Source organism: Streptomyces longispororuber (assembly GCF_014656095.1).
GTDB classification, from domain to species: Bacteria; Actinomycetota; Actinomycetes; order Streptomycetales; family Streptomycetaceae; genus Streptomyces; species Streptomyces longispororuber.
This window is the reverse complement of record NZ_BNBT01000035.1, coordinates 1-56,117: the sequence shown is the minus strand read 5'-3', so window position 1 is coordinate 56,117 and position 56,117 is coordinate 1. Positions and strand designations below refer to the sequence as shown.

53 protein-coding genes are annotated in these 56,117 nt (G+C 72.7%); 24 read left to right on the top strand and 29 right to left on the bottom strand.

The window, feature by feature from the left end; genetic code table 11:
- Positions 1–154 precede the first annotated feature (154 nt).
- Entirely contained in the window at positions 155–1,051 is an 897-nt protein-coding gene (locus tag IE330_RS14260) for a 2-hydroxy-3-oxopropionate reductase (RefSeq protein WP_190136348.1), read from the bottom strand.
- 74 nt (positions 1,052–1,125) lie between these two features.
- On the bottom strand, positions 1,126–1,965 hold the full coding sequence (locus IE330_RS14255; protein ID WP_190136347.1) for a TIM barrel protein: 840 nt from the start codon (positions 1,963–1,965) through the stop codon (positions 1,126–1,128).
- Positions 1,966–2,147: 182 nt separating this feature from the next.
- Between IE330_RS14255 and IE330_RS14250 the strand changes: the two genes are divergently transcribed.
- The 8 genes from IE330_RS14250 (at position 2,148) to IE330_RS14215 (ending at position 9,500) form a co-directional block, all read left to right on the top strand.
- Positions 2,148–2,408, top strand: coding sequence for a thiamine-binding protein (locus tag IE330_RS14250; protein WP_190136346.1), 261 nt, complete (start codon positions 2,148–2,150; stop codon positions 2,406–2,408).
- Positions 2,405–2,767 carry a helix-turn-helix domain-containing protein gene (locus tag IE330_RS14245; protein WP_190136345.1) on the top strand — a complete coding sequence of 121 codons (363 nt, stop codon included), beginning with the start codon at positions 2,405–2,407 and terminating at the stop codon, positions 2,765–2,767. Before IE330_RS14250 ends, IE330_RS14245 begins: the two co-directional genes overlap by 4 nt.
- Positions 2,768–3,048: 281 nt before the next feature.
- On the top strand, positions 3,049–3,585 hold the full coding sequence (gene uraD / locus IE330_RS14240; RefSeq protein ID WP_190136344.1) for a 2-oxo-4-hydroxy-4-carboxy-5-ureidoimidazoline decarboxylase: 537 nt from the start codon (positions 3,049–3,051) through the stop codon (positions 3,583–3,585).
- Complete coding sequence (gene uraH / locus IE330_RS14235) at positions 3,582–3,989, top strand: hydroxyisourate hydrolase (RefSeq protein ID WP_190136343.1); 408 nt, start codon at positions 3,582–3,584, stop codon at positions 3,987–3,989. Before uraD ends, uraH begins: the two co-directional genes overlap by 4 nt.
- 5 nt (positions 3,990–3,994) lie before the next feature.
- Complete coding sequence (gene pucL / locus IE330_RS14230) at positions 3,995–4,927, top strand: factor-independent urate hydroxylase (RefSeq protein WP_190136342.1); 933 nt, start codon at positions 3,995–3,997, stop codon at positions 4,925–4,927.
- 64 nt (positions 4,928–4,991) lie between these two features.
- Positions 4,992–6,398, top strand: coding sequence for a nucleobase:cation symporter-2 family protein (locus IE330_RS14225; protein ID WP_190136341.1), 1,407 nt, complete (start codon positions 4,992–4,994; stop codon positions 6,396–6,398).
- A 48-nt stretch (positions 6,399–6,446) separates the two neighbouring features.
- The gene (locus IE330_RS14220) at positions 6,447–7,835 is read left to right on the top strand and encodes an 8-oxoguanine deaminase (protein WP_190136340.1); all 1,389 of its coding nucleotides are present in this window, start codon (positions 6,447–6,449) and stop codon (positions 7,833–7,835) included.
- A 315-nt stretch (positions 7,836–8,150) separates the two neighbouring features.
- Positions 8,151–9,500, top strand: coding sequence for a nucleobase:cation symporter-2 family protein (locus IE330_RS14215; RefSeq protein ID WP_190136358.1), 1,350 nt, complete (start codon positions 8,151–8,153; stop codon positions 9,498–9,500).
- A 73-nt stretch (positions 9,501–9,573) separates the two neighbouring features.
- On the opposite strand, the gene IE330_RS14210 is transcribed toward IE330_RS14215, so the two are convergent.
- Positions 9,574–10,356 (bottom strand): chitosanase, encoded by a 783-nt coding sequence (locus IE330_RS14210; RefSeq protein WP_373314647.1) that lies wholly within the window; start codon positions 10,354–10,356, stop codon positions 9,574–9,576.
- Between the two features lie 470 nt (positions 10,357–10,826).
- Here IE330_RS14210 and IE330_RS14205 point away from each other — a divergent pair, with 470 nt between their 5' ends.
- Positions 10,827–11,468, top strand: coding sequence for a DUF4360 domain-containing protein (locus IE330_RS14205; RefSeq protein WP_190136338.1), 642 nt, complete (start codon positions 10,827–10,829; stop codon positions 11,466–11,468).
- Between the two features lie 130 nt (positions 11,469–11,598).
- Here IE330_RS14205 and IE330_RS14200 read toward each other — a convergent pair whose 3' ends face one another.
- The 5 genes from IE330_RS14200 to IE330_RS14180 all read right to left on the bottom strand — a co-directional run bounded on the left by IE330_RS14200 (position 11,599) and on the right by IE330_RS14180 (position 17,259).
- Entirely contained in the window at positions 11,599–13,818 is a 2,220-nt protein-coding gene (locus tag IE330_RS14200; protein ID WP_190136337.1) for an alpha-N-acetylglucosaminidase, read from the bottom strand.
- Positions 13,819–13,903: 85 nt separating this feature from the next.
- Positions 13,904–14,668 carry a GNAT family N-acetyltransferase gene (locus tag IE330_RS14195; protein ID WP_190136357.1) on the bottom strand — a complete coding sequence of 255 codons (765 nt, stop codon included), beginning with the start codon at positions 14,666–14,668 and terminating at the stop codon, positions 13,904–13,906.
- A gap of 268 nt (positions 14,669–14,936) precedes the next feature.
- Positions 14,937–15,515 carry a TetR/AcrR family transcriptional regulator gene (locus IE330_RS14190; protein WP_190136336.1) on the bottom strand — a complete coding sequence of 193 codons (579 nt, stop codon included), beginning with the start codon at positions 15,513–15,515 and terminating at the stop codon, positions 14,937–14,939.
- Between the two features lie 10 nt (positions 15,516–15,525).
- Positions 15,526–16,731 (bottom strand): Cmx/CmrA family chloramphenicol efflux MFS transporter, encoded by a 1,206-nt coding sequence (locus IE330_RS14185; RefSeq protein ID WP_190136335.1) that lies wholly within the window; start codon positions 16,729–16,731, stop codon positions 15,526–15,528.
- Positions 16,732–16,869: 138 nt separating this feature from the next.
- Positions 16,870–17,259, bottom strand: coding sequence for a winged helix-turn-helix transcriptional regulator (locus IE330_RS14180; protein WP_190136334.1), 390 nt, complete (start codon positions 17,257–17,259; stop codon positions 16,870–16,872).
- Between the two features lie 106 nt (positions 17,260–17,365).
- Here IE330_RS14180 and IE330_RS14175 point away from each other — a divergent pair, with 106 nt between their 5' ends.
- Positions 17,366–18,259, top strand: a complete 894-nt coding sequence (locus IE330_RS14175; RefSeq protein WP_190136333.1) for an alpha/beta fold hydrolase — start codon at positions 17,366–17,368, stop codon at positions 18,257–18,259.
- Positions 18,260–18,284: 25 nt separating this feature from the next.
- Here the strand turns inward: IE330_RS14175 and IE330_RS14170 are convergent, their stop codons facing one another.
- On the bottom strand, positions 18,285–19,139 hold the full coding sequence (locus tag IE330_RS14170) for an MOSC domain-containing protein (protein ID WP_190136332.1): 855 nt from the start codon (positions 19,137–19,139) through the stop codon (positions 18,285–18,287).
- Between the two features lie 241 nt (positions 19,140–19,380).
- Between IE330_RS14170 and IE330_RS14165 the strand changes: the two genes are divergently transcribed.
- Positions 19,381–20,055 (top strand): S1 family peptidase, encoded by a 675-nt coding sequence (locus IE330_RS14165; protein WP_190136331.1) that lies wholly within the window; start codon positions 19,381–19,383, stop codon positions 20,053–20,055.
- On the opposite strand, the gene IE330_RS14160 is transcribed toward IE330_RS14165, so the two are convergent.
- Both IE330_RS14160 and IE330_RS14155 read right to left on the bottom strand, forming a co-directional pair.
- Positions 20,049–20,297, bottom strand: coding sequence for a DUF397 domain-containing protein (locus IE330_RS14160; protein ID WP_190136356.1), 249 nt, complete (start codon positions 20,295–20,297; stop codon positions 20,049–20,051). The two genes, IE330_RS14165 and IE330_RS14160, sit on opposite strands and share 7 nt — an antisense overlap.
- Positions 20,297–21,127, bottom strand: coding sequence for a helix-turn-helix domain-containing protein (locus IE330_RS14155; protein ID WP_190136355.1), 831 nt, complete (start codon positions 21,125–21,127; stop codon positions 20,297–20,299). Before IE330_RS14155 ends, IE330_RS14160 begins: the two co-directional genes overlap by 1 nt.
- A gap of 156 nt (positions 21,128–21,283) precedes the next feature.
- Here IE330_RS14155 and IE330_RS14150 point away from each other — a divergent pair, with 156 nt between their 5' ends.
- Positions 21,284–21,799 carry an ATP-binding protein gene (locus IE330_RS14150; RefSeq protein ID WP_190136330.1) on the top strand — a complete coding sequence of 172 codons (516 nt, stop codon included), beginning with the start codon at positions 21,284–21,286 and terminating at the stop codon, positions 21,797–21,799.
- Positions 21,800–22,467: 668 nt separating this feature from the next.
- On the opposite strand, the gene IE330_RS14145 is transcribed toward IE330_RS14150, so the two are convergent.
- On the bottom strand, positions 22,468–22,920 hold the full coding sequence (locus IE330_RS14145) for a hypothetical protein (RefSeq protein ID WP_190136329.1): 453 nt from the start codon (positions 22,918–22,920) through the stop codon (positions 22,468–22,470).
- A 68-nt stretch (positions 22,921–22,988) separates the two neighbouring features.
- Positions 22,989–23,765, bottom strand: coding sequence for an SDR family oxidoreductase (locus IE330_RS14140; protein ID WP_190136328.1), 777 nt, complete (start codon positions 23,763–23,765; stop codon positions 22,989–22,991).
- A gap of 235 nt (positions 23,766–24,000) precedes the next feature.
- Here IE330_RS14140 and IE330_RS14135 point away from each other — a divergent pair, with 235 nt between their 5' ends.
- The 3 genes from IE330_RS14135 (at position 24,001) to IE330_RS14125 (ending at position 26,622) form a co-directional block, all read left to right on the top strand.
- The gene (locus IE330_RS14135) at positions 24,001–24,945 is read left to right on the top strand and encodes an RNA polymerase sigma-70 factor (RefSeq protein WP_190136327.1); all 945 of its coding nucleotides are present in this window, start codon (positions 24,001–24,003) and stop codon (positions 24,943–24,945) included.
- Positions 24,946–25,079: 134 nt separating this feature from the next.
- Positions 25,080–25,466: a VOC family protein gene (locus IE330_RS14130; RefSeq protein WP_190136326.1), complete on the top strand. Its 387-nt coding sequence runs from the start codon at positions 25,080–25,082 to the stop codon at positions 25,464–25,466.
- 190 nt (positions 25,467–25,656) lie between these two features.
- On the top strand, positions 25,657–26,622 hold the full coding sequence (locus IE330_RS14125; protein WP_190136325.1) for an oxidoreductase: 966 nt from the start codon (positions 25,657–25,659) through the stop codon (positions 26,620–26,622).
- Positions 26,623–26,662: 40 nt separating this feature from the next.
- On the opposite strand, the gene IE330_RS14120 is transcribed toward IE330_RS14125, so the two are convergent.
- The 4 genes from IE330_RS14120 to IE330_RS39665 all read right to left on the bottom strand — a co-directional run bounded on the left by IE330_RS14120 (position 26,663) and on the right by IE330_RS39665 (position 29,765).
- Positions 26,663–27,091 carry an acyl-CoA thioesterase gene (locus IE330_RS14120; protein WP_190136324.1) on the bottom strand — a complete coding sequence of 143 codons (429 nt, stop codon included), beginning with the start codon at positions 27,089–27,091 and terminating at the stop codon, positions 26,663–26,665.
- 100 nt (positions 27,092–27,191) lie between these two features.
- Entirely contained in the window at positions 27,192–27,830 is a 639-nt protein-coding gene (locus IE330_RS14115; RefSeq protein WP_190136323.1) for a hypothetical protein, read from the bottom strand.
- 130 nt (positions 27,831–27,960) lie between these two features.
- A complete protein-coding gene (locus IE330_RS14110) occupies positions 27,961–29,196 on the bottom strand; it encodes an FAD-dependent monooxygenase (protein ID WP_190136354.1) in 1,236 nt (411 codons plus the stop codon).
- 260 nt (positions 29,197–29,456) lie between these two features.
- Entirely contained in the window at positions 29,457–29,765 is a 309-nt protein-coding gene (locus IE330_RS39665; RefSeq protein ID WP_190136322.1) for a hypothetical protein, read from the bottom strand.
- Positions 29,766–30,267: 502 nt separating this feature from the next.
- Between IE330_RS39665 and IE330_RS14100 the strand changes: the two genes are divergently transcribed.
- Positions 30,268–33,564: an RHS repeat-associated core domain-containing protein gene (locus tag IE330_RS14100; protein ID WP_373314646.1), complete on the top strand. Its 3,297-nt coding sequence runs from the start codon at positions 30,268–30,270 to the stop codon at positions 33,562–33,564.
- Between the two features lie 947 nt (positions 33,565–34,511).
- Complete coding sequence (locus IE330_RS14095) at positions 34,512–34,649, top strand: hypothetical protein (protein ID WP_190136320.1); 138 nt, start codon at positions 34,512–34,514, stop codon at positions 34,647–34,649.
- Positions 34,650–35,149: 500 nt separating this feature from the next.
- Here the strand turns inward: IE330_RS14095 and IE330_RS14090 are convergent, their stop codons facing one another.
- Together IE330_RS14090 and IE330_RS14085 are read right to left on the bottom strand one after the other, a co-directional pair.
- A complete protein-coding gene (locus IE330_RS14090) occupies positions 35,150–36,076 on the bottom strand; it encodes an RNA polymerase sigma-70 factor (protein ID WP_190136319.1) in 927 nt (308 codons plus the stop codon).
- A 155-nt stretch (positions 36,077–36,231) separates the two neighbouring features.
- Positions 36,232–36,705, bottom strand: a complete 474-nt coding sequence (locus IE330_RS14085) for a carboxymuconolactone decarboxylase family protein (RefSeq protein WP_190136318.1) — start codon at positions 36,703–36,705, stop codon at positions 36,232–36,234.
- Positions 36,706–36,897: 192 nt separating this feature from the next.
- On the opposite strand from IE330_RS14085, the gene IE330_RS14080 reads away from it, so the two are divergent.
- On the top strand, positions 36,898–37,284 hold the full coding sequence (locus tag IE330_RS14080) for a DoxX family protein (protein ID WP_190136317.1): 387 nt from the start codon (positions 36,898–36,900) through the stop codon (positions 37,282–37,284).
- Here the strand turns inward: IE330_RS14080 and IE330_RS14075 are convergent.
- A complete protein-coding gene (locus tag IE330_RS14075) occupies positions 37,274–37,954 on the bottom strand; it encodes a C39 family peptidase (RefSeq protein WP_229925632.1) in 681 nt (226 codons plus the stop codon). The genes IE330_RS14080 and IE330_RS14075 overlap by 11 nt on opposite strands.
- A 520-nt stretch (positions 37,955–38,474) precedes the next feature.
- Between IE330_RS14075 and IE330_RS14070 the strand changes: the two genes are divergently transcribed.
- Positions 38,475–39,179, top strand: a complete 705-nt coding sequence (locus IE330_RS14070; RefSeq protein ID WP_190136316.1) for an MmyB family transcriptional regulator — start codon at positions 38,475–38,477, stop codon at positions 39,177–39,179.
- Between the two features lie 71 nt (positions 39,180–39,250).
- Here the strand turns inward: IE330_RS14070 and nudC are convergent, their stop codons facing one another.
- From nudC to IE330_RS14050, 4 genes are all read right to left on the bottom strand, one after another.
- Entirely contained in the window at positions 39,251–40,159 is a 909-nt protein-coding gene (nudC, locus tag IE330_RS14065) for an NAD(+) diphosphatase (protein ID WP_190136315.1), read from the bottom strand.
- A gap of 72 nt (positions 40,160–40,231) precedes the next feature.
- Positions 40,232–40,849, bottom strand: coding sequence for a methylglyoxal synthase (locus tag IE330_RS14060; RefSeq protein ID WP_190136314.1), 618 nt, complete (start codon positions 40,847–40,849; stop codon positions 40,232–40,234).
- A 123-nt stretch (positions 40,850–40,972) separates the two neighbouring features.
- On the bottom strand, positions 40,973–42,067 hold the full coding sequence (locus IE330_RS14055) for an NADH:flavin oxidoreductase/NADH oxidase (protein ID WP_190136313.1): 1,095 nt from the start codon (positions 42,065–42,067) through the stop codon (positions 40,973–40,975).
- 51 nt (positions 42,068–42,118) lie between these two features.
- Positions 42,119–42,823 (bottom strand): beta-ketoacyl-ACP reductase, encoded by a 705-nt coding sequence (locus IE330_RS14050; protein WP_229925631.1) that lies wholly within the window; start codon positions 42,821–42,823, stop codon positions 42,119–42,121.
- 180 nt (positions 42,824–43,003) lie between these two features.
- Here IE330_RS14050 and galE point away from each other — a divergent pair, with 180 nt between their 5' ends.
- Complete coding sequence (gene galE, locus IE330_RS14045) at positions 43,004–43,990, top strand: UDP-glucose 4-epimerase GalE (protein ID WP_190136311.1); 987 nt, start codon at positions 43,004–43,006, stop codon at positions 43,988–43,990.
- 37 nt (positions 43,991–44,027) lie between these two features.
- Here galE and IE330_RS14040 read toward each other — a convergent pair whose 3' ends face one another.
- On the bottom strand, positions 44,028–45,239 hold the full coding sequence (locus IE330_RS14040; RefSeq protein WP_190136310.1) for a pyridoxal phosphate-dependent aminotransferase: 1,212 nt from the start codon (positions 45,237–45,239) through the stop codon (positions 44,028–44,030).
- 65 nt (positions 45,240–45,304) lie between these two features.
- Here IE330_RS14040 and IE330_RS14035 point away from each other — a divergent pair, with 65 nt between their 5' ends.
- Positions 45,305–45,958: a winged helix-turn-helix transcriptional regulator gene (locus IE330_RS14035; protein WP_190136309.1), complete on the top strand. Its 654-nt coding sequence runs from the start codon at positions 45,305–45,307 to the stop codon at positions 45,956–45,958.
- A gap of 101 nt (positions 45,959–46,059) precedes the next feature.
- Here IE330_RS14035 and IE330_RS14030 read toward each other — a convergent pair whose 3' ends face one another.
- Both IE330_RS14030 and IE330_RS14025 read right to left on the bottom strand, forming a co-directional pair.
- Positions 46,060–46,824 carry a hypothetical protein gene (locus IE330_RS14030; RefSeq protein WP_190136308.1) on the bottom strand — a complete coding sequence of 255 codons (765 nt, stop codon included), beginning with the start codon at positions 46,822–46,824 and terminating at the stop codon, positions 46,060–46,062.
- On the bottom strand, positions 46,824–48,110 hold the full coding sequence (locus IE330_RS14025) for a VWA domain-containing protein (protein ID WP_190136307.1): 1,287 nt from the start codon (positions 48,108–48,110) through the stop codon (positions 46,824–46,826). The genes IE330_RS14030 and IE330_RS14025 overlap by 1 nt, the downstream gene beginning before the upstream one ends.
- 71 nt (positions 48,111–48,181) lie before the next feature.
- On the opposite strand from IE330_RS14025, the gene IE330_RS14020 reads away from it, so the two are divergent.
- Both IE330_RS14020 and IE330_RS14015 read left to right on the top strand, forming a co-directional pair.
- Positions 48,182–49,096, top strand: coding sequence for a HipA family kinase (locus IE330_RS14020; RefSeq protein ID WP_190136306.1), 915 nt, complete (start codon positions 48,182–48,184; stop codon positions 49,094–49,096).
- Between the two features lie 324 nt (positions 49,097–49,420).
- On the top strand, positions 49,421–53,008 hold the full coding sequence (locus tag IE330_RS14015; RefSeq protein WP_190136305.1) for a WD40 repeat domain-containing protein: 3,588 nt from the start codon (positions 49,421–49,423) through the stop codon (positions 53,006–53,008).
- A 57-nt stretch (positions 53,009–53,065) separates the two neighbouring features.
- Here IE330_RS14015 and aceB read toward each other — a convergent pair whose 3' ends face one another.
- Together aceB and IE330_RS14005 are read right to left on the bottom strand one after the other, a co-directional pair.
- The gene (gene aceB, locus IE330_RS14010; protein ID WP_190136304.1) at positions 53,066–54,688 is read right to left on the bottom strand and encodes a malate synthase A; all 1,623 of its coding nucleotides are present in this window, start codon (positions 54,686–54,688) and stop codon (positions 53,066–53,068) included.
- A 258-nt stretch (positions 54,689–54,946) separates the two neighbouring features.
- On the bottom strand, positions 54,947–55,600 hold the full coding sequence (locus tag IE330_RS14005; protein WP_190136303.1) for a nucleotidyltransferase family protein: 654 nt from the start codon (positions 55,598–55,600) through the stop codon (positions 54,947–54,949).
- A 114-nt stretch (positions 55,601–55,714) separates the two neighbouring features.
- Here IE330_RS14005 and IE330_RS14000 point away from each other — a divergent pair, with 114 nt between their 5' ends.
- Positions 55,715–56,026 carry a DUF5955 family protein gene (locus IE330_RS14000; RefSeq protein WP_190136302.1) on the top strand — a complete coding sequence of 104 codons (312 nt, stop codon included), beginning with the start codon at positions 55,715–55,717 and terminating at the stop codon, positions 56,024–56,026.
- Positions 56,027–56,117 lie beyond the last annotated feature (91 nt).

The window sequence follows — 56,117 nt, the reverse complement described above, 5'->3', positions numbered from 1 at the left end:
ACTGCTGAGCTGAGTGACGTGAGCGTAGGGACGCCCCGTCCGTCACGTCAACAGTTTGTTGAAGCTGGGGGTGGGGCAGGGTTCCGGGCCGCGGCGGCGCTTGGGCGCGACAGGACAGGTGTCAGCGCCGCCACGGCCCGGAAGTCGGGGAGGGCTAGGCGACCGGGCTGCCGGAGAGGCGCTCGACGGCCCGCAGCAGCGCGGAGTGGTCGAGGCCGCCGTCGCCCTGCGCGCGCAGGCCGGCGACGAGCTGGGCCACCACGGCGCCGACCGGGAGCACGGCCCCCACGGAGCGGGCGGCGTCCGTGACGATGCCCATGTCCTTGTGGTGCAGGTCGATGCGGAAGCCCGGCTTGAAGTCGCGGTTCAGGAAGTTGTCCTTCTTGCGGGTCAGGACGGTGGAGCCGGCGAGTCCGCCGTTCAGGACGTCGAGCGCGGCCTTGAGGTCCACGCCGGACTTCTCCAGGAAGACCACGGCCTCGGCGCAGGCCTGGATGTTCACCGCGACGATGAGCTGGTTGGCGGCCTTCACGGTCTGGCCCGAGCCGTGCGGGCCGCACAGCACGATGGTCTTGCCGAGGGCCTCGAACAGCGGCTTCGCCGCGTCGAAGTCGGCCTGCTCGCCGCCGACCATGATGGACAGGACCGCCTCGACGGCCCCCGCCTCGCCGCCGGAGACCGGGGCGTCGAGCACCCGGATGCCCTTCTCCTGCGCGGCCTTCGCCAGGTCGACGGAGGTCTGCGGCGTGATCGACGACATGTCGATGAGCAGCGCGCCCGACCGGGCGTTCTCCAGGATGCCGTCGGGGCCGTAGGCGATGGCCTCGACCTGCGGGGACGCGGGCACCATCGTGACGATCACGTCGGCGTCGCGGACCGCCTCCGCGAGGGACCCGGCCGCCGTGCCGCCCGCGGCGGCCAGCCGGTCCAGCTTGTCCTGCTCCAGGGTGTAGCCGGTGACGGAGTACCCGGCCTTGATCAGGTTCTCGGACATGGGCGAGCCCATGATGCCGAGACCGATCCACGCGACCTTGGGGAGGTTGGTGCTCATGAGGGTTGCCTCTCTGACTGCGTGCGTACGTCGGTGACTGCGTGCGTACGTCGTTGACTGCGGGCGCCCGGTGCTCAGCGGGCGGCGCGGGCCCCGGCCGGGAGCCAGTCGAAGGACTCGTGGCTCGGGCGGTCGCCGGGCTTGTACTCCAGGCCGACCCAGCCCTCGTAACCGGCCTCGCGCACCTGGTCGAGCAGGTCCTCCAGGGGGAGGGAGCCGGTGCCGGGGGCGCCGCGCCCGGGGTTGTCCGCGATCTGCACGTGCCCCGTCCTGTCGGCGTACGCGGCGATCACCCGCGGCAGGTCCTCCCCGTTCATGGAGAGGTGGTACAGGTCCATCAGGAACCGCGCGTTGCCGAGGCCGGTGGCGGCGTTGACCTTGTCCACCACCTCGACGGCCTTCTCCGCGCTCACCAGGGGGCACTTCGGCGACTCGGGGGCGTTGAGCGCCTCGACGAGGACGACGGCCCCCACGCGGTCGGCGGCGCGCGCCGCGAGGACCAGGTTCTCCAGGGCGAGTTCGTCCTGGACGGCCGGGTCCACGCCGTCGACCCGGTTGCCGTACAGGGCGTTGAGCGCCGTGCAGCCGAGCGAGTGCGCGAAGTCCGCGGCGACGTCGACGTTGGCGCGGAACTTCTCGCTCTCCTCGCCGGGGACGGACAGGGCGCCGCGGTCGGGGCCCGGGAGCTGCCCGGCGTAGAAGTTCAGCCCCGTGAGCCGGACGCCCGCGTCCTCGATCGCCTGCTTGAGGGCGTCGAGCTCGGACCGCTCGGGGACGGGGGCGTCGACCCAGGGCCACCACAGCTCGACCGCCCGGAAGCCGGCCGCCGCGGCGGCCGCGGGGCGCTCCAGGAGCGGGAGCTCGGTGAAGAGGATCGACAGGTTCACAGTGAAGCGCTGGTCGGAGTATCCCATGGGGCTTCCGCGCTCCTTCCGGGTGAGTGACTGCGTGCGTTCCTGGGGAGCGACCCACACAGGATGGCGCATAGATTCCGCATTGCGGAAGTTGTTTTCTACTTGATGGAAGACTGCCTCCGGTCTGCGGAAGCTGTCAAGGGGGTCGTCCCGAAAACCCGGTGCCGCAGTAGGTTGAGCCCGTGCGATTGAGAGTGGAGTTCACGACCGAGCCCTTCGACCTGGACGAGGCGCCGCCGCACGCGCTGGCCGCGCGCGACGTCCTGCAGGCCGCCGACCTGGACGCGGTGGACGTCGGACCGTTCGGCAACACCGCCGAGGGCGACGTCGACACGGTGCTCGCCGCCGTCGACACGATGCTGCGCACCTCGCTGCGGGCGGGCGCGACCCGGGTGTCGCTCCAGCTCAACGTGGTGGGCGGCGCGGGGGAGGCGGATAAGTGACCGGCCTCGGGGACGACCCCTTCGTCACGGCGGTCAAGCCGCTGGTCGACGCCATGGGCGGGGAGATGCTGCCGCCCGGCGACGCCGGACCCGACGACGTCGTGCTCGCCTGGGAGGGCGAGGACGTCCTCGCCGTGCGCCTGCCGCAGCTCGCCGACTCCCTGGACCGCATCCTGCTCGCCCTGGAGCGCAAGGAGGGCAAGCCGCTGGCCGAGCTCGACCGCAAGGCCAAGCAGGAGGTCGTGCGGTCGCTGGAGGCGCGGGGTGCGTTCGCCGTCCGGCACGGTGTGGAGACGGTGGCCGCCGCGCTCGGCGTCAGCCGCTTCACGGTGTACAACTACCTGAACCGCACGACGTAGGGCCGCGGGGCCCGGTCCCTCGCGGGGCGCCCCTTCCCGAAACCAAGGGGCGCCGCCCCCTGGACCCCCGTTCATCGCGCTGGCGCGCTCGTCCTCAAACGCCGGACGGGCTGAGAACCCCCCCGTCCGGCGCCAGCCGCTGCACAGTGCACCCAGGCCGTCGTCCGTTCACCGGGCGGCGGCCTTTCTTACCTGAACTTTTCAACAAAGTGTTGACGGCCGGTTTCCGACGGCGTTAGCTATGCGCCAGCCCGTCCAGCACAAAGGCCCCGGAGGCCCCCGTGACTTCGAGCACCAAGACGCCGGGCCTCGCCCGGTTCAACACCCTCGACGAGGCCGCGGCGCGCACCGCACTCCACGAGGCCTGCGCCTCGGCCGCCTGGGGCGGAAGACTTCTCGCTCAGCGCCCCTTCGCCACCGCCGAAGCCCTGTACGCCGCCAGCGACGCCGCCACGGCCGAGCTGACCGCGGCCGACCTGGCCGAGGCGATGGCGGGGCACCCGCCGATCGGCCGCCCGAAGCCGGGCGACCCGACCTCGGCCCGTGAGCAGCGCGGCATGGCCGGCGCCTCCGAGGAACTCAGGGCGGAGATGCTCGAACTGAACCTGGCCTACCAGGAGAAGTTCGGCCACGTCTTCCTGATCTGCGCCACCGGCAGGACCGGCGAGCAGATGCGGGACGCGGTCAAGGAGCGGCTCGCCAACTCCCCCGCGCGCGAACGGGAGATCGTCCGCGCCGAACTGGGAAAGATCAACCGTATCCGGCTGGCCCGCCTCGTCGAGGAAGAGGAAGAGAAGGAAGAGGGACCGCGCACATGAGCACCGAGACCACCGCCTCCGTGTCCACGCACATCCTGGACACCAGCGCCGGCCGCCCCGCCGAGGCCGTCGCCGTCACGCTCGCGGCCCGCGCGGGCCGCGACGCGCCGTGGGCGGTCCTCGGCGGCTCCGCCACCGACGCGGACGGGCGCTGCAAGGACCTGCCGGCGCTGCCGGAGGGCACCACCCACGTACGGCTCGACTTCGCCGTCGAGGCGTACTTCCTGAGCAAGCAAGCCAAGCAAGCCGAGGCGCAGCAGGACGCCCCCGCGAATCGGGACAGCGGTGCGGCCGGAGTGTTCTTCCCCGAGGTGGCGATCACCTTCGCCGTCGTACCGGGCGAGCACTACCACGTACCGCTGCTGCTCAACCCGTTCGGCTACTCCGTATATCGAGGGAGCTAGCGAAGATGCCCACCATTCTGGGACAGAACCAGTACGGCAAGGCGGAGAACCGGGTCGTCAAGATCACGCGGGACGGCGACACCCACCACATCAAGGACCTGAACGTCTCCGTCGCCCTCTCCGGCGACCTCGACGACGTCCACTACAACGGCTCGAACGCCAACTGCCTGCCGACGGACACCACCAAGAACACCTGCTTCGCCTTCGCCAAGGAACACGGCATCGACTCCGCCGAGCAGTACGGCATCCACCTCGCCCGGCACTTCGTGGAGAGCCAGCCCTCGATCCACCGGGCGCGCATCCGCATCGAGGAGTACGCCTGGGAGCGCATCTCCGCCTCCGACGCCAACTCCCGGTTCATCGGCGCCGACGACGTCAAGCACTCGTTCGTGCGCAAGGGCCAGGAGACGCGCCTGGCCCAGATCACGTACGACGGCGAAGGCTTCGAGGTGCTCAGCGGTCTGAAGGACCTGACCGTCATGAACAGCACCAACTCCGAGTTCTGGGGCTACATCAAGGACAAGTACACGACGCTCCAGGAGGACTACGACCGCATCCTCGCCACGTCCCTGTCGACGTGGTGGCGGCACAACTGGACCAGCGACGAGCAGCGCATGCCGCACTGGGAGAAGTCCTACGAGCAGGCGAAGAAGCACATCCTGCACGCCTTCGTGGAGACGTACTCCCTCTCGCTCCAGCAGACGCTGTACCAGATGGGCTCGCGGGTCATCAACCACCGCAGCGAGATAGACGAGATCCGCTTCTCCGCGCCCAACAAGCACCACTTCCGCCTGGACCTCTCCTTCTGCGGCCTCGACAACGAGGCCAAGGACGGCGCGGTCTACTACGCCGCGGACCGCCCGTACGGCCTGATCGAGGCGACCATCCTGCGCGACGGCGCCGAGGCCAAGATCCCGGTCGACATGACCAACCTCTGACGCGGGACGCGCGCCCCGCCCGCCGCAGGGAGCGGGGCGCGCCACACCGGAGGGAACGACAGCAATGGCACAGCCTGCCGCAGGGCCGAGCGACGGCCCGTGTTCCACCCCGCCGGATCCATGCCACCCGGTGGACGAAAAGCTCCACGTCTCGCGGCTCGTCCCCGCCGCGCTCCAGCACATCGCCGCCATGTACGCGGGTGTCGTCACCCCTCCGCTCATCATCGGCCAGGCCGTCGGCCTCGACCCCGGCGCGCAGACGCGGCTCATCGCCGCGAGCCTGCTGATCGCCGGACTCGCCACCCTGCTCCAGACGCTCGGCGTCAAGGGCGTCGTCGGCAACCGCCTGCCCTTCGTCAACGCCGCCTCCTCCGCGGGCATCGCGCCGATCCTCGCCATCGCCGAGAACAGCGCGCCGGGACACGAACTCCCCGCCGTCTACGGGGCGGTGATGGTCGCCGGTCTCTTCTGCCTCGTCGTAGGACCGTTCTTCGGGCGGCTCCTTCGCTTTTTCCCGCCGCTGGTCACCGGCGTCGTCATCACGCTCATCGGCGTGACGCTGATGCCCGTGCCGGTCGGCTGGGCCCAGGGCGGCGACAAGGAGTCCGCCGACTTCGGCGACATGCGCCACCTCGCGCTCGCCGCCTTCACCCTCGTCGTGATCCTCTGCTTCCAGCGGTTCGCGCGCGGCTTCTTCAAGCAAGTGGCTCTGCTCATGGGCCTGTTCATCGGCACGCTCGCGGCCGTCCCGTTCGGCCTCGCCGACTTCTCCGCGCTCGGGTCCGCGCCGGTGGCCGCCCTGCCGACGCCCTTCGCGTCCGGGGCGCCCGAGTTCCAGCCGGCCGCGATCCTGTCGCTGTGCCTGGTGATGCTCGTCCTGATGACCGAGTCCAGCGCCGGCATGCTCGCGCTCGGCGAGATCTGCGAGCGCAGGACCGACGGCGCCACCATCACCCGCGGCCTGCGCACCGACGGCCTCGCCACCCTCGTGGGACCCGTCTTCGGCGGCTTCCCCACGTCGGCCTTCGCGCAGAACGTCGGCGTGGTGTCGCTGACCCGGGTGCGCAGCCGGTACGTCGTCGCCGTCGCGGGCGGCGCCCTCCTCGTCCTCGGCGCCTTCCCGGTGCTCGGCGCGGTCGTCAGCCTCGTACCGATGCCGGTGCTCGGCGGCGCGGGCATCGTGCTGTTCGGCTCCATCGCGGTCAGCGGCATCCGCACCCTGTCCGAGGCGGGCCTCGACGACAGCTCCAACATCGTCCTGGTCGCCGTGTCCCTCGGCGCGGGCATCATCCCGCTCGCCGCGCCCACCTTCTACGCCGACTTCCCGGCCTGGGCGCAGACCGTGCTGGGCTCCGGCATCAGCGCCGGCGCGCTCGTCGCCGTCACGCTGAACCTGTTCTTCCACCATCTCGGCACCCGCGACGGCGCGCACCGTACGCCCGGCGACGTCGCGGCACTCAAATCCTCCTAGGGTCCTGCCGTGCCCGAACGACCGCCACCCACCCCAGAAGGACGCACCATGGCACCTTCGGCAGCCCCCCAGCGGACCGTCATCGAGAACGTCGCGATCGCAACCGTCGACGCGCAGGACACCGAGTACGCCTCCGGCCACATCGTCGTCGCCGGCAACCGCATCGAGTCCCTCGGCGCCGGCAAGGCCCCCGAGGCCCTGGAGAACGTGGTACGCCGCGTGGACGGCACCGGCCACCTCGCCACCCCCGGCCTGGTCAACACCCACCACCACTTCTACCAGTGGATCACCCGGGGCCTGGCCACCGACCACAACCTCTTCGACTGGCTGGTCGCGCTGTACCCGACCTGGGCCCGCATCGACGAGGACATGGTGCGCGCCGCCGCGCGGGGCTCCCTCGCGATGATGGCCCGCGGCGGCGTCACCACCGCGATGGACCACCACTACGTCTACCCGAAGGGCTCCGGCGACCTGTCCGGCGCCATCATCGGCGCGGCCCGCGACATGGGCGTGCGCTTCACCCTCGCCCGCGGCTCCATGGACCGCGGCGAGAAGGACGGCGGCCTGCCGCCGGACTTCGCCGTGGAGTCCCTGGAGGGCGCCCTCGCCGCGACGGAGGAGACCGTCAGGCAGCACCACGACGCGTCCTTCGACGCCATGACGCAGGTCGCCGTCGCGCCCTGCTCGCCCTTCTCCGTCTCCACCGACCTCATGCGGCAGGGCGCCGAACTCGCCCGCCGCCTGGGTGTGCGCCTGCACACGCACGGCAGCGAGACGGTCGAGGAGGAGAAGTTCTGCCACGAGCTGTTCGGCATGGGTCCGACCGACTACTTCGCCTCCACGGGCTGGCTCGGCGAGGACGTGTGGATGGCGCACTGCGTCCACATGAACGACGACGACATCGCCGCCTTCGCCCGCACCGGCACCGGCGTCGCCCACTGCCCGTCCTCCAACGCCCGGCTCGCGGCGGGCATCGCCCGCGTCCCCGACATGCTCGCCGCCGGCGTGCCCGTCGGCCTGGGCGTGGACGGCACCGCCTCCAACGAGTCCGGCGAGCTCCACACCGAGCTGCGCAACGCCCTGCTCATCAACCGCCTGGGCGCCCACAAGGAAGCCGCCCTGAACGCCCGCCAGGCCCTCCGCCTCGGCACCTACGGGGGCGCGCAGGTCCTCGGCCGCGCGACCCAGATCGGCTCGCTGGAGGCGGGCAAGCTCGCCGACCTGGTCCTGTGGAAGACCGACGGCATCGGACACTCCACCATCGCCGACCCGGTCACCGCCCTCGTCTTCGGCGCCGCCGCGCCGGTGACGCTCTCCCTCGTCAACGGCGAGCCGGTCGTCGAACACGGCCGCCTGCTGCGCGTCGACGAGGACGACATCGCCCGCACCGCGCGGGCCGAGGCCCAGCGACTGGCGCGGATCGCCGCGGAGCACTGACCGCGCCGGCGAGCGCAGATGTCCGGCTGAGGGGGACGGCCCTCAGCCGGCGCCCGTGGACCCGAGCGGGGTCCACGGGCACCGTGGCCGGGGGCGCGCACGGCGTGCGCGCCCCCGGACCCGTATCCGTATGCGTATCTGCTCCACTGCACCACCTCCCTGACACCCGCGTCACCCGATGGCGCGTAACCGACCGGAGGGTCCGCCGTGGCCGCCAAACCAAGATTCCGCAAGGACTTCCGCAAGGACTTCCGCAAGGACGCAGCGACCACCGCTGCGCAGCACCCTGTCGACGAGAAGCTCCCCGCCCTGAAGATGGCCACCACCGGCCTCCAGCACGTCGCCGCCATGTACGCGGGCGTCGTCGCGCCGCCCCTGATCGTGGGCGCGGCCGTGGGCCTGTCCGCCACCGAACTGACCTTTCTCACCGGAGCCTGCCTGTTCACGGCGGGCCTCGCGACCTTCCTGCAGACCCTCGGCATCTGGAACATCGGCGCCCGGCTGCCCTTCGTCAACGGCGTCACCTTCGCCGGGGTCGCGCCCATGCTCGCGGTCGTCGACTCCACCGGGGACAAGGACGACGCGCTGCCGATCATCTTCGGCGCGGTGATCGTCGCAGGCGTACTCGGCTTCGTCGCGGCCCCGTTCTTCTCCAAGGCCGTCCGGTTCTTCCCGCCCGTGGTGACCGGTACGGTCATCACGCTCATCGGCATCTCCCTGATGCCGGTGGCCTTCGGCTGGGCGCAGGGCCCGAACCCCGCGGCCGACGACTACGGCGCCCGCAAGTACCTGGCCCTCGCCGGGATCACGCTGCTCATCGTGCTGCTGCTGCGCCGCTTCACGCGCGGCTTCGTCAAGCAGATCGCGGTCCTGCTCGGCCTGGTCGTCGGCACGCTGGTGGCGATCCCCTTCGGCGTCACGGACTTCGACCCCGTCACCCAGGCCGACGTGGTGGGCTTCCCGACGCCGTTCCACTTCGGGGCGCCGCAGTTCCAGGCCGCTGCGATCGTCTCGCTCTGCGTCGTCATGATCGTCTCCATGACCGAGTCCACGGCCGACATGCTCGCCCTCGGCGAGATCGTCGACCGCCCCGCCGACGAGAGGACCATCGCCGCGGGCCTGCGCGCCGACACGCTCGGCTCCGCCGTCAGCCCGCTGTTCAACGGCTTCATGTGCAGCGCCTTCGCGCAGAACATCGGCCTGGTCGCGATGACGAGGATCCGCAGCCGCTACGTCGTGGCCACCGGCGGCGGCTTCCTGGTCCTGATGGGCCTGTGTCCGATGGCCGCCTCGCTCATCGCGGTCGTGCCCCGGCCCGTCCTCGGCGGCGCGGGCGTCGTGCTGTTCGGCTCGGTGGCCGCCAGCGGCATCCAGACCCTCGTCAAGGCGGGCCTGGAGAAGGACAACAACGTCCTGATCGTCGCGGTGTCCCTGGCCGTCGGCCTGATACCCATCTCGGCGCCGGAGTTCTACCACGCCTTCCCGGAGACCGCGAAGATCATCCTGGACTCCGGCATCTCCACCGGCTGCGTCGCCGCGGTCGTCCTGAACCTGCTGTTCAACCACGTCGGCAAGGGCGCGGAGGCCGACGAGGTGACGGCGCCGATGGAGCCGGGCGACGAGATCGCCGAGTCGCGGGTGCCGAAACAGGCGACGGCCCACTGACCCCACCGCGGAGAAGGGGTGCGCGCGGCCCCCACGGCCCGCGCGCACCCCGTGTTCGGTGGTGCGGCCGGTGTCAGCGGTCGATCCGGTACGAGTCCCCGTACACCTTCCAGACCAGCGGCGGGTCCAGGTTCAGGTTCTTCTTGTTGAGGAAGACGCGCTGGGCGGTGTCGACGCGGCTGGTGTCCTCGTGGGCCTCCTCCTGCTTCATGGCCCACACCCGCGCGTCGAGGAACGCGTGCAGGTACGTCACCTCGTCGCCGCCCTGCGCCGGCGGCTTCGCCGAACGCAGCGCCCGCTTGCGGATGTTGGTGAAGCTGGTCTTGTCGCTGCCGTCGCCGTGCATGACGATCGCGTCGTAGTACGCGAACTGCCCGAGCACGCCGATGCCGTCGGCCTTGCCGCGCTTGACCGCCGGGTTGAAGTAGACGCGGTCGCGCTCGTCGTTCTGGGCCTTCTGGAAGGCCGGGTCCTGCGCGGCCTTCTGCCAGTCCTTGGTGAAGTTCGGGTCCAGGCCCTCGTGCGAGGGGGTGCCGTTGACGCGGCGCAGCGCGGGCAGGTACTTCTCCAGGACGTTGCCGGGCTTGCGCTCGGCGTACAGCTCGACGAGGTCGAGCATGTCACCCGTACCGGAACAGAAGCCGATGATGCCCGCGGTGTAGCCGCGGCCGTCCTTGATGTCCTCGATGTACTTGTACTGCGCCTTCCAGTCGAGCGAGGAGTTCTCCGCGCTCGACACCAGCTTCATGGCGATCTCCTTCTTCGCCGGGTCGTCCAGGCCCGGGGCGGCGGCGCTCGCGGACTGGGTCGTCAGGAGCGGGCCGGCGATCAGGGTGGCGCCGAGCAGGCCGATCACGGCACGTCGTGTGGGGCGCTTGCGGGGGGTGGCAGGGGCGTGCAACGGGACCTCCAGGGTGGGAAGGCGTGGTTCCGCGTGCTGTCCGCGTTCTGTTAGGAAGGTTTCCTACCAGAGATTGAGGATGGCGTATACCCGTCAAGCGCGGGCCGTTCCGCCCCACGCCCGCCCCGCCCGCGCCCGCCGTGCTGTCGTCCGGCGCCCCAGCGGACCCAGGAGCGCGCTCGGACATGGCCGGACATCGCCCTAGTCGCTGCTCACGCAGGTCCGTACGATCCCAGCACCCTCACTCAGCCTCCGCTCATCGCACGCCGACCGGTCGCCGACCCGTGAGCGGACCCGTGTGAGCGGATCCGTGCGATGGCTGAGTCAGTTCCTCCCAGCACACGCTCCATCCCCCACCTCGCGGCGGTACCCCCTGCGCGGGCGTGCCGTCACGGGCCGAAGCACTCGATGGGAGAGCAACGAACATGTCCGCTGCACTGCTCGCGGGTGGCGCCCTCGCCGCCCTTCTCGGCGCGGGGCTCCCCGCACAGGACCCGACGGAGTTCAGTGACCCGCCGCCCGACCGTATCGAGATCGAGATCGCGACCGTGAACGGTTCGGGTTGCCCCAGAGGCACGGCCGCCGTCGCCGTGTCCGAGGACAACACGGCCTTCACCGTCACCTACAGCGACTACCTGGCCCAGGCCGGTGGCAACTCCGCGCCCACGGCGTTCCGGAAGAACTGCCAGCTCAGCCTGGTCGTGCACGTCCCGCACGGCTTCACCTACGCGATCGCGAGCGCCGACTACCGCGGCTTCGCCTCGCTCCAGCGCGGCGCCAAGGGCACCGAGAGGGCGTCGTACTACTTCCAGGGCTCCCCGAACACGGGCGCCAAGTCCCACGACTTCTCCGGGCCGCTGAGCAACAACTGGCAGGCCACCGACGAGACCGAGGTCACCCAGCTCGTCTGGGCCCCGTGCGGCAAGAAGCGCAACTTCAACGTCAACACCGAACTCCGCGTCGACCTCGGCTCCTCCGACACCAGCAAGACCAGTTTCATGACGATGGACTCCACCGACGGGGACATCAGCACCATCTACCGGGTGAAGTGGAAGGAGTGCCCCTGACCGACCGGCGCGTTCCCTGAGGTACTGACCAGCAGCTCCTGGTGAGGGGGCCGCGCCCGCGGGCGGAGCCGGGCACCACCGCCCGCGGGCGCGGCGGCTCGGCGGGTCAGTGGCTCAGTGGCTCAGTGGGTCAGTGGGTCGCGGCGAGCGCCTCCCGTACTTTCTTCGCGATCGCGTACGTGTCCCCGACGGGTCGGACGGCGAGCCGGCCGGGGTCGCGGATCCACCGCTCCTCCAGGGCGTACCAGTCGCGCCCGGTCATCGGCTCCGGCGCGCGGCTCTCGTCGAGCGCGGCCCGCAGCCCGTCGAAGTACGTCGCCCAGCGCAGCCGGTACAACCCGCCGACCAGACCCGCCCACTCCCGGTTGGCGTAGTCCCGCAGGCCCGCGTCGGCCCCGGCGCGGGTGCCCCACACGGTCACCAGCGACAGTTGGTCGTAGGCGAGTTCGTCCCGCTCGGCCTCGTCGGCGCCCCACGCGCGGGCGTCGGCCACCCAGCGCCCGAGCAGGTGCCGGGCGTCGGTGGCGACGAGCCGGTCCAGCAGGTCGAGCAGGCCCAGCCAGGTGCGGGTGAGCCGCTCGAAGCGGGCGGTGTCCCGCTCGTCGTACGCCTCCTTGATCCGCGGCAGCAGCACCCGGCCGCGGTGCGAGAGCGCCTGCCGCGCCACGTCGAGCAGGTCGCGCCGGTACGCCGACGACCTCCGCAACTCCGGTCTGACGACGAGGAGTTCGTCGAGCGCGGGCTCGAAGTCCGCGACCGGGTAGCGCGCCTTCCGCGGTGACCAGGAGGCGGCGGAGGCGGCCGTCAGGCTGGGCCGGGCGCCGAACAGGCCGTCGGCGCCCTCCGCCCAGCCGTCGGCGCGGGTCGTGCCGTAACAGGTGCGGCGCAGCACGTCCCAGGCCCGCTCCGCGTGCGCGTCGGCGCCGCCGTACCGGCTCCCGGCCCACTCGGCGAACCACTGCTTGAGGTCCAACTCGCCCTGCCGCCAGGCGAGTTCGGAGAACAGCTCGAAGGCGGCCGGGTTGTCGTCGGCGGCCTCCGGCAGCAGCGCGATACCGCGCAGGGCGCTGCCGTCCTTGGTGCGCCACTTCTCGTACAGCGCGGCCCAGTCGGGGGTGTTCGCGCCGAGCACGGTGTGCCCGCCGAAGTTCCAGATGGAGCCGAAGGCGTACGGGGTGCCGCCCCAGTCGGCCTCGCGGTCGGTGATGTGCGGGTAGCGGTCGGACAGGCCGTCCACGATCAGCATCCGGGAGGTGTCCACGGCGTCGGTGAGGGCCTTCACCGGGTTGCGCCGCCAGCCGAGGGTCACCCAGGTGGCGCCCGGGTGGGCGGTCCGCAGCGCGCGTTCGACGCCGCGGGCGGCGTCGCCGACCGGGACGTCGCCGGGTCTGCCGCCCTCGTGCAGCAGGTCCATCTTGTACAGGGTGCTCGGGCCGAGCAGCTCCTCCTGCACCCGGTAGAAGGCGGCCGCGACCCGCGCGAAGCTGTCCGTGCGCGGATCCAGCCAGTCGGGCCGCGCGAAGCCGTACCAGGTGCCCTGCGGCACGGTCCGCGCCCCCGGGTTCCGCTCGGCGAAGCCGGGCGGCACGGTGCCGTAGTAGCCGGGGAACACGGGCGTCATGCCCAGCTCCCGCAGCCGGTCCGCGATGCGCCGCCCGAGCCGGGCGCGGCGGGCGAGGAGCTGCCGGGAGACCGGGTGCGGGAACGCGGCGAGGTTCTGCAGCAGCCACCACGGCTGGTGCGCGGGCCCGGGCACCCACGCCCGCACCTCCGCGTCGCCGTACCCGAACTCCTGGAGGACGCGGTGGTACACGGCGTCCGTGCCCGCGGTCACGAGGACTTCGTTGTAGCCGTGCAGCGCGAGGACGTCGATCTCGCGCTCCCAGTACGACCAGTCGTGGTACGCGTTCGTGTAGCCGTCGTTGGTGTCATTGAGGGCGAACCGGTGCGGGGTGTTGGCCTGCCCGGTCAGGGGCGCCGCCGGGCCGGGGAGCAGCGCGGGCAGGTCCAGTTGGTGCCCCGCCCAGGTGATGTTGGCGTGGCAGGTGTGCTTCAGGTAGTGGTACAGGCCCTTGAGCTGGACGGCCGGGGTCGGACCCGCCACGGTGACGCGGCCGCGCGTGCCGGACACGCGGAAGGCGTCCCGGTCCCCGGCCCGCTCGAAGGTGAGCTGCTCCCAGTGGCGCGGCAGCAGCCGCCGCGCGGCGGCCGCGGCGGCGCCCGTGTCACCGGGGCGGCCGGGCGCGCCACCGGGCTGCCGGGGGCCTGAGCTCCCGTTGGTGCAGCCCGCGGTGGCCCCGGCCGTGCCGGCCAGGGCGGTCAGGAGGGTCCGGCGGGGGAGTGGGGGCATGGGGGCTCCACGGGTCGGGACGCGGTGTCGGTGCGGCGGGGGCGTGGGGGGCGCTACGCGGTACAGGGGCCTTGCAGGCGGGGGCTCAGGCGCCCACCGCGTACTCCGTGAACTGCCCGAGCGTGGCGAACCCGAGCGCCCGGTAGACCCTCTCGCCGTCCGGCGAGGCCTGGAGCACGGCCGTACGGACCCCGGCCTCGCGGCCCGCGTGCAGCGCTGCCAGGGTGACGGCCCCGCCGTAGCCGCGGCGCCGGTGGGCGGCGAGCGTGGAGATGTTGTAGATCCCGGCGACACCTTCGTCCAGGAACACCTCGGCGGTGCACACCGGCCGCCCGTCGGCGTACCCGACGAAGCACCGCGCGGGGCAGTCCGGGGCGAGCACCCCCGCCGCGGTGGCCGCGTAGAACGCGCGAACGGTCGCCGCCGGGGGCTCCCAGTTCGCCGCCAGGATGGCGGCGTACGCCTCCAGTTCCGCGGCCGTGGTGACGCGCCGGATCTCCAGCCCGGCCACCGGGGCGGGCGGGGGCGCCGCGGCCAGGTCGAGCCACATGCCGCGCTCCGGTTCGGCGGCGGGCAGCCCGGCGGCGGCGAGCCGCGCGCCGAGGTCGTCCGGCGTGGACGCCCCGCCGACCCACCAGGCGAAGGTGCGTCCCGTGGCGGTGAGCCGCGTGACGGTCTCGGCGATCCGGGCGTCCGCGTCCCGCGGGGTGAACCGCGCGGCGGCGACGATGTTGAACGTGTCGTCGTCGATGCCGCTGTCCGCGATCACCAGGTCGCCGGTGTCGCTGACCGTGGCGCCCGGCAGGTACGGGTGCAGGTGGGTGGCGTGGGCGGCGAGGTTCCGCTCCATGCGGGCGAGCAGGTCGTGCGGGGCGGACGCGGGGGCCGGGGCGGCGGGGGAGGGGCGCTGGTGCATGCGTCCATGATGGGTGAGGGCCGTGTCCGGCGGCCAACGACCAGATGGCGGCGAGCGGTTGCCCGGCCCCGGGGCTGTCGCCCCAGGACCCCGCTCTTTCGGCGCTTCGCGCCTCGTCCTCAAGCGCCGGACGGGCTGGATCCTTCCGCCGAGCGCGCCTGAGATCTTCAGCCGTGGGCGCGCTGGAAGCCCTCCGCCCGCCTCACAGCCCCGCCAGCGCCCCCGCCACCGTCGCCTCCAGGGCCGTCCGGTCGTCCCGGACGCGGGCGAGCACCCGCAGTCCGTAGTACGTGCTCTGCACCAGGCGGGCCACCTCGCGCGGGTCGCGGCCGGGGGTGATCTCCCCGGCCGCCTGGCCCGCCGCGACCACGGCGCACACCTCGTCCTCGACCCGGTCGAAGCCGCGCCGGACCACGCGCCGTACGTCCTCGTCGAGCCCGGCCAGCTCCACGGCGGCGTTGACGGCGAAGCAGCCGCGGCCGTCGCCGGGGTCCAGGTCGGCCTCCAGGGAGTGGAGCATCATCGCCCCCAGCCGCTCCTTGGCGGAGCCGGGCCCCCGCAGGTGCGCGACCTGCTCGGCGGTGACCGTCTCGTGGTAGCGGTCGAGCGCCCGCAGGTACAGCTCGCGCTTGCCGCCGAAGGTGTTGTACAGGCTGGAAGGGCCGAGGCCCGTCGCGTCGCACAGGTCACGCGTCGAGGTGCCCTCGTACCCGTGGCGCCAGAAGGTCTCCATGGCCGCGGTGATGACGCGGTCCTCGTCGAACTGTCGTGGCCTGGCCATGCGCGGGACCCTACGCGTTCTGGACAACCCTTTCCAAACCCGTCCGGGACGCGGTGGCCGTCCGCCGCTCCAGCAGGCCCGCCCACAGCGCGGCCCCGCACCCGAGCGCCGCGAGCCCCGCGCCCACCCAGGCGACCGACGCGTACCCGTACCCGGCGTCGAGGGCGGCCCCGCCCAGCATCGGCGCGAGCGTGTTGCCGACGTTGAAGGCCGCCGTGTTCGTGGCGCCGACCAGCGTGGGCGCGTGCGGTGCCAGGGTGAAGACCCGGGACTGGAGGGCGGGGTTGGTGACGTACCCGGCCGCGCCGAGCAGGACGACCAGCGCGACCACGACCGCCGCCGCCGAGTCCGCGGCCAGTGCGAGCGCCCCCGAGACCACCGCCAGCGCGCCGAGCCCCCACGCCAGGGTCGCGGCCGCGTGCCCCCGCGCGGTCCGGCCGCCGAGCACGAGCCCGAGCATGCCGCCCGCCCCGAACAGCGCGAGCACGGCGGCCACCCAGCCCTCGCCGATCCCCGTCTCGTCGGTGAGCAGCGGGGCCAGGTAGCTGAAGGTCACGATGACCGCGCCGAAGGCGAAGGCCGTGACGGCGTACGACAGCCAGAGCTGCGGGCGCGCCATGCCGCGCAGCTCCGCCCGCACGGAGGGCACCTCGCCCTGTCCGTCCCGCCCGCCGCCGCCCGGTACCGCGACCACCGTGCACACCAGGCTCACCACCGTCGCCGCCGCGACCGCCCAGAACGCGGCCCGCCACCCCGCGGACTGGCTCAGTACGGTGCCCGCGGGCACGCCCACGATCGTCGCGAGGGTCAGCCCGCCCGCGACCAGCGCCACCGCCCTGCTCTTGGCCCCGGCCGGGACGAGGGCCACGGCCGTCGCCACGGCCACGCCCCAGAATCCCGCGTACGCCAGGGCGCTGACCACCCGCGTCGCGAACAGCACCGCGTACCCCGGCGCCAGCGCGCCCGCGACGTGGCCCAGGACGAACACCGCCTGCAGGATCACCAGCGCCGTGCGGCGCGGCCAGCGCAGGGTCGCCACCGCGAGCAGCGGCGCCCCGACGACCATGCCGATCGCGAACGCCGAGACCAGCAGCCCGGCGTCGGGCACGGACACGCCCAGGTCCGCCGCCATGCCCGGCAACAGGCCGGACAGCATGAACTCCGACGTCCCCTGCGTGAAGATGCCGAGCGCCAACACGTAGACCGCGAGCGGCATACGGGTCCCCTCTCCCTGCTTGCGCGTCAGTTGTGAAGCGGTCGCTCCAAAACAAGAGGGGACGGTAGCACGTTTTGAAGCGGCTGCTCCAAAATGGGGGTGCGGGGAACGAGTGCGGTGCTGGGTAGAGCGTTCGTTCTAGTCGGGGGAGGTGGTGCGGTGGGGGGTGCGCCGGTTCAGGTCGTCGATCAGCGGCATGTGCTCCTCGGCCCAGGCGCGCAGCGCGGCCAGCGGCACTTCCAGGGAGCGGCCGAGGTCGGTGAGCCGGTAGTGCACCGCGGGCGGCACGGTGTCCTCCACCCGGCGGGCCACGAGGCCGTCGCGCACCAGGCTCCGCAAGGTGACGGAGAGCATCTTCTGCGAGATGCCCGGCATCCGGCGCCGCAGGTCGGCGAAGCGCACCTCGCCGGGCGCCGCCTCGGCGAGCACCTTGACCGCCATGGACGTCCACTTGGTGCCGATCCGGTCCAGGAGCTGCCGCGTCGGGCACAGCGGATCGAAGAGGTCACCGCGCGGGGACGTGGTCACTTCGGGCTCACCACCTGAGGGGAAAGTGCCGTCTTGGAGGGCCGAGGGTAGTTCCCTACGGTTGCCACGTCACCTTCGGTTACCACCTTTCACCAGGAGTTCTCGCATGCCCGAACTGCGCGTCACCGTCGGCGAAAGGGACGTCCATGTGGCCGTGGAGGGCATGGGACCGGCCGTCCTGCTGCTGCACGGCTTCCCGCACACCTGGGAGCTGTGGCGGGAGGTCATGCCCGCGCTGGCCGCCCGCCGCACCGTCATCGCCCCGGACCTGCACGACTTCGGCACCGGCGGCCCGGCCGCTGCCGGATACGACGCCGGAACGGACGCCGGGTACGACGCCGGAACGCTGGCCGACGACGCCGCGGCCCTGCTCCGGGCGCTCGGTGTGACCGGCGCCGACGTGGTCGGCATCGACGCCGGTACGCCGCCCGCGTTCCTCCTGGCCATGCGCCGCCCCGGCCTGGTGCGACGGCTCGTGGTGATGGAGTCCCTGCTCGGCCGCCTGCCCGGAGCCGAGGAGTTCCTCGCCTCCGGGCCCCCGTGGTGGTTCGGCTTCCACGCCGTACCCGGCCTCGCGGAGTCCGTCCTGGCGGGCAACGAGGCCCGCTACGTCGACTGGTTCCTGGACGCGGGCACGCTCGGCGACGGCGTGCCGCCGCGCGTCCGGGACGCCTTCGTACGCGCCCACACCGGACGGGACGCCCTGCGCCGCGCCTTCGCCCCCTACCGCGCCCTGCCCGAGAGCGCGGCCCGGATCGAGCAGGCCGTCGCCACGGCGAGGCTCACGGCTCCGACGCTGGCGGTCGGCGCCCACCCGGTCGGCGACGCCCTGGCACGCCAACTGCGCCCCGTCACCGACGACCTCACCGCGCGCGTCCTCGACGACTGCGGCCACATCATCCCGCTGCACCGCCCCCGGCGCCTCCTGGACCTGCTGCTCCCCTTCCTCGCGGGGGAGCCGGTGCCCCCGTCCCGTACGCCGGGACCGGCCCGGCCCTGACCGGCCCGCGCGCACCGGCCCGCGCTCAGCGCGGCTCGGACTGCCAGGCGGTGACGGCCAGTTGGTCGCCGACGGCCAGCTTCCCCGTCCGCAGCACCGAGTACTTCGCGCCGAGCGCCACGCCCCCGCCGGGCTGCCGCCGGTACGTGGCCAGCGTCCGCAGCGGCTCGGGCCCGGCGCGCTCGCCGCTCGCCTGGTCGACGAGGGTGACGGCACAGCGCAACGCGAGCTTGGCGAAGCCCAGTTCCGTGTTGCCGATGCGGATGCCCAGGGGCCGGTCCTCCCGGTGCGGCTCGTCCCAGCCGTCCACCACGACGTTGGGCCGCAGCCGGCTCATCGCCACGGCGGACCGCCCGGCCTCGGTGATCCGCCGGTTGAGGTCGTCGAACGTGGCCCGCGACAGCATGTGCAGGGCCCCGCTGTCGGCGTAGCCGGACGTCCCCGGGTGCAGGCCGTCCGTCCGCCGGTCGTGCTCGGGCGGCACCCGCACCAGCCTGCTCTCCACACCGAGCACCCGCGACAGCCACCGCGCGGCCGCCTCACCCTGGTCGATGCCCGTGAAGGGGGCTCCGAACAGGTCCACGTCCCGCCGCGCCGACTCCGTGTCCACCGCGAACTCCAGCGGCTCCGCGTCCGGCGCCCGCAGCGTCAGCCGCCCGCCGTCCCAGCTCACCTCGGGCCGTACGACCGCGAGCCGCGGGGTCGCGCGCTGCGTGCGGTACACCCCCGCCGGGTCGACCACCATGAACGTACGGTCGTGCGCGAGCCCGGCCGGGGTCAGGTCGCTCTCCGCGACCCGCACCCCCGCGCACCCCTTCACCGGATAGGTGAACAGGTCGACGACAACTGCTTCGCCTGCCCCTGCTACTACTGCTGCCATGACGGTCCACTCACGATGTCGCGCATGGGTGCGGTGCCTTCCTGCCGGGCCGGATCATCCTCGTACGCAGCAGCATCCCCCGCCCCTCACCGCGACTTCAACGCCGCTCGCCCAACCGTGAGGATCACCGCACGCCGCCCGGCCCCGCCCGCCTCTGTAACGGTCCCGGTCCGCGCGAGCGCCCCCGCGCGGGCCCTCCGCCACAATGGCGGCGCCTGCCCCCTTCCCCGCAGGAGGCGCCATGCGACCCCGCACCGCCCTCGTCCAGCTCCTGTGCGCCGCGCTCCTCGGCGCCCTCGCCCTGGTCACGGCCCCTGGGGCCGCCGCCGCCGCCCCGACACCCCTGCGCGGCGGCACCGTCCTGTACAGCCCCGCCGGCCGCTGCGTCGTCGCCTTCAACACCACGAACGGCACCCACCACTACGGCATCATGGCGGGCCACTGCGGCACCGTCGGCACCCGGTGGTACGCCGACGCCCGCCTCACCGCCCAGGTGGGCGTCACCGAGACCGTCGTCTTCCCGAACAGCGACTACGCGCTCGTGCGCTACCTCCACCCCGACTTCTCGTACCCGAGCGAGATCGTCACCGCCGGTTCGCAGGTCATCCGCGTCAACCGCGCCCCGAGGCCCGTACCCGGCCAGTCGGCGTGCCGCAGCGGACCCGTGACGGGCATCCACTGCGGCACCGTCCAGGCCGTGAAGGTCTCGGTCACCTACCCCCAGGGCACGGTGCACGGCCTCTTCCGCGCCTCCCTCTGCGCCGAGCCCGGCGACTCCGGCGGCCCCACCTTCAGCGGCGACAGCGGCCTGGGCGTCGTCGTCGGCGGCAGCGGCAACTGCGCCTCGGGCGGCACGACGTACCACCAGCCCCTGGCCTCGATCCTGAGCGCGCACGGGCTGAGGGTGGGCTACTGACCCTCCCCCGTGTACGCGACGAAGTCGGCCCACGCCCCCGGGGCCACGGAGAGCCGGGGCCCGTCCGGGCGCTTGGAGTCGCGGATGTGGATGGTGCTGGGGCAGGCGGCTATTTCCACGCAGTCGTCACCGGAGCCGCTGCTGTAGCTGGACTTGTGCCAGGTGAGTGCGACTTCAATGCAGTCGTCGCCCGAGCTTCCGCTGTAACTGCTCTTGAACCACGCCAGTTCGGGAGTGCTCATCATGCTCCTCGCATCCGCTCCAGGAGGCTCACCGAGTCTTCGGGGGTGAGAGCCTGTGAGCGCATCCTGGCATACCGCATCTGGAGCACGCTGATCACCTTGGCGTCGGTGATGAGAAGTCCGCTTTCCTGTCCCTCGTTGTACGCGAACCACGTGTTCTCCCGAGTCTCCAGCAGCCGGATGGGGCCGTGTAGGCCTGCGTGGCTCCCACGTGCCAAGGGCATGATCTGGACCTCGATGTTCCGTCGCTCGGCGAGTTGGAGCACGTGGCCGATAAGTTCCCGCGTGACTTCGTGCCCGCCGATGTTCCGCAAGAACAGGTGCTCCTCCAGGATGAAGCTGTAAGCCGTGTTAGGCCGCTCGGTCAGCAGCTTCTGACGTTCATTGCGCGCCGCCAACTGTGCCTCCAGCTTTTCGTCGCTGAGAGGCGGCAGTTGATCGGCGAACAGCGTGCGCGCGTACGCCTCGGTCTGCAACAGACCAGGGATCAGGCGGCACTCGTACGTATAGAGGCTGAGGGCCTCCTGCTCCAGGTCCGCCCAGCGCCGGAACCACGACGCCAACCCCTTCTGCCGGGAGAGCTGGTTGGCGATCAGCCGCAGCGTCCCGAAGGCGTCCAGCGTCAGCTCCACCTGGTCCACGAAGCGCGGTGGCGGGAAGCGCCTGCCCTGTTCGACGGAGGCGATGAAGTGGGCCGAGTAGCCGATCTCGGGCCCCAGTGACTCCTGCGTGTACCCGGCGCGCTTGCGGAAGCTCTTCAAGGCCGCGCCGAACGCCTTGAGTCCATCGGTCGGTTCGGGCTCGATGGAGCCCGGCGTGCTTGACGACATCACGGGTATCCCCTGACGCTCGCTTACCGTCCCCGCCAACGCGCCCATGCTTACGGTCCGTCACCCCCGCTGTCTACACGGAGCACTCGTACACTTACGCAGCGTACGAGTCGGGTACCTACCGGAGGCGGGTCGGCCGAGGTCACCGTGGGCGCCATGTCACGCCAGGTGCAAACCCCCACAGCAGCACACGTGTTCACACAGCGCATCAGCGCGACCCCGGGAGGCGCCCGGCTCGCCAGACGCCTCGCCCGGCACCGGCTGGACGGCTGGGGCATCCCGTACGGCAGCGAACTCTCCGACGCGGCGGCCCAGGTGGTGGCCGAGCTGGCGGCGAACGCGGCGACGCACGGCCGGGTGCCGGGGCGGAGCTTCGAGCTGCGCCTGCTGGTCGCCGGGGGAGTGCTGCGCATCGAGGCGGCGGACACGCGCGGCGAGGACGTACCGCCCGAGACGGTGCGACTGCCGCCGCCGGACGCCGAGTCGGGCCGCGGCCTCGTGCTGGTGGCGGCGCTGGCTCAGGCGTGGGGGGTGGCGGGCCGGGACGTCGGCAAGACGGTATGGGCGGAGCTGGCGCTGGGCGCGGACGCGGCGGTCGAGGCGAGCACGCCCGCCTGGAAGCGGGAGGTGGCGCCCAGCGAGGCCATCAGGTCGGCGACGCGGCGGCGGTAGGTGCGCAGGGACATGCCGAGGTGCCGGGCGGCGGCCTCGTCGGTGAGGCCCGAGCCGAGGGCCGCGAGGACCTGCCGGGCGTCCTCGGTCAGGGCGGGGGTCCCGGCGGAGCCCAGGGCGAGGGGGAGGTCGGCGGCGGCCTCCCAGGTGGCGTACAGGAGGGCGCGTACGCCGTCGACGACCTCGGGGACGCGTACGACGGTGTACGTGCGCGGGCCGCGGGACTCCGGGCCCGCGAGGATGGCGACGCGCCGGTCGATGACGACGGCCTCGCGGGCCAGCGGGGCGTCGGAGATGCGGACCTGGGCGCCGGACGCGGCGATGGCGGCCAGCCGCCGCTCGGACTCGGGGTCGCCGAGGGCGCGGCGGGAGTACACCTTGCGCATGGCGAGCCCGCCGCCGGGGCGGACCGTCGGGCGGTTGCCCTCGCGGAAGGCGGCGTTCACCCCGCTCCAGGTCATCAGGTCCTCGGCGCCGCACAGGAACTCCTCGCGCGCGTGGGCGAACACGCCCCCGGCGCGCGCCGCCAGCTCCCGCTCCCCGCGCACGGTCACGATCCGCCCGTCCTCCACGCCCCGCCCCTTCCTTTCCTGCCCCGTCCCGCGTTGCCGCCCGCTCCGCTCGGGCGACGCTCACCGTAGCCCCCGTCGTACGGCGGGAGCGGCTGCTCAGCGGGGTGCGGGCGGGGTCGCCGCGCGGAGGGAGAAGGCCCGCAGGACGAGTGCCGTCTCCATGGCGCACAGGGCGACGCCCAGGGTGACGTGCGCGGCGAGGGAGCCCTCAAGCCCCAGCATCGTCTGCGTGAACGTGGCGACCAGGATGCCGACGGTGGCCTTCAGCGGCCATGTCAGCCGCCGGTCGTGGCGCCGTACCAGGGCGGCGGCCACGACCTGGAGGAACACCAGGAGTTCGAAGACGTAGGCGTTGGCGCCGTGCGGGTCGACGGACGCGACGTCGCCGTTGAGGAGCATCCCGGCGAGCAGGCCTTGCACCAGGGTGTCGAGGCAGGCGAGCGAGGCCACGACCAGCAGCAGCGTGACCGGGCCGCGTCCGGCCGCCGCCCGGCCCGGCGGGGCCGCCGCGGCGGGCGCGGGCGCGGCGGCGGAGGAAGTGTCGTGCATGGCGGTTCCGTTCTGTTGCGCGTGGATGGGGTCGGTGTCGGGTGGGAGGGCGGCGGGCTTGCCCGGGGTCAGGGCCGGGCGTCGAGCCACTCCTGGAAGGTGGGCCCGGCGAGTGTGGCGTGGGGGCCGGGCAGGAACGCGCCCGCCGCCGCGAGGCCCGCGTCGGGCAGGCCCGAGCCGTCGACCGCGACGACTTCGACGCCGCGCCGGGCGCCGAGCAGCCGCGCCGCCTCGGCCAGGCTCTCCCGGCGGGGTCCGGCGACCTCGGGGATCGGCGTGCCGGGGTCCGGCCGGGTCGCCGCGCCGGGGTCGGCGGCCAGGTCGGCCAGGTCGGCCAGCGTCTCGGCCACGGTGCGGCAGGCGACGAGCTGGGTGGGCAGGTCCGGGATGTGCGCGACGTCGCCCTGCCGCCAGTCCAGGAGCTGGCCGACGAACTCGTGGAACTGCGCGGCCCGCAGGATGCGGGCGGGCAGCGGGCCGGACAGGTGCGCCTCCTCGTGCACCTGCTGGGCGGCGACGAAACCGGCGGTGGCCTTGTCCGCGCCGATGATCGACACGGCGACGACGCGGTCGGCCCCGGCGCGCAGCCCGGCCTCGTGCAGGTTGCGGGCGGCCGTGCGGAAGAACGCCGCGGCGGCGGCCTGCTCGGAGGCGTGCCACGACGCGACGTCGACGATGACATCGACCCCGGCGAGCGCCTCGGCCAGGCCCTCCCCGGTGATGACGTCCACGCCGGTGGCGCGGGACATCGGCACGACGTGGTGCCCCCGCTCCGTGAGGACGTCCACGACGTGGCGCCCCAGGCGCCCGGTCGCTCCCGCTACGGCGAACTTGCTGGTGCTCATGGTCCGTACCCTCCGGTTGTGGTTGTGGTTGTGGTTGTGGTCGTGGTCGTTTTCGGGGGCCTGGCGGCGGGGCTGTTCCCCGCGGTGCCCTGACGGTCACGAGACGTCGGCGCCGCGCCGCTCGTAACGGACGCCAACATGTGACCTAGGCCACCGGCCGGGGGTGTTACGGAACGGCGGCGGCCGGCGTCCCGTGGGTGGAGCGGAACCGGAAGGGACAGGCGGGAGCCGGGACATGAGCGAGCGCAGCGCAGGCACGACGGACACGGCGGAGCCGCCCGGCCGTGCCGCCCGGGCGGGGTCGGCGGACACCGCCACCGAGGTGTTCGTCGCCCACCGGAACCTGTTGTTCACCGTGGCCTACGAGATGCTCGGCTCGGCCGCCGACGCCGAGGACGTACTCCAGGAGACCTGGCTGCGCTGGGCCGGTGTCGACCCGGCCACCGTGCGCGAGGAACGCGCCTACCTGGTGCGGATCGTCACCCGCCAGGCCCTGGACCGGATGCGCGCGCTCGGCCGCCGCAAGGAGTCCTACGTCGGGCCGTGGCTGCCCGAGCCGCTGCTGACCGCGCCCGACGTGGCCGAGGACGTCGAGCTGGCCGACAGCATCTCGATGGCCATGCTGCTGGTGATGGAGACGCTCGCGCCGGTGGAGCGGGCGGTGTTCGTGCTGCGCGAGGTGTTCGACCTCGCGTACGAGGAGATCGCCGAGGCCGTCGGCAGGAGCCCGGCCGCGGTCCGGCAGCTCGCCTACCGGGCCCGGGCGCACGTCGCCGCGCGCAGGCCCCGCGGCACGGTCTCCGCGGACGAGACCCGGGCCGCGCTCCAGGCGTTCCAACGCGCGGTGGAGACCGGTGAGTTGCAGGGCCTGCTCGACGTCCTCGCGCCGGACGTGGTCGCCCTGAGCGACGGCGGCGGGGTCCGGCACGCCTTGCTGCGGCCGGTCGTCGGCGCGGACAAGGTGGCCCGGCTGCTGGCGGGCGGCTGGTGGCGCGGCGCGCGGAGGTCGGTGGAGCCGGTGCAGATCAACGGCGGCCCGGGGCTGCTCGTCCGCGTCGACGGGGAGGTCGACGGCGTCGTGGCCGTGCGCGTCGAGGACGGCTACGTCACCGGGGCGTACCACGTCAGGAACCCCGAGAAGCTGTCGCGGGTGGCCCGGGAGACGGCCGTGGCCCGCTGAGGCCGCCCCCCGGAGGGGAGCCCGGCGGCTGCCGTCGCCGCGGGGGACCGGCCGCCGGGGTTCCGCCGGGGTTCCGCCGGGGTTCCGCCGGAAAGGGGTGGCGTCCGGCGGGAAGATCGGGGAGGCTCGCGCGCATGGTCTCGGTGGTGCAGAACGTGGCGATCGACTGTGCGAACCCCTATGAGCTGGCCCGGTTCTGGAGCGGGGTGACCGGCCGCCCCTTGCATCCGGAGGACAGGCCCGGCGACCGGGAGACCCAGGTGCTGCTGTCGCCGGACGGGCCGGTGCTGCACTTCAACCGGGTGCCCGAGGCCAAGACGGTCAAGAACCGGGTCCACCTGTGCCTGCGCCCCGAGACCTCGCGCGATCAGGAGGTGCAGCGGCTGCTGGGCCTCGGCGCCACCTTGGTCGCCGACCACCGGAACCCCGACGGCACGGGCTGGGCGATCCTCGCCGACCCGGAAGGCAACGAGTTCTGCGTCCTGCGCAGCGAGTCGGACCGCGCCGCCGCGCATCCTTGATGGCTGGGTGCTGGGTGCTGGGTGCTGGGTGCCGGGTGCCGGGTGCTGCGTGCCGGGTGAGGTGGGTCGGACGGTGTCGCCTTGCGTTCCTGACGGCCGGGCCCCGGCACGCGCCGCCCCCTGGCCCGGTCCCTGGCAACAACTGGCCACTCCCGCCCGTACGCCGCACCTCGGCCCCACCATGATCCGCATGAGCAAGCACGCGCACGCGCCCCAAGCCCCTCACACACCCCACGCCCCCCACGCCCCCCACGACGCCGTCCCCGGCACCCCGCCCGCCTCCGCCGCCGGGCGCTTCGCGATCGGCGGCGACCTGCTCGTCGCCCGGATGGGCTTCGGCGCGATGCGGCTGCCCGGCCGGACCTGGGAGGGGCCCGCGGGCGACCCCGAGGCCGCCGTCGCCGTGCTGCGCCGCGCCGTCGAACTCGGCGTCGACCACATCGACACGGCCGCCTTCTACTTCTACGCGGACCTGTCCGCGAACGCCCTCATCCGCCGGGCCCTGCACCCGTACCGGGACGACCTGGTGATCGCCACGAAGGTCGGGCCCGACCGCTCCCCGGACCACGCCTGGCTGGCGCCCGCCGACCCCGCGAAGATCAGGGCCGACGTCCACCGGAACCTGCGCGAGCTCGGCGTCGACCACCTCGACCTGGTCTACCTGCGCTTCCTCGGCCAGGACGGGCCCGGCGGAGGGCGCTTCGAGGCCCTCGCCGCACTGCGCGAGCAGGGCCTCGTCCGGCACCTCGGCGTCAGCAACGCCACCGCCGGGCAACTCGCCGAGGCCCAGCGGATCGCGCCGGTCGCCGCCGTGCAGAACAGGTTCAGCCCCGCCTCGCGGGACGCCGAGGCCGACGCCATGGTCGAGCGGTGCGCCCGGCAGGGCATCGCCTTCGTGCCGTACTTCCCGCTCGGCGGCGCGGGCGCCCCGGACGTCACGGCGCTGCGACGCGTCGCCGAGCGGCACGGGGTGAGCGCCGCGCAGGTCACCCTGGCCTGGTCGCTGTCCGTGTCCCCGGCGGTGCTCGCCATCCCGGGCACGTCGTCCCTCGCGCACCTGGAGGAGAACGTGGCGGCCGCCGCGCTCACGCTCGGCGCGGACGACTTGGCGGACCTGCGGGACCGGGAGGGGGCGGCGGACCGGGCGGCCTCCTGAGGAGGTGCCGCCCGGCCCGTCAGCGCCCCGTCACCGGCTGTCAGAGGCCCAGGACCCGCGCGTCGGAGGCCAGCGCCCGGAAGTACTCCTTCGGGTCGTCGACCATCCGCCGCTCCTTGAGGTCGAGCAGACCGCCCACCCCGGTCAGCTCGGCCGCGACCGTGCCGTCCGGCTTGGTGAAGATCTGCTCGATCCGGAAGGTCTTCCGCTCGCCCCACAGGAACCGGCACGACACGGAGACCTCGTCCCCGGCGCGCAGCTCGCTGCGGTACCGCAGGGTGTTCTCCAGGGCGACCGGGCCCACGCCCTTCGAGATCAGGTCCGCCTGCCGGATGCCCGCCTCCAGGAGGATCGACCAGCGGGCGTGCTCCGCGTACTGGAGGTACACGGCCTGGTTCAGATGCCCCTGTACGTCCGTCTCGTACCCGCGGACCGTGATCCCGACGGAGTACGGCTGCTCCTGCGCCACAACGTCCCCTTCCCCTGCTGACACACGACTGGTGCAGTGATCAACCGGCCCGGGCGGCCCGGCATTCCTGCGCGCGGGCGCGGGCGGGCCTGCCGGGGCCTCATGCCCGCCGCGCCGACACCACCAGGAACCGCCGCCCCGTCCGGCCGTCCCCGTGCTCGCTCACCAGCCACCCCGCCCGCTCCAGGACCGCGCCGCAGGCCCGCACCCCGTCCGCCGTGGGCTCGCCCACCTCCACCGCGTCGGGCTGCGGCGACTCCGTCACCCGATACCCCTCCCGCCTGGGCGCCGCGGGGGTCCGGCCCGCCGCCTCCAGGGCGATGGCCACGGCCCGCGCCCGGTGCGCGCGCTCCCAGGCGCACGGCCGCTCCCGGTCGCCCCCGGGGTTCGTCATCCGCCGCAGCTCGACGAGGCCCAGCCACGCCCCGCGCACCTCCCGGGCCCGCGCGGCCGCGTCCTCGCCGGGCGGCGGCGCCTCCCGCTCCGTGCCCGTACGCGCGGCGAACACCCCGGTCTCCGTCTCCACGGGCGCGGTTTCCGGGACGGCCTCGGCCGGCTCCTCCCGCACCCGGTGCCCGGCGGGCGTGAGGAAGTACGCGTGCGGCGGGCGCGGGTGCCGGAAGGCGAGCCGCAGCCGCACCAAGGCCGCCAACTGCGCCTCCGTGCCCCGCAGCCGCCCCGTCACCGGGTCCGCCTCCGCGATGATCCGCCGCTGCGCGGCCGTCGTCGGTCTGGGCATGCGAACACCCCCTGTGTCGTGACCCCCGTCGGTCGCCCACCCACCACCGATGGTGCCGCACGCCACTGACAACGGCCTCCGGACCAGGCCTCTGGCCCTCCGGGAGCGCCCTCCGGGAGCGCCCTCCGGCTCAGCGCCTGCGCAGCTCCCGCCCGCCGAACGCCCCCGTGCCGTCCGCCTGCTTCCACCACGCCTCCAGGTCCGCCTGGCTCAGGGACCGCCAGTCGGGGGTCTCCTGGACCAGGGCGCGGCCCAGGCGGCGGCCGAGGTCGACCATCGTGCGGCCGGCGACCGTGCGGTCCGTGTCGTACGACTCCAGGGCGTCGGGCCAGGTCACGGCCGTGAGGATGGCGGACTCCAGGACGGTGGCGTCCTGGAGGGCCTTCACCGCGCCCGCGCCCGTGTGGGGGCGGGCCACCGTCGCCGCGTCGCCCGCGAGCAGCACCCGGCCCTGGGTGTAGCGCGGCGCCGTGTAGTCGTACATGGGCTGGAGGAGCAGCTCGGACGGGGCGGTGGCGCGTACCACCGCGCCCCAGTACGGCGGAAGCAGCTCGTCGGTCACGTACCGCAGATGGCGGCTCAGGGCGTCCGTCAGGCCCCCGGGCGGCAGGCTGCGCGGGCCGGTGGCGGCGCTGGTGCCGGTGCCGAGGTCGGCGTCGACGCCCGGCGGCGGGGCCGTGTACAGGACCCAGTTGACGCGCCGCCCGCCCGCGCCGTCGGGGATGCGGTACAGGATGACGTGGCCGCCCGGGAACACGGCGTAGACGCAGTCGTCGACGGCCCACAGGTCCGGGTCCGCGAGCCGCTCCTCCGGGTACGCCCCGCGCCACGCCAGATAGCCCGCGTACGCGGCGCGCACGCCGGGGAACGCGGCCTCGCGCACCGCCGAGCGGTAGCCGTCCGCGCCGACCACCACGTCGAACCGCTCCGTGGCGCCGTCGTCGGTCTCCACCACCGCCCCGCCCGGGCACGGGCGCACGCCGTCGACCGTCGTACCGGTGCGGAACGTGACGGTCTCCGGCACCCGGCGCCGCAACTCGCCCCACAGCGGGCCCCAGTTGTACGTGCGGAACGGGAACGGCATCACGCCGATCTCGTGCCCGAGCGGCCCCGGCGCCGCCTCGTCGCGCACGTACCAGCGCCGTCCGGTGAGCTGCACCCACTGCATGTCCGCGTCCAGGTAGCCGGCCGACTCCAGCTCCGTGTAGCGGGAGTTGTGCACCGCGAGCCCCACGCCCCGGTCCGCGAGGCGGTCCGCCGCCCGCTCGTACACGGTGATCTCGTCCGCCCCGCCCCGGTGCGCCGCCAGCGCCGCCGCGCACCCCGCGACGCTGCCGCCGACCACGGCCACCCTGCCTGAATGCATCATCGAGCCATCGTGGCAGCCGGGTGAGGTCCTGTCATGACCGTCCGTCAGCGCATCGACACACCGCGCCCGGCGGAGAACGGCTCGAACTCCGTGCGCGGGAGCGCGGCCGTGCGGGGCGGTGGTGCGCCGCGCCCGACCGCGCGCCGAGCGCGTACGTGGCTGGGGCGTGCTCGTGGCCGGGGCGCCTCGCGGCTGGGGCGCGCTCGTGGCCGGGGCGCCTCGCGGCTGGGGCGCGCTGTGGCCGGGGCGCCTCGCGGTTAGGGCGCCGGCCGCACCCGCACCTCTCCCTTCGAGGGGTCCGCCTTCACCTGGAACCCGGCCTGCGTGAGGGTCTCCAGCAGGGCCTGCCGCAGGGCCGCGCGGATGCCCGCGTACTCCGCGTCCACCCGGCGGGCGGGGTCCAGCTCCTGCGCCGGCACCCAGCTCACCGTCACCGCGTCCGACTCCTGGCGGACCCGCAGCCCCACCCCTTCCTCGGCACGTGCCGACGTGACGTCGAACCCGGCCCCGGCAAGGGTCCGGCACACATCGGCGAACAGCGTCTGCAGGGCAACTCCATCGCTCACACACGAAATCTACACAAGAGTGAGGCGGGGTTTCGGTGCGACCGCGGATCCCGGCCGCCGAACCGGACAACGACGGGCGGCGAGGGAGGCTGCGCGCGGACGGCGTTTGCCGCAGCACCGGTGAAGCGGACTGGCCGCCACCGGGGTGCTTTGCGGGCCAACATATGGATGCGCTTCCGGTCATCCTGCTTCCACCCCGCTCACGACCCACCGGCGAAGCGTCTCAGCTCGGGGCGGTGTCGGCCTGACGTCTCTTGCTCCGCTGCAACTGTTTGCCGTCGCACAGGTGATCAAACGCGTGACTGATTCCGGTGGGCGTGGAAAGCGAATCCCTGGGAAGCGGCCGGAGCTTGTGAACGTCCTGTGGCAGCGTGTGCGCCTCCGGTGACCGGTGTGGTCACTGTGACGTCTCTTTCCGTGGGGGGAAGACATGTCCCAACGTGCCCCGGGCACGCCTGTTCGGCGTGCCCGCAGATCCACGTACAGATCACGTTTCGCCTTAGTGGCGGCGGTGGCCGCCCTCTCGCTCGCCGCGTCGGGAACGGCGGCGCTGGCGGCCCCGGAGCCCCCGGACCCCGGCCCGCGGTCGGTGTGGGGCAAGCCAAAGGAGCCCTTCGCCATCCCGCCGGTCAAGGTCGGCGAAACCAGGCCGGTGGCACCGGAGGCCGAGGCCGAGCCGACGCCGGAGGAGGCCGCCTGGCGGGCCCAGCAGGCGGAGCGCGCCCGTACCGGTGAGACGCCGAAGGCGCCGCGGGGCGCCGCCCGTGCCGAGGTGCCCGCCTATGTGCCGGAGGGCCAGGGCGCGGTGCCCTGGCACCAGCTCTCCGACTTCCGTGTCACCGACGCGCTCGTGGCGCGGATCAACCTGTCCAACGGCAACCTGATGCTGGCCGCCACCGACTTCGACGTGGCCGGGGTGGGCCAGAAGCTGCGCCTGGCACGTACGTACAACTCCTTCGACGCGCCCTGGGGGAAGGTCTCCCAGCGGTGGTGGCAGGAGTACGAGCGCTACCTCCAGGTCCGCGACGACGAGGTGGTGGTGTACGGCGCCACCGGCGACGCGGCCCGCTTCAAGAAGAAGGCCGACGGCTCCTTCACCACGCCCAAGGGCTACTCCAAGGACCTGAAGAAGAACACCGACGGCACCTACACCCTCACCAGCCGCAAGTCCGGCCTGAAGGACACCTACGACGAGCACGGCACCCTCACCAAGGTCACCGACAAGAACAAGGGCACCATCACCGTCGACCAGCACGACAAGGACGGTGAGCACAAGGGCTTCAAGCTGACCGAGACCCGCACCGGGCGCTGGGTGGACCTGGTCAGGACCTACGGCGACCAGTGGCAGGCCAAGGACCACACCGGCCGCACCGCCGTCTTCGACCTGAACAAGGCCGGAGACCTGGCCAAGACCACCGACACCGAGGGCAAGACGACCCACTTCGGCTACGACGCCTCACGCCGCCTCACGAAGATCACCACCCCCGAGGGTCGGGTCACCGTCTTCACCTACGACGCCGAGAACCGCGTCACCTCCATGCTGCGCGCCACCGAGACCGGCGGCGACGGCCACACCGGCCCGACCTACACCTACGCCTACTCCGCTAAGGACCCCGCGGCGGCGGGCACGACGACGGTCACCGACCCCGAGCAGCACGCCACGAAGTACGAGCACAACAAGGACGGCGGCGTCACGAAGGTCACCGACGCGCTCGGCCACTCGCGCTCGCGCACGTACGACGCCAACCACAACGTCGAGACGGCCACCGACGCGATGGGTACCGGAGGCAGCGGCGGCAACGTGACCGCCTACGGCTGGGACGCCCGCAACAACCCCACCTCCGCCAAGCTGCCCACCGGCGCCACGGCCTCGCTCACCGGCTACCAGACGATCGCGGGCACGGACCTGCCGAAGTCCTTCACCAGCGCGGACGACGAGAAGACCGACTTCACCTACGACACGGCGGGCAACACCAAGTCCGTCGCGGTCACCGGCACCGGCGGCGGCAAGCGCACCTACGACTACAACGACGCCACCCCCGACTGCGGCGGCTTCCAGGGCCAGCGCTGCAAGGCGACCACCACGATGAGCGACACCAAGTCGGTGTCCACGTCGTTCCGTTACGACGAGAAGGGCAACCTCACCAAGGCCACCCCGCCGGCCCCGATGAAGCCCACCACCTACACCTACGACGCCCTCGGCCGCCCGGAGACGGTCACCGACGGCCGCGGCATCACGACCGTCTACGCGTACGACGAGCGCGACCGCGTCACCAAGGTGACCTCGTCGTCGAAGGCCACGGTGACGTACTCCTACGACGGCGACGGCAACCTCACCCAGCGCTCGGACGGCACCGGCGTGATCAAGTACGCCTTCGACCCGCTGTCGCGCGAGACGGTCCGCACGCTGCAGAACGGCTCGCAGACCAAGCTCACGTACACCCCCGCCGGCAACGTCGAGACGTACGAGGACCCGGCCGGGGTCACCGACTACATCTGGAACAAGGTCAACAAGCTCGCAAAGCTGAAGGACCCGGCGGGCCGGACCACCACGTACGAGTACAACAACAACGACATCCGCACCAAGACCACCTACCCCGGCGGCACGGAGCAGACGGTCACGCCGGACAAGTCCAGCCGCCCGCAGAGGATCAGAGCCACCTCGCACAAGGGCACCCTGGTCGACCTCTCCTACGACTACAAGAACGCGGGCAAGGACAGCACGAAGATCCGCACCCGCACGGACGCCGTCACCGACACCAAGATCAGCTACACCTACGACACCGCAGGCCGCTTCTCCTACGCCGAGGAGACGAAGGGGTCCACGGTCGCCTACTCCTGGCAGTACTGCTTCGACCAGGCGGGCAACCTCACCTCGCAGGGCACGGGCAGGGGCTGCCCGAGCGACTCGACGTTCACGGTCAACGACGCCCAGCAGATCACCGCGAAGAACGGCGACAGCACCAACTGGTCCTACGACGCGGCCGGAAACGAGACGGCAGGGGCCCCGACACCGGAGGGCACCCGCACCGGCGAGCAGTACTCCGACTTCAGCCAGCTCACGTCGATCACCGTCGGCGGCACCACACATGAGGGCCAGTACGGCTCCACCGACCAGAGCGAGCGCATCCGCCTCGGGGACACCTTCTTCCACAACGGCCCCCTGGGCCTGTCGGCGAAGAGCACGGGCGGCGTGGACATGGGATTCAACCGGGAGCCCGGGGGCACCCTGAACTCCATGACGACCGGGGGTAAGTCGTACTACTACCTCACCGACGCGCTGGGCTCGGTCATCGCGCTCACCGACGAGTCGGGCGTGAAGGTCAACACCTACAGCTACAGCCCCCGCGGCGTCGCCCGCGCGGCGACCTCGGAAATGGTCCCCCAGCCCTACCGCTTCGCAGGCGGCTACCAGGACCCCACAGGCCTCTACCACTTCGAGGCCCGCTACTACGACCCCCACATGACCCGCTTCACCCAACCCGACCCCTCGGGCCAGGAGAAGAACCCGTACCTCTACGCGGAGGGCGACCCGGTCAACCGGATCGACCCGAGCGGCCTGCTGTCCCTCGGCGACGTTGTCGGTGCAGTGGCCGGTACGGTCGCGAGCACCGCACTTGATGGCGTGCTGGGCCCGGTCGTGGGTGGCGCTGTCGGAGGGTGCCTGGGAGGTGCTGTGACTGCCGCTATTGACGGCGGTTCCATCGGGAAGGCATGCGCGGAACAGGGCGCTTTGGGGGCAGCCACCGGCGGCGCCGGCGCTCTGACAAAGATCGGAGTGAAGGCGCTCAAGAAGTGAAGCGCCCATGACCGTACACCCAGACCACGGACGGGAAAATTGACTGACTTGCGGGGGCGCAGAAGCGCCCCCGCAAGGGGGCGGAAAGGACGGAGAAGTGGAGAGTTACTCGAAGCGTCTCAGCTTGTTTTTAGCTGGCTTTGTGGTTCTGGGGCTCATTTTCTGGCCGATCATGATATGGATGTCGGACTTGAGCCAGGGGGCCAGATGGGCATTAGGTATACCCCTGCTCGTCGTTCTTTTCGCGTACATGTTCTTCGGTGGGGTCTGGGCCAACCAGGGGCAACGGCGGTCCTGAACTCCTGTGGTCGGACCAGCAGGGCATGGAAGTGAGGATGCAATGAAGGCTGTGATCCAGGCTCAGGCATACCAGATCCTGGCGATGAGTCCAGGTGGAAAAAAGATGCCGGGCTGGTTCGGGCCTGTAGTGATAGCGGCCGCCGTGGTCGGCTTGATCACCATCGGAACACTGTTTGTGCGAAGGTCACGCCGCTAGCACTTCATGCCTTTGCGTCGAAAGTGAATCCGTTGGCCGTGTGGTGGTGCACCATCACACCCCTGCACATCTCGGAGGAAACGCAGATGGTAGCAGTCGCTGCGGGTCGCTGGTATCCCGACGGGACAGCAGGGCTTGTTATTTTCCTCATCGCTATCGCCGTAGTCGTCGCCATGGTGTTCTACGGGCGCTCGAAGAAGCGCTGAGGGCAACGCCGTTCGTCTGTCGGTGACGCCGTTCGTCGTCTTCCCTGGTCTACTCCCAAGTCTGGTCGACCGTCTCAACCAGGTGCAGCGGCACCGTCGGCGTCTCCCCGCAAGATGACCGTCCCTTGTTGGTAGCGCTCTGTTCGGCCATCTGGACAGTCGGCTACCTGGCCCGGCGGAGGACGACCCGCGATGAACTGTGAGAGCCACCCGGCAGCATGCGGCCCCAGGCAAGGAGGTGCACTGTGAGCGGCAACTGGCTGGCAACAGAAGGCAAGGGCTCATGGATCCCGGACGGCTGGGGTTTGCCCATTTTCGTTATCTCGCTCGTGACCGTGGTCGTCATAACGGCAGTGGCGCGCCGTCGGCAGAAGCGCCGCTAACAGGTGTAGGGCAACTTATGGCCATGCGAGCTTCCGTCCGGACAGGCTGTTCCCTGGAGAGCGATGCATGGCTCGAGTCCGGCCCTGTTGGGCATCAAGGGGTAACGAGGGCGACACCGGTGGAGGGGCCTCGGTACTTGGCGATGGTGCGCAGCCCTGGGCGTTCAGCAAGAGCCGTGTACGCACTGTGGAAAAGGAGGAGGACGACATGATGACACTCTGCGCAGCCGGACGTGGTGGTGGACCTGAGTTGCCCGTGTGGGGTGAAGTCCTCGTCCTGGTCGTGTTTGTCATTCTCTGTGTGGCCATGGCGACGAAACTCATACGTCAGCGCGGGAAGTGAGCGACAGGGGGCGCCGGCAGGAATGCCGCCCCCGCGGGGACGGCGTGCCTGACGCGTCGCGCGGCCCAACCCGACTGCCCGACCTCCGCCCCGCCGGGCAGGTGGTCCGCCGGCCCGCGGTCGCCGGTGCCCGGGCCGGGCCAGGCCTGGTTTGGGGTCACTTCGCCTCGCGGCGGGCCCGTTTTACCTCGCGGTCGATCGCCCACGCGTCGGCGACCGGGCCGAGGTGGCTGAGTTTGTCGGGGTTGATGACCGAGCGGATGGTCTGGATCTGGCCGTCGAGCACGTCGAGGGCCAGCGCGAGCAGGACCTTGCCGTCCCGGTCGCGGAAGATCGCGCCGGGCTGGCCGTTGACCTCGTGCGGCTCGAACGTCACCTCGATCCGGGCCATCAGCGGGAAGACGGAGGCCAGCAGCCGGGCCACGTTCTCGGCGCCGACGACGGCCCTGGCCAGTTGCGGAGCCCTGCCGCCGCCGTCCCCGACCATCGACACGTCGGCGGCGAGCAGCTCCCGCAGCGCGGCCACGTCGCCCTCGCGGAGGGCGTCGAAGAACCGCGTCGCCAGCTCGTCGCGCTCCTCGCGGTCCGCCGCGAACCGCGGCCGCCCCGCCTCCATGTGCCGCCGCGCCCGCACCAGCAACTGCCGGCACGCCGCCTCCGAACGCCCCACCGCCGAGGCGATGTCGTCGTACCCGAAGCCGAAGACCTCCCGCAGCACGAACACCGACCGCTCCAGCGGACTGAGCCGCTCCAGCAGCAGCAGCGCCGCCATCGACACCGAATCGGCCAGCTCCGCCGAGCGCGCCGGGTCCTGGTACGGATCGCTGAGCAGCGGCTCGGGGAACCACGGACCCACGTACTCCTCCCGCCGCACCCGCGCGGAGCGCAGTACGTCGATCGCGATCCGGGTCACCGTGGTGGAGAGGAACGCCTTGACCGACGTGGGAACGGTGGGCGAGCCGTCGAAGCGCAGCCACGTCTCCTGCACCGCGTCCTCGGCCTCGGCCACGCTGCCCAGGATGCGGTAGGCGATCGAGAACAACAGGGGCCGCAGCTCCTCGAATTGCTCGACCTTCTTGGTCACGTCCCATCTCCCTTGCGTTGCCTGCCCGGCGGCAGTTCCCGACGCGGGCGCGTTCCGGTCCGGTGGTCTCGCGGGTCGTCAGCCGTGCTGCGGGATGCCCGACGTCCCGCGCCCGGGGCCTGTGACGATGCCCCGGGCGGGTGCTGCACGGTGCCTCAGTGGAACTGCCCGACCTCGTAGTCGCCGCCCTGCTGACGGGCGATGACGTTCATCCGCGTCGCCAGGTTCATGAAGCAGACCAGGAGCACCAGGGCGGTGAGCTGCTCCTCGTCGTAGTGGGCCGCGGCGCGCTCCCACACCTCGTCACTCACCCCGCCGGCCGCGTCCGCGACCCGCGTCCCCTGCTCCGCCAGCTCCAGCGCGGCACGCTCGGCCTCGGTGAAGACGTTGGCCTCCCGCCACGCCGCGACCAGGTTCAGGCGCACCGCGGTCTCGCCGGCCGCGGCGGCCTCCTTGGTGTGCATGTCGATACAGACGGCGCAGCCGTTGATCTGGCTCACGCGCAGGGCCACCAGCTCCTGCGTCGCGGCGGGCAGGGCCGACTCCTTGAGCGTCCTGCCCGCCGACATCAGGTGCTTGAGGGCCCTTCCGGCCGTCGGGTCGGCGAAGTAGTTCAGTCGCGCGTCCATGGTGTGCTCCTCCGTGCTGGTCGGTGCTGGTCGGTGGCTCCACACCCGGGACGAGGCAGCCCGACGGCCTGTGACACGAGGGTGTGTGATCCACGCCACCCCCGGCTCCCGGCCCGGCCGTGTCACAGGCCATGGCGCCGTCTCGTCCCCGAGGGCAGCGGACAACGCCCGATCGACCTCAAGGAACTGCTGATGGACCTCGCACTCTGGATCGTCGCCGGACTGATGGCCGTCATCTGCCTGACCGGCAGCGCGAAGATGGTCGTGCCCAGGGAGAAGCTGGCCGGCATGGGAGGCACCGCCACCCAGTGGGTCGAGGACTTCCACCCCGGTGCCCTCAAGGCCATCGGCGCCGTCGAACTGCTCGCCGCGGCGGGCCTCATCCTGCCCGCCGCGCTCGGCGTCGCCCCCGTACTGGTGCCGCTGACCGCCACCGGACTGGTGCTGCTGTTCGCCGGCGCGCTGACCATGCGCCTGCGCCGGGGCGAGAGGGCGACGACCGCGGGCGACGTGGTCTACCTCGCCCTGGCCCTGTTCCTGGCGTGGGGCCGCTTCGGGCCCGAGCCCTTCACCGGCTGACCGGTCCCGCGCCCAGAACGACACCCCGTCCGGCGTAGAAGTCGACGAAGCGTGCCCACGGCACCTGGGCGTACTGCTGCGAACTCCCGGCGAAACCGGAGGGATTGTGTATCACCAAGGAGTCCGCGGTGGCCCCGACCGCGAGGACCAGGTGGCCGCCCGGCTGTGGCGGAGTGGACTGCGGCCGGCGGATGGAGGGGTGGACCGACACCATCGCGAGCTGCCCTCGGGCGAGGACCGAGGGGATCTCGTCGACCGCCAACCGGGGGCGCACCTCGGCGGTCAGGCCGAACCGCTCCTCGACCCAGGAGGCGAACGGCGCGTAGACGAGTCCGTGCAAGCCCTCGTCATGTTTGACGTAGCCTCCCGCCGCCGTGCACTCGGCCGCCAGCTCCATCGCGGAGGGCGCCGTGTGCCCGAAGTGCTCCAGCGCCATCCGCAGACAGGCCATGCCGCACAGCCGCCAGGACCACCACTCGTACTCCTCCGGGCTTTCGGCCCCGTAGGCCGCCCAGGCCGGGTCCTCTCTCGCGGAGATCCTCCCCGTCACGATGTCTTCCACGAGCTGGGGGGAAGCCCATTGGGCGTGGTAGGGGACCGGATTCATGATGTGCACCGCGTCATGCCCGGCACGGTCGCTCGCCATGGTCGTGCTCGCCACGTCGTCCATTCGGCGGAGCCTATCCGGCGCACCAGGCCACGCCCGTCGGAGGTGGGCACCCTCCCTCGTCGCGGTGCCGGGCCCTGGGCCCCGCACTCCTGGCCGTGGGTGCCAGGGCATCACCCAGCCCGCCGTGACCACTCCGGTCCGGGCGATGGAGGGGCCCGGCCTGGCCGAGCGGCGGGACAAGGCAGGCCGAGAACAGCGGAGTCCGCGGTCAACGGGGCTTTTGCGCGGGCGAGTTGCGGCGTCCTTATCCGGTGGGCCGGTATCTTATCTGTCGCGGTAGCGCCTTCGTCTGATCGGTAGCAGAGTTGAAACAACTCAGTGAATTAATGGATACGTGGCGATTGGTACCCTTGGCCGTTCAAGCAAGGCCAACGGGGAAATATCTGTGACAATTCAACCAAGCTCGCCGGACCATCTCTCCACGCTGGTGAAGGGGTGGCGCAGGCGCCTCACGCGGGATCAGGTCCCGGAACTGAGGAGGGGCCACCAGGGCAGGTCAAGGTTGGTCAGCCAGGAGGACATGGCTCAGCTCACCGGTGTGAGCTGCGTCTGGTACGGGAAGTTCGAGCGTGGCGGGGCGGCGCAGTATTCGGAGGAGTTCCTGAACCGTGTCTCCTGCGCCCTGAGGCTGAATGACGCGGAACGAAAACTATTGTTCCTGCACGCTGTCGGCTGGGAGCCGACAAGCCCGGTGAACTGCCAGGACATCGGCCTCACCGAAGGTGTCCGGCGCCTGCTCGAACTCCAGCCGTGGCCCGCCTACATATCCGACGCCGCCTGGGACGTCATTCACCATAACCGCGCCTTCAGTGAATGGTTCCCCGACGGGGCCGCCGGTCGGAACATCGCCGAAGAGGTGTTCGCCGACGATGCCGACCGACGGATACGCCTCTGCGACTGGGAGCGTGACTGGGCCGGGCCGACGCTGGCCCAGATGCGGCTGGCACAGGCCCGCCATCCCGAGAACGCCCGTCTGGGCGCGGTTGTCGAAGGGATTCTCGCGACCAGCGCGTGCGCACGCCGGCTGTGGCGTGAGCACCGGGTCGTCGAGCACGCGCACGGCGACCGGCGCAGGGTGCTCCTGCCGGGCCAGGAGACGGCGACGACCATCGAGATCGCCATGACCTCCCCGCTGGGCAACGGGGAGCTCCGGCTGGTCTCGCTCGTGCCGGTGCAGCCGTCCGAAGACGCGAGGTACGTGCAGCCGTCCGAAGGCGCGAGGTAGCGGAACGGCGTCGACCGGTGCCGCCCCGTGGGCCGGGGCGACACCGGTCGGTGAGGCGGTACCCCGCATGGTCACCAGGAGGGGGTCTGCGGGAGCGGTTCGCCGTACCACTGTTCGATCATCACGCGGGCGATCGACACGCGGGACGGCAGCGCCACCACGCCCTCGACCATCGCCTCCCGCAGACGCGCCCGGGAGAACCAGCGTGCCTGGGCGATCTCCTCGCCGTCCACCGCGATCGCCGGGTTCGCGGCCGAGGCGAAGAAGCCGAGCATCAGACTCGCGGGGAACGGCCACGCCTGGCTCCCGGCGTAGCGGACGGAGTCCGCCCGGACGCCCACTTCCTCCAGCACCTCACGGCGGACCGCCTGCTCCAGTGACTCGCCGGGGTCCACGAACCCCGCCAGGACCGACCAGCGTCCCTCCTGCCACGCCGCGTTGCGGGCCAGCAGGCAGCGGTCCTCGGTGTCGGTGACCAGCATGATCACCGCCGGGTCCGTGCGCGGGAAGTGCTCCGTCCGGCAGGACGGACAGCGCCTCATGTGCCCGCCGAAGGCGACGTCGGTGGCGTGCGCGCACCGAGGGCAGAAGGGGTGGCTCCGGTGCCAGGCGTCCAGAGCGACGGCGTGGACCAGCAGCCCGACGTCCCGGGGCGACAGAAGCGTCCCGGTCTCACGGAGCCCGGCCTCGCGTGTGCCCAGGGTCCGGTAGGGCCTCAGGCTGGGCACCGAGACGGCGAAGTAGTCCACCCCCGCGGTGTCCGAGCCGAGGAAGTACCGCGTCCCGTCGGGCGCCGACGAGGCCGGCAGCAGGACGACCTCCAACTGCCCGGCCCCGTCCTCGGCCACCAGCGTGTGGTCCTGGGCCACCAGGACCACACGGGTGCTGCTCCGCAGCCATGCCGCGCTCAGCCAGGCCTCGTCCGTGCGGTGCTCCCCGGCGCGGTCCACCGCGGCCCGGGACAGGGCCGGCTCCGGCATCTCGGTGGTGACGTACCCAGTGGACCCAGTGGACCCAGTGGACCCAGTGGACCCAGTGGACAAGGACATCGCTCACCTCTCGGAAGGGACGGTGGGGGTCCGGCCGGAGCCGTGCACGCCCCGGGCGCCACGTCGCGGAACCGACGGGGACGCGGACGTGTCGGTCCACCGGGAGGCCGGGGACCGCCGCGCCGCTGCCGGTGCGGCCGAGGGCCGTGAGGCGGTCGCGGGGCTTGCCGCCGGGGTCCGTCGGTGGGCGGTGTCGGTCCGCACCGACGGCGTCCGCCGGTGGCCGCCGACGGCCTCGGGCCCCTGCGGCCGGCCGGCTGTGGAAAGTGACCGCAGGACGTGGTCGGCACTGGCCGGGTTCAGTGCCATCGGAACGTCCTGGAGGACCGCCAGCCGCATCAGCGCCTGGACATCGGGGCTGTGCGGATGCAGTCCCATCGGGTCCCAGAAGAAGATCATCAGATCCACCCGGTGATCGACGATCATGGCGCCGATCTGCTGGTCCCCGCCGAGCGGACCGCTGGCCACCTGCTCGACGGCCAGGCCGAACCGCTCGGCCAGCAAGGCGCCGGTGGACTCGGTCGCCACCAGCTCGTGCCGGGCGAGTTCGCCGTACTGACGGCCCACCCAGTCGACCATCGTCGTCTTCATGCCGTCATGGGCGATCAGCGCGATGCGCATGTCACTCTCCCCCGTAGTGAAGTCGGCGCTGTGCGCCGCGACCGTGTCCCTGTGCGGTGTCCTCGCGGCCCGGGCACGTGGTCGCCGTGTTCGTCATTCCTCCGCCTGCTCCGGCGCCCACCGCTAGACCGCGTAGCCGTACGCGTCGGGCCAGTTGGGCTCGTCGCCGAGCTTGGCCGCGGCGTACTGCGGCCAGTACGGGTTGCGCAGCAGTTCCCGGCCGAGCAGGACGACATCGGCCCTGCCCTGCTCCAGGATCTCCTCGGCCTGCCACGGCTCGGTGATCTTGCCGACCGCGCCGACCCGCATCGACGTCTCGCTGCGTACCTGCTCCGCCAGCGGAACCTGGTAGCCGGGGCCGACCGGAATCCGGGCGTCCGGGGCGATGCCGCCGGTGGACACGTCGAGCAGGTCGACGCCGTGCTCCATCAGCCGGCCCGCCAGCCGTACGGTGTCCTCCCCGGTCCAGCCCTCACGGGCGTCCCGGGTGTCCTCGCTCAGCCAGTCGGTGGCCGAGGTGCGGAAGAACATCGGGAGGTCGTCCGGCCAGACCTCGCCCACCGCGTCTACGATCTCCAGGGCGAGCCGGATGCGGTTCTCGAAGGAGCCGCCGTAGGCGTCCGTCCGCTTGTTGCTGTACGGGGAGAGGAACGAGTTGATCAGGAAGCCGTGTGCCCCGTGCACCTCGACGGCCTGGAAACCGGCCCGCAGCGCCCGCCTGGCGGCGCTCGCGAAGTCCTGGACGACGCCCGCGATCTCACGGACCGTCAGTTCCGTCGGCGTCGGATAGTCGCCGAACGGTACCGCGCTCGGCCCCACCGTCTGCCAGCCGCCGTCGGCCGGGGCGACCGGCTTCCCGCCGCGGAAGGGCGCCGCCGTCGACGCCTTGCGCCCGGCATGGGCCAGTTGGATCGCCGGCACGGTGCCGTGCTCCAGCAGGGAGTCGTTGATCTTCCGGAACGCCTCCTGCTGGCGGTCGTTCCACAGCCCGAGGCAGCCGGGAGTGATCCGGCCCTCCGGGTTGACCGCGGTGGCCTCTACCAGGATCAGGCCGACCCCGCCCACCGCGCGGGTGGTCAGGTGCGTGGCGTGCCAGTCGTGGGGCACGCCCAGTTCGGGACCGCTGTGGGCCGCCGAGTACTGGCACATGGGTGCCATCCACACACGGTTGGGGATGGTCAGGTTGCGAAGACGGATGGGCTCGAAGAGCTTGCTCATGGAGGAGTTCCTTGGGGTGTGCTGGAGATCGGGACGTGGCCGGTCCGGGGTTCAGTGCCCCATGCCGAGGCCGCCGTCGACGGGAATGACCGCGCCGGTGATGTAGGCGGCCTCCGGTGAGGCGATGAACCGTACGACCGGGGCGATCTCACCCGGCTCCGCCATCCGCCGCAGCGGGACGTTCGCGCAGATCTCGTCCCTGCGCTCCGGGGAGAGCACGGCTGTCATGTCTGTCGCCACGATGCCCGGTGACACGATGTTCACCGTGATGCCACGGCTGCCCAACTCCCGTGCCAGGGAACGGCCGAAGCCGATGAGGCCCGCTTTGGCCGCCGCGTAGTTGCACTGGCCCGCCTCTCCCGAGAGGCCGACCACGGACGAGATCAGCACGATCCGTCCGGACCTGAGCCGCAGCATCCCGCGGGTGGCGCGCTTGACGACCCGGAAGACTCCGCCGAGGTTGGTCTCCAGGACGGCACCGAAGTCCTCTTCGGTCATCCTGAGCAGCAGGCCGTCCCGGGTGATCCCGGCATTGGCCACCACCACCTCGACCGGCCCGTGCTCCGCCTCCACCTCGGTGAAGGCGCGTTCCACGTCCGCCGCCGAGGTCACATCGCAGCGGACTCCGAAGAGGCCCTCCGGCGGCTCGCCCGAGCGGTAGGTGACGGCGACCCGGTCACCGGCCGCGGCGAGTTCCCGGGCGATCGACAGCCCGATTCCGCGATTGCCGCCGGTGATGAGAACTGAACGTCCCACAGCTTTCTCCTTGCTGTCGCGCACGGCAGCCATCCATCCAGATGGCTCCCCCGCCGGCGCCGACAGGTCAGAGAGTAGAAACAAAGGGGCACAACTCGCACTTTCGGAAGTCCTGGTTGCTCACGTCCCCTGATAGAAGTTCATCCGAATTACTACACGCACGACCAAAGGAACGGTGCAATGAAGTTCTGGCTCGTCGCAGGCGGCGCCGGCTACATCGGCGGACACGTCGTGAAGGCGATGCACGACGCCGGGGAGCGCGTGCTGGTGGTGGACGATCTCTCCACCGGAGCCCGGTCCAACGTGCCCGCGGGAGTTCCCCTCGTCGTCGCCGACGTCCGCGACGAGCGGGCTCTGGACGGCCTTTTCCGGGAATACCGGGTGGAAGGCGTCGTCAACCTGGTCGCCCGGACCCAGGTCGGTGAATCCGTCGAACGCCCCTTGGCGCACTACCACCAGAACGTCGAGGGTTTCCGCGTCCTGCTGTCCGCGATGAACACCGCCGGCGTGCGGAAGCTGGTGTACTCCTCCAGCGCTTCCGTCTACGGGATGCCGGACGTGGACCTGGTCACCGAGGAGACCCCGTGCGCGCCGATGAGCCCGTACGGCCAGACCAAGCTCATCGGTGAGTGGCTCGGCATGGCGGCCCATGAGGCGTACGGCGTGGACGTGATCAACCTGCGCTACTTCAACGTCGCCGGTGCCGCCGCCCCGGCGATGGCCGACAAGCGCGTGCTGAACCTCGTCCCCATGGTCTTCGAGAAACTCACCGCCGGTGAGGCGCCCCGCATATTCGGCGACGACTACGCCACGCCGGACGGCACCTGCGTACGCGACTACATCCACGTCGCCGACATCGCCTCCGCGCACGTGGCCGCCGCCCGCCACCTGCGCGTGCACGAGGGGGTGGCCCACACCTTCAACGTGGGCCGCGGCGAGGGCCTTTCGGTGCGGGAGCTGATCGAGGTCATCGCCACGGTGACCGGGCACGGGACCGAGCCGGTCGTGACCGCCCGGCGCCCGGGAGACCCGGCGAAGGTCGTCGCGGACGCCACTCCCATCCAGCGGCACCTGGGCTGGACCGCCCGCTACAGCGTGACCGACATGGTCTCCTCCGCCTGGGAGGGCTGGTGCCTGCGTCACCCCGAGGCACGCAGGGCCGGCTGAGTGGTCGCCGGGCCACGGGCGCCGACCGGCTGCCGCGCTACTGGCGGTAGCCGCTCAGGAAGCGGCCGATGCGGCTGATCGCCGCGTCCAGGTCGTCGGCGTACGGGAGGGTGAGGATGCGGAAGTGGTCCGGGTGCGGCCAGTTGAAGCCGGTGCCCTGCACGACCTGGATCTTCTCCTGGAGGAGGAGGTCGAGCACGAACTTCTCGTCGTCGTGGATGGCGTGCACCGTGGGGTCCAGGCGCGCGAAGGCGTACAGCGCGCCCTTCGGCTTCACGCACGACACCCCGGGGATCTCGTTGAGCTTCTGCCAGGCGCGGTCGCGCTGCTCGCGCAGCCGGCCGCCGGGCGCGGTCAGCTCGTGGATGGACTGGCGGCCGCCGAGCGCGGCCTGGATGGCGTACTGGGCGGGCGCGTTGGCGCACAGCCGCATGGAGGCCAGCATCGTCAGGCCCTCCAGATAGTCCTTCGCGTGCTGCTTCGGGCCGGTCACCACCAGCCAGCCGGAGCGGAAGCCCGCCACCCGGTACGTCTTCGACAGGCCGCAGAAGGTCAGCACCACCAGGTCGGGGGCGAGGGCGGCGACGCCGTGGTGCACCGCGTCGTCGTACAGGATCTGGTCGTAGATCTCGTCGGCGAACACCATCAGGCCGTGGCGGCGCGCCAGGTCGAGCATGCCCTCCAGGACCTCGCGCGGGTACACCGCGCCCGTCGGGTTGTTCGGGTTGATGATGACCAGGGCCTTGGTACGGTCCGTGATCTTCGAGGCCAGGTCGTCGAGGTCGGGGTACCAGTCCGCCTGTTCGTCGCACAGGTAGTGCACGGCCCTGCCCCCGGAGAGGGTGGTCACGGCCGTCCAGAGGGGGAAGTCCGGAGCGGGGATGAGGACTTCGTCGCCGTCCTCCAGGAGCGCCTGTACGGCCATCGTGACCAGCTCGGACACGCCGTTGCCGAGGAAGACGTCGTCCACGGAGAGGTCCTCGACGCCGAGTGCCTCGTAGCGCTGCACCACCGCGCGGCGCGCGGACAGGACACCGCGCGAGTCGGTGTAGCCGTGCGCGCGGGGCAGCATCCGGATCATGTCCTGGACGATCTCCTCGGGCGCCTCGAAGCCGAACAGCGCGGGGTTCCCGGTGTTCAGGCGCAGCACGCTGTGGCCCGCCTCCTCCAGGGCGTTGGCGTGCTCGATGACCGGGCCCCGGATCTCGTAACAGACCTCGCTGAGCTTGCTGGACTGCCGGAACTCCATGCGTGTGCCTCCCGTGGCGAGCGATACTTGGTTTTACCAAGCTGGAGCTTGGAAAGTCCAACATCATGTCTAGACTGCGGCGTATGCCACCTCGACCGCGCCGTAGTTACGACCAGTTCTGCGCCGCCGCCCGCGCCCTCGACGCCGTCGGTGACCGCTGGACCCTGCTGATCGTCCGCGAACTGCTCGTCGGTCCGCGCCGCTACACCGATCTGCACGCCGATCTGCCGGGAGTGAGCACCGACGTACTCGCCTCCCGGCTGAAGGACATGGAGCAGGCGGGCCTCACGACGCGCCGCCGCCTGCCGCCGCCCGCCTCCGCGTACGTCTACGAGCTCACCGCGCGGGGCCGCGAGCTGCTGCCCGTGCTGCGGGCGCTCGCCGCGTGGGGCGCCCCCGGGCTCGCCGAGCGCCGGCCCACCGACGCGGTCCGGGCCCACTGGTTCGCGCTGCCGCTGCTGGATGCCGTGTCCCCGGAGGCGGGTCTGGTGGAAGTGCGCCTGGAGGAGGGGGAGTTCCATGTGCGGATCGGGGAGGACGGGAGCGTCTCGTACGGGGACGGGGCCGCGCCCGGTGAGCCGGACGCGCGGGTGACGCTGGACGCGGGGACGGCGGTCGAGCTGGGGCGCGGGGTTCTGAGTGTGGCCGAGGGGGTGCGGGCCGGGCGGGTGGCCGTGACGGGGGAGGGGGCCTTGGCCAAGGCGTTGCGGGGAGGGTAGGGGTGGGCCGGGGCCTCGCGGGGGCGCCCCAGGCCCGCCCCTTCCCGAAACCAGGGAGCCCTGCCCCCTGGACCCCCGTTCATCGCGCTGCGCGCTCGTCCTCAAACGCCGGACGGGCTGTTTCCTGCTGACGTGGCCCTGCCCGTGCCGCGTGTCAGGGTGTAACCCCCGACGCCCGCCAGCGCCGCCAGGACGCCGCCGATGCCCGTCCACACCCAGCGGTCCGTCCACCAGCCCGAGGACCAGCCGTCCTCGGGCTCGGAGTCGGAGCCGGGGCGGGTGCCCGGCACCAGGGGGGCGCCCAGGGTGCCGTCCACCGCCGCCGCGCCGCCGACGTCCTTCGACGTGGCCTTGACCTCGGCGGTGACCGGCTGGCCCAGGTCGGCGGTGCGCAGGCCCGTCGCCGTCAGGCGCACGTAGTACGTGCCCGGCAGCGGGTCGTTGGCCCACGGCTCCGACCAGGCGCGCACTGTGCGCAGCGTGCAGGCCAGCTCGACCGAGGACGCGGTGCCCGCCGTCCGCGCCTGCATGCCGTACCTGCAGGCCTGGCGGCGGCGCAGGCCGTCGTACACGTCGATCCGCCACGTCGCGCCGGTGCCGCGCGCCGACTCGGGCAGCTTCACGGTCGCCTCGACCCGGGGGCGCTGCCCGGCGTCCGCCGGGAAGGACCAGTAGAGGTAGTCGCCCGTCGACGCGGTCGCCGTGCCCTTCTGCCCCTGGTCGATCGGCGTCGCCGTACGGAAGGACGTCCCCGCATCGGTGCGGCCCTTGTCGTCGTCACCCGGCGCGGCGAACGCCGCGCCCGAGCCGAGCAGCGTGGTGAGGCCGAGCAGCCCGGCCGTCGCCCACAGTCGCTTCGTACGCATCAGTTCGTCCTCCAGACGGCGACCCGCCAGCGCGAGATCCAGCCCCACAGCAGACCGCCCACGAAACCGGTGAGCACCAGCGCGCCCAGCAGCCACCAGCCGCGCCCGAGACCGAACGCGGCCACGTCGGAGGAGCCGTCCGGCGCGTCCACGACGTCCACGGCCAGCTCGACCGGCAGACCCGGCTTGCCCTTCGCGGAGGCACCGGAGGCCGCCGCGGAGAAGGAGTGCGACACCTGGAGGCAGACGGTCTCCTTCTCGGTCTCGTCGGAGTCGGAGTCGGAGTCGTCCGGCTTGGGGTAGCGCAGGCCCGTGGAGAGGACGTCCGTGCGGCCGTCACCCGCCTCCGAGCCGCGCACGATCTCCCGGTCGTGCTTGGTGACGGCCCGGAGGAGGACGCCGTAGTCGTTGTTCACGGCCCGGTCGGCCGCGACGCTCACCGAGGCGCGCAGCTCCTCGCCCGGCGCGACGTCCACGCGGTACCAGCGGTGCTGCCCGAACCCCGCGCGGTCGCTGTACAGGCCCGGCTTCAGCTCGGGGGCGGCGTCGCACCGGTCGGCGCCCTCGACGGCCACGGGGTTGACGACCGGGTCGGCCGCGCGGTCCACGAGCTGGCCGACGCGGTCGGTGAGTTCGTCGGTGTGGCGGATGGACGTGTACGTGCCGCCCGTGGCCTCGGCGATGCAGCTCAGTTGGGCGCGCATCTTGGTGTTGGGGACCAGGCCGAGGGTGTCGACGGTGAGGTTGACGCCCTTGGCGGCGATCTCCCGCGCCACCTCGCACGGGTCGAGCGGCTGGCAGGTGTCCTCGCCGTCGCTGATGAGGACGATGCGGCGCGAGCCCTCGCCGCCCTCCAGGTCGTCGGCGGCCTTCAGCAGGGCCGGGCCGATCGGCGTGAAGCCGGTGGGCGAGAGCGTGGCCACCGCGGTCTTCGCGTCCCGCCGGTCGAGCGGGCCCACGGGGTAGAGCTGCTCGGTGTCCTTGCAGCCGGTCTTGCGGTCGTCGCCGCGGTAGGTGGCGCCGAGCGTGCGGATGCCGAGCTCGACGTCCTCGGGGGTGGCGTCGAGCACCTCGTTGAACGCCTGCTTCGCCGCGGCCATGCGGCTCTTGCCGTCGATGTCGCGGGCCCGCATCGAGCCGCTCACGTCGAGGACGAGCTCGACCTTGGGCTTGGCGCCGCCGTCGTCCGGTTCGTCGGCCGCGTACGCGGCGGTGGGCGCGAGCCCCGTGCTCAGGGCCGCGAACAGGGCACAGACGCCCGCCGCGAGCCGTTTTCTGGTGATCATCAGCGGATCCTATGGATCAAGGTCGGTCCGCTCCAAAAAACCCGTTGCGGTGCCCGGTTAGGGTGGCTGGTGTGCTGCGAGAAGTGACCGCCGTCCGGTACCTGGAACCCCTGCGGACCGGCGGCTCCGTGCCGGGGGTCGTCGAGGCCGACGACCTCGGGACGTACGTGCTGAAGTTCACGGGCTCCGCCCAGGGCCGCAAGGCGCTGGTCGCCGAGGTCGTCGTCGGCGAGCTGGCCCGCCGCCTCGGCCTGCGCGTGCCCGAGCTGGTCCTCGCGCACTTCGACCCGGCCGTCGGCGCGCACGAGCCCCACCAGGAGGTCCAGGACCTGCTGCGCCGCAGCGCGGGTCTGAACCTGGGCATGGACTACCTCCCCGGCGCGCGTGACGTCACCCCCGACACCGAGCTGGACGTGGACCCCGTGGAGGCCGGCGAGATCGTCTGGCTCGACGCCCTCACCGCCAACGTCGACCGCACCGTGCACAGCTCCAACCTCATGGTGTGGCCCACCTTCGGCGTCCACGAGCCGAAGCTGTGGCTCATCGACCACGGCGCCGCCCTGGTCTTCCACCACCGCTGGGACGCCGCCTCCGTCCTCGACACCGCCGAGAAGGCCTACGACGTCCGCCACCACGCGCTCGGGCGCTACGGCCCCGACGTGCGGAGGGCCGACGCGAAGCTCGCGCCGCTCGTCACGGAGGACCTCCTGCGCGAGATCACCGCGGAGGTCCCCGACGCCTGGCTCGCCGACGAGCCCGGCTTCGACGGCCCCGACGAGCTGCGCGCCGCCTACGTCACGTACCTGGCCGCCCGCGCCCGCGCCTCCGCGGCCTGGCTGCCCACCGACTTCCCCTCCCGCGCCGAGCTCGACGCCGAGGCCGAGCGGCGCGCCCGCGCCACGGAGGCGGCCCGCCCCGCCTGGCTGAAGAGGGTGCCGAACCTGCACGGCAAGCCGGACCCGCGCCCGGCGAAGCGGTACCCGTGACGGCCACCGGCACCGCCGGGGCGTGTGCGCGCGGCGGCCGCGGGGGACCGTAAGGGCGGGGGAGCGCGCGCGGCGGGCCTCCCGGTGCCGGACGCGGGGGAAGGGGCACGCGGATGACGACGCCCGAGCGGGCGGGGGCAACCACCGCGCCCCGCAGGCCGCCGGACCCGGCCCCGTCCGAGGACCGTGGCGGCGACGGTGCCGCGGGACCCGAGGCAGCCCGGAGCCCCACGGCGAGCCGTCCGGGGCAGCCCGAGGGGGCACGGCGGTGACCGCGCCGCGCAGGCCGCCGCCGGACCCGGCCCCGTCCGGGGGAACCCGGCGATGACCGCGCCCCGCAGGATGCCCCTCGACCTGACCGCGCTGCTCGTCGGCGTGGCCCTCGGCTTCGGCACGAACCTCGTCACGGCGGACCCCGCCGGGTGGTGGGGGCCGCTGCCGCTGGTCGAGCGGTACGCCCCGCTCTGGCTGCCGCTCGGGATCGCCGCGCTCGTCGTGGCGGAGCTGGTGCGGCGCCGGGTCGAGCGGCGCCGCGTCACCTGGACCGGGAGCGGCAACCCGTACCCGGGCCTCGAGGCGTACGGGCCGGACCGGGCGGAGGTGTTCTTCGGCCGCCGCACGGCGACGGACGAGACCGTGGACCGGGTGGCCCACGGCCGCGCCGCCGGGGAGCGCTGGATCACCGTCGTCGGCCCCTCCGGCAGCGGCAAGTCGTCCCTCCTCGCCGCGGGCGTCCTGCCCCGGCTCCGCCGCGGGCACACGGTGCTCGGGCCGCTGCGCCCGGGCGCAGCGCGGCTCACCGCCCTCGCCCGCGCCCTGTTCGCGGGCGCGACGCCCGGCCGGGACGAGGTGGGGCGGCTCGCCGACGACCTGCGCGAGGAGGCGGCGGCCCTCGCGGCCGCGCCGGACGGGCGCCGCCCCACCGTCCTGGCCGCCGCCCTGCTGGCGGCCCAGGACCGCGGGAGCCGCGTCGTCCTGGCCGTGGACCAGGTGGAGGAGGTCTTCCGCAGGGTGCCCGAGGAGGAGCGCGCCCCCTTCCTCGGCCTGCTGCGGTCGGCGCTGCGCACCCTGCCCCAGTTCCACGTCCTCGCCGCGCTGCCCACCGAGTACCTGCGGGACGCGGCCACGGGCCCGTACGCGGACCTCTTCCGCGCCCGGGTGCTGCTCCCGCCGCTGGGGGTGGCCGAGACCCGCGCGGTGATCGCCGGACCCGCCAGGGCGGCCGGGGTGGACATCGACGCGGAGGTGGTGGAGATCCTCACCGCGGAGGCCACCGCGGGCAACACCCTGCCGCTGCTCGGCCAGTTGCTGCGCGACCTCTACGACGCGGCGGCCCCCGGCGCCGGCATCGGCCGCGAACTCCTGGAGAGCGGCGGGCCGTTGGCCGAGTCCATCGGGCGCCACGCGGAAGCCGTGTACGGACGCCTCGTCGCACGGCACCCCGCGGAGACGGTCGACGCGGTCCTGCTCGCCTTCGTCTCCTGGGACGAACGCGGCCGCACCCGGCGGCTCGTGGCCGCCGACGCCCTGGACGGGCCGCGGCGGGAGATCGCCGAGGAGCTCCGCGAGGCCCGGCTCCTCACCGGCACCGAAGCCGGTGACGCCCTCGACTTCGTCCACGAGGCCCTGCTGCGGAACTGGCCGCGCCTGCGCGACCTCGTCGCCCGCCACGAGGAGGCCCTGCGCCTGGTCACCGACCTCGAACGCCGGGCCGCGACCTGGCGGGCGCAGGGCGAGCCCCCGGACGACCTGCTGCGCGGCAGCCGCCTCGCCCAGGCCGCTGACCTGACGGCCGCACACGACGTGTCGGCGGCGGTCCGCGACCTGGTCGCCGCCTCCCGGGAGCGGGAGCGGCGGGAGGCCGGCGACCGGGCGGACGCCCTGGCCGCGGCGGCCCAGCAGGTGTACGCGGCCAGGGAGGAACCGGCCCTCGCGCTCGCCCTGGCCGCGACCGCCGTGCGCGAGGTCGCCGCCACACCGGCCTCCGTGCTGACGCTCTGGGCCGCCCTCCGGCCGCCCGCGGCGGAGCGCCTCGCCCTGGGGCACGCCGGAAGGATCCTCGCGCTCGGCTGGGACCCGGCGTCCGGGCTGCTGCGGACCCTCGGCGAGGACGGTCAGCTCGCCACCTGGACGGCCGGGGGCGACCCCGTCGGCCAGGAGGACGTGGGGCTCGGCCCGCTGACGGCCGCCGGTCTCGGCGGCGGCGCGGCGTACTGGGCGGCGGCCCGGCCGCCGGGGCCGGTGGCGGTGCGCCGGTTCGACCGGGCCGATCCCGTGGCGACCACCGACGCCTTCGGGCCGAACGCCGTGGCGGTCTCCCGCGACGGCCGGTGGGTCGCGGCCTCCTTCACCGCCTCCGGTGTCACGGTCGTGGACCTCGACGGGGCCGACGACGCCCCGGCCGCCCGGCGGACCCTGGAGGCGCAGGGCGCGAGCGGCCTGCGGTGGTCCCCGGACGCCACCCACCTGCTGGTCATCGAGTACGACACCCTGCGCGTGGTGCGCACGGCGGACGCGGCGACGCTGTGGACGCTCTCCCCGTACGACAGCCCCAGGCTGCTCCGGGAGACCTGCGTCGACTGGTCGCCCGACGGCGGGAAGGCCGCGGTGGGGGCCGGACAGCTCCTCCGCGTCGTGTCCGCCGGGGACGGGCGGACCGTCGCGGAGCGCGGAACGTCCGGGGCGGTCCTCGCGCTCTCCTGGTCCCCCGACGGCCGGTTCCTCGCCGTCGCCGAGGAGGGGTGGGCGACCGTCGCCCGCATCGCGGTGTACGAGGCCTCTTCGCCGGACCTGGCGGAGCACCGCGAGATCGTGCCCGACGGACGCGTCGAGGCACTCGCCTGGAGTGGTGACGCCACGCGGCTCGCCTGGGCGTCCGGCGCCGACGCCCACGTCCGCGAGATGGCCACCGGGCGGGAACGCGCCCTCGCCACCGGGACGTTGAACGACGTCTCCTGGAACGGCGACCGCGTGGCCGCCACCGCGCGGGGCTCCGGCACCGTACGGGTCGTGCGTACGGGAGCCGCGCCGGAACCCGTACGGGTCATGGCGGCACAGGACCCCCGGCCGGCCACGGTGGCCTGGCAGCCCGGCGGCGACCTGCTCGCCGTCGCGTTCAAGGACAGGGTCGAACTCTGGGACGCGGTGCTCAGGACCCGCGCCGCCCGGATGACCCCGGACTCCACCGTGCCCGCGCTCTGCGCGTGGTCCCCGGACGGCACGGCCCTGGCCACGCTGGGCCGGGACTTCTGGCAGGAGCGGGCGCCTCGGGTCGAGGTGTGGGACCCCGCGACGGGGCGGCGCGCCGCGGTCATGGACAGCGGCCCCCGGCTGAGCGGCGTCCTGGCGTGGCACCCCGAGGGCACCGCGCTCGCCGGTGCCGAGGACGACGGGCGGCTGACCGTCTGGGACCCCGCCACGGGGGCGCGGACGGGGGACTTCCGCACGGCCGCCGGAGCGGTGTGCGCGCTGTGCTGGTCACCGGACGGCCGGGCGCTCGCCCTGCTCGGCCAGGACTGCCACGTCAGCGTGTACGACGCCGCCTCCGGGGCCGCACTGGTCCGCACCGTGCGCGGCGGCGACGGCAGCAGGCGCCTGGCCTGGTCGCCCGACGGCCGTCACCTGGCCAGTACCGGTATCCGCCGGGTGCGGTTCTGGCTCGCCGCCACGGGGGAGTGCCTGGCCGTGGGGCTGATGGACGCCGTGGTGGCGCTCGACGCCCGCTGGCTGGACGACCGCCGCTTCGCGGTGACCGGCGAGGACCACGTCCGGTACACGTGGACGCTGCCCGGGCGGACCGACGCGGCCGCGGGCGCGGCCCTGCTGGAAGCCGCCGCGGCCGCCGGCGAACCCCCGCGTGCCCTGACCGCCGAGGAGCGCAGGCGGTTCGGCCTGCCGGCGGCCGGGCCCTGAGGACGCGCCCGCCCCCGGCGCCGTACGGCACCGGGGGCGGGGCGGTTCCGCGCGGGCTCAGCGCAGCCGCTCGTACGCCGGCAGGGTGAGGAAGTCCGCGTAGTCCGCGTCCAGGGAGACCTGCAGGAGCAGGTCGTGGGCCTCCTGCCACTTGCCCGCGGCGAAGGCCTCCTCGCCGATCTCGGCGCGGATCGCGGCCAGTTCGGCGGCGGCGACCTCACGGGCGAGGTCGGCGGTGGCGGCCTCGCCGTTGTCGAAGACGACGCCCGCGTTGATCCACTGCCAGATCTGGGAGCGGGAGATCTCGGCGGTCGCCGCGTCCTCCATCAGGTTGAAGATGGCGACCGCGCCGAGGCCGCGCAGCCAGGCCTCGATGTAGCGGATGCCGACCTGCACCGCGTTGACCAGGCCGGCGTACGTGGGCTTCGCGTCCAGGGAGTCGATGGCGATCAGGTCGCCGGCGGCGACGCTCACGTCCTCGCGCAGCCGGTCCTTCTGGTGCGGCTTGTCGCCGAGGACCTTGTCGAAGGACTCCATGGCGATGGGCACGAGGTCGGGGTGGGCGACCCAGGAGCCGTCGAAGCCGTCCCCGGCCTCGCGGTCCTTGTCGTTCTTGACCTTCTCGAAGGCGACCTTGTTGACCTCGGCGTCCTTGCGGGACGGGATGAACGCCGCCATGCCGCCGATGGCGTGCGCGCCGCGCTTGTGGCAGGTGCGCACGAGCAGTTCGGTGTAGGCGCGCATGAACGGGGCGGTCATCGTCACGGCGTTGCGGTCCGGCAGCACGAACTTCTGCCCGCCGTCACGGAAGTTCTTGACGATGGAGAACAGGTAGTCCCAGCGGCCCGCGTTCAGCCCCGAGGCGTGGTCGCGCAGCTCGTAGAGGATCTCCTCCATCTCGTACGCGGCCGTGATCGTCTCGATGAGGACGGTGGCGCGGACGGAGCCCTGCGGGACGCCCACGTGGTCCTGCGCGAAGACGAAGATCTCGTTCCAGAGGCGGGCCTCCAGGTGCGACTCCGTCTTCGGCAGGTAGAAGTACGGGCCCTTGCCGAGGTCGAGCAGGCGGCGGGCGTTGTGGAAGAAGTACAGGCCGAAGTCGACGAGGGCGCCGGGCACGGGGCGGCCGTCGGCGTCCGTCAGGTGCCGCTCGTCCAGATGCCAGCCGCGCGGCCGCATCACGACCGTGGCCAGCTCGTCGGGGGCCTTCAAGGCGTACGACTTGCCGGTGCGCTCGTCCGTGAAGTCGATGCGGCGCTCGTAGGCGTCGATGAGGTTGAGCTGGCCGAGGACGACGTTCTCCCAGGTGGGGGCGGAGGCGTCCTCGAAGTCGGCGAGCCAGACCTTCGCGCCGGAGTTGAGCGCGTTGATGGTCATCTTGCGGTCGGTGGGGCCGGTGATCTCCACGCGCCGGTCGTTCAGGGCGGCCGGGGCGGGCGCCACCGTCCAGGAGTCGTCGGCGCGGATCGCGGCGGTCTCCGGCAGGAAGTCCAGGCTGGAGGTGCGGGCTATCTCGGCGCGGCGCTCCGCGCGGCGGGTGAGGAGCTCGTCGCGGCGGGGCGTGAACCGGCGGTGCAGCTCGGCCACGAAGGCGAGGGCCGCGTCGGTGAGGACCTCTTCCTGCCGGGGCAGGGGCTCGGCGTCGACGATGGCCAGCGGGGACGGCGCTGGTGCGGACATGAGCTGTCACTTCCTTCAGCGAGCGGGCGGCCCCGCGGCACGGCACCGAGTGCCGTGGCGCCTGAATGCGGCTGCGGGCGCCGTCTGGGGTGTCGGGCGCTTCTGAGCAGTGGATACTAGTTTCCTCATGGTGGAAGTTCAATGTTTTGTTGATGTCGAGATTCTCTTCGTCGACACAACGCGGCTCGGAGTGCCACCGCCGTCACTCCCAGTGGAACAGGGCGCCGCCGCGGTGGCCAGGGTGGCGCCGCGCGCGGCTCACTCCAGCCGCTCCAGGTCCGGCACCGTGTCGATGTCGTACGGCTCGGCGACGTCCCCGCACTCCACGAGCGCCACCGCGCCCGCGTGCTCCCGCAGGTAGGCGCGAGCCCCCTGGTCCCCCGTGGCGGCCGCCGCGACGCCGTCCCAGTGGTCCGCGCCGAACAGCACCGGATGGCCGCGCTCGCCGTCGTACGCGGCGGCGGCCAGCGTGGCGGGCGAGCGGTACGCGGCCAGCAGCCGGGCCACGGCCGGCGCCCCGACGCCCGGCTGGTCGACGAGGGTGACCAGGGCGGCCCGCGCGCCGGTGCCCGCCAGCGAGGCGAGCCCGGCGCGCAGCGAACCGCCCATGCCCTCCCGCCACGCCGGGTTGTCCACGAGGACGCACCCCGGCAGCGCGGCCTGTTCCCGTACGACGTCTGCGGTGGCCCCGAGCACGACGTGCACGCGCGTGCAGCCGCCCTCGCGCAGGGCCCGCGCGGCCCGCTCCACGAACAGCTCGCCGCGGTGTTCGAGCAGCGCCTTCGGACACCCGCCGAGGCGCCGCCCGCCGCCCGCGGCGAGCAGCAGCCCGGCGACCTCGCCGGGGGAGGCGGAGGCGGCTCGGAGGGCGTCCGGGGTCGTGCCGGGGTGCGGCGGAAAGGATTCAGTCATGACCCTTGCTTACCGCATGGGTTCTGGGGACCCTGTTCCGGCCGGGCATGGCCGAAAGGTGCGGCTGCCGCACGACGTGGTGCGAGGACGAGGGGGAGAGCTGTGTTGCGGAGCATGGGGCGGAGCGCGGGGCACAGAGCGGTGCCGGACGGGTACGAGGATCCCCGGGTCACGGAGCTGCGGTCGGCGGTGTCCCGCTTACGGCGCGAACTCGCCGCCCACCCCGGGGAGTTCCCCGACCGCGCGATCGCCGAGGACGAACTGGCGGCGCTCGCCACGATGGCGGCGACGGGCGCGCCGGAGCCGCGGCGGTTGCGGCGGTCGCTGTTACTGGTGGCGGGGTCGATCGGGTCGGTGAGCGCGTTGGCGCGTGCGCTGGCCGGGGTGAGGGCCGCGGTGGAATCCTTCCACGGCAGGCGGGGCTGAGCCCTGGGCCCGGTCGGTTGATCGGCCTGGCGGCCTCGTCCTCAAACGCCGGACGGGCTAGGGGATAGCCCGTCCGGCGTTTGAGGACGAG

Coding starts and splice junctions, on each gene's coding strand:
- IE330_RS14260 (WP_190136348.1), bottom strand. CDS start 1,051: ATGAGCACCAACCTCCCCAAGGTCGCGTGGATCGGTCTCGGCATCATG.
- IE330_RS14255 (WP_190136347.1), bottom strand. CDS start 1,965: ATGGGATACTCCGACCAGCGCTTCACTGTGAACCTGTCGATCCTCTTC.
- uraH (WP_190136343.1), top strand. CDS start 3,582: ATGAGCACCGAGACCACCGCCTCCGTGTCCACGCACATCCTGGACACC.
- pucL (WP_190136342.1), top strand. CDS start 3,995: ATGCCCACCATTCTGGGACAGAACCAGTACGGCAAGGCGGAGAACCGG.
- IE330_RS14225 (WP_190136341.1), top strand. CDS start 4,992: ATGGCACAGCCTGCCGCAGGGCCGAGCGACGGCCCGTGTTCCACCCCG.
- IE330_RS14220 (WP_190136340.1), top strand. CDS start 6,447: ATGGCACCTTCGGCAGCCCCCCAGCGGACCGTCATCGAGAACGTCGCG.
- IE330_RS14215 (WP_190136358.1), top strand. CDS start 8,151: ATGGCCACCACCGGCCTCCAGCACGTCGCCGCCATGTACGCGGGCGTC.
- IE330_RS14205 (WP_190136338.1), top strand. CDS start 10,827: ATGTCCGCTGCACTGCTCGCGGGTGGCGCCCTCGCCGCCCTTCTCGGC.
- IE330_RS14200 (WP_190136337.1), bottom strand. CDS start 13,818: ATGCCCCCACTCCCCCGCCGGACCCTCCTGACCGCCCTGGCCGGCACG.
- IE330_RS14195 (WP_190136357.1), bottom strand. CDS start 14,668: ATGGAGCGGAACCTCGCCGCCCACGCCACCCACCTGCACCCGTACCTG.
- IE330_RS14190 (WP_190136336.1), bottom strand. CDS start 15,515: ATGGCCAGGCCACGACAGTTCGACGAGGACCGCGTCATCACCGCGGCC.
- IE330_RS14185 (WP_190136335.1), bottom strand. CDS start 16,731: ATGCCGCTCGCGGTCTACGTGTTGGCGCTCGGCATCTTCACGCAGGGG.
- IE330_RS14175 (WP_190136333.1), top strand. CDS start 17,366: ATGCCCGAACTGCGCGTCACCGTCGGCGAAAGGGACGTCCATGTGGCC.
- IE330_RS14170 (WP_190136332.1), bottom strand. CDS start 19,139: ATGGCAGCAGTAGTAGCAGGGGCAGGCGAAGCAGTTGTCGTCGACCTG.
- IE330_RS14165 (WP_190136331.1), top strand. CDS start 19,381: ATGCGACCCCGCACCGCCCTCGTCCAGCTCCTGTGCGCCGCGCTCCTC.
- IE330_RS14160 (WP_190136356.1), bottom strand. CDS start 20,297: ATGAGCACTCCCGAACTGGCGTGGTTCAAGAGCAGTTACAGCGGAAGC.
- IE330_RS14155 (WP_190136355.1), bottom strand. CDS start 21,127: ATGTCGTCAAGCACGCCGGGCTCCATCGAGCCCGAACCGACCGATGGA.
- IE330_RS14150 (WP_190136330.1), top strand. CDS start 21,284: ATGTCACGCCAGGTGCAAACCCCCACAGCAGCACACGTGTTCACACAG.
- IE330_RS14145 (WP_190136329.1), bottom strand. CDS start 22,920: ATGCACGACACTTCCTCCGCCGCCGCGCCCGCGCCCGCCGCGGCGGCC.
- IE330_RS14140 (WP_190136328.1), bottom strand. CDS start 23,765: ATGAGCACCAGCAAGTTCGCCGTAGCGGGAGCGACCGGGCGCCTGGGG.
- IE330_RS14135 (WP_190136327.1), top strand. CDS start 24,001: ATGAGCGAGCGCAGCGCAGGCACGACGGACACGGCGGAGCCGCCCGGC.
- IE330_RS14130 (WP_190136326.1), top strand. CDS start 25,080: ATGGTCTCGGTGGTGCAGAACGTGGCGATCGACTGTGCGAACCCCTAT.
- IE330_RS14125 (WP_190136325.1), top strand. CDS start 25,657: ATGAGCAAGCACGCGCACGCGCCCCAAGCCCCTCACACACCCCACGCC.
- IE330_RS14115 (WP_190136323.1), bottom strand. CDS start 27,830: ATGCCCAGACCGACGACGGCCGCGCAGCGGCGGATCATCGCGGAGGCG.
- IE330_RS14110 (WP_190136354.1), bottom strand. CDS start 29,196: ATGCATTCAGGCAGGGTGGCCGTGGTCGGCGGCAGCGTCGCGGGGTGC.
- IE330_RS14085 (WP_190136318.1), bottom strand. CDS start 36,705: ATGGACGCGCGACTGAACTACTTCGCCGACCCGACGGCCGGAAGGGCC.
- IE330_RS14080 (WP_190136317.1), top strand. CDS start 36,898: ATGGACCTCGCACTCTGGATCGTCGCCGGACTGATGGCCGTCATCTGC.
- IE330_RS14075 (WP_229925632.1), bottom strand. CDS start 37,954: ATGGACGACGTGGCGAGCACGACCATGGCGAGCGACCGTGCCGGGCAT.
- IE330_RS14070 (WP_190136316.1), top strand. CDS start 38,475: ATGGCTCAGCTCACCGGTGTGAGCTGCGTCTGGTACGGGAAGTTCGAG.
- nudC (WP_190136315.1), bottom strand. CDS start 40,159: ATGCCGGAGCCGGCCCTGTCCCGGGCCGCGGTGGACCGCGCCGGGGAG.
- IE330_RS14060 (WP_190136314.1), bottom strand. CDS start 40,849: ATGCGCATCGCGCTGATCGCCCATGACGGCATGAAGACGACGATGGTC.
- IE330_RS14055 (WP_190136313.1), bottom strand. CDS start 42,067: ATGAGCAAGCTCTTCGAGCCCATCCGTCTTCGCAACCTGACCATCCCC.
- galE (WP_190136311.1), top strand. CDS start 43,004: ATGAAGTTCTGGCTCGTCGCAGGCGGCGCCGGCTACATCGGCGGACAC.
- IE330_RS14040 (WP_190136310.1), bottom strand. CDS start 45,239: ATGGAGTTCCGGCAGTCCAGCAAGCTCAGCGAGGTCTGTTACGAGATC.
- IE330_RS14035 (WP_190136309.1), top strand. CDS start 45,305: ATGTCTAGACTGCGGCGTATGCCACCTCGACCGCGCCGTAGTTACGAC.
- IE330_RS14030 (WP_190136308.1), bottom strand. CDS start 46,824: ATGCGTACGAAGCGACTGTGGGCGACGGCCGGGCTGCTCGGCCTCACC.
- IE330_RS14025 (WP_190136307.1), bottom strand. CDS start 48,110: ATGATCACCAGAAAACGGCTCGCGGCGGGCGTCTGTGCCCTGTTCGCG.
- IE330_RS14015 (WP_190136305.1), top strand. CDS start 49,421: ATGACCGCGCCCCGCAGGATGCCCCTCGACCTGACCGCGCTGCTCGTC.
- aceB (WP_190136304.1), bottom strand. CDS start 54,688: ATGTCCGCACCAGCGCCGTCCCCGCTGGCCATCGTCGACGCCGAGCCC.
- IE330_RS14005 (WP_190136303.1), bottom strand. CDS start 55,600: ATGACTGAATCCTTTCCGCCGCACCCCGGCACGACCCCGGACGCCCTC.
- IE330_RS14000 (WP_190136302.1), top strand. CDS start 55,715: ATGGGGCGGAGCGCGGGGCACAGAGCGGTGCCGGACGGGTACGAGGAT.